Genomic DNA, 57,671 nt, shown 5'->3' with positions numbered 1-57,671 from the left:
AATGCAGGTTCTACAGGAACAAACATTAGTACAAAATCCGGAGAGTCGCTTCCATGCAAATCCTCATATTTTTTAGAACTTAACTGTAAAATATGGTTTTGCAGTGACTTAAGATGATCTTTTAAATGCCGGGCTTTGGAAATTTCATTTTCCTCATTTACATATTTTTCATAAGCCGATAAAGACACTTTTGAATCGATGATCATTCTCTTATCATTCGGTAAATGAATTACCACATCGGGAAGTACTTTATTGCCGTTTTCATCCTCATAAGCCTTCTGAATAAAATATTCCCGGTCTCTTTGAAGTCCCGATTTTTCCAGAACGCGTTCCAGGATCAATTCTCCCCAGTTACCCTGCGTTTTACTTTCGCCTTTTAAGGCTTTGGTGAGGTTATTGGCTTCCTCGCTTATTTTCAGATTTTGCTCGTTCAGGTCCTTGAGTTGTTTCCCCAATTCGGCATGCCTGGAAATAAAATCAGTGTTGTTTTGGTTTACTTTTTCTTCAAAATTTTTAATTTTTTCCTGAAGCGGACTTAATATATTTTGAATATTCTCTTTGTTGAGGCTGGTAAATTTTTCAGATTTTTGGTCCAGAATTTTATTTGCCAGATTTTCAAATTCCTTCTGAAACTTCTCCTGAAGTTGTTCTACTTCGGCTTTCTGTTCTGTATTTCGTTGCTGAAGGTTTTCAAATTCTGAATTCCGGCGGGTAAGCTCTGTGCTTAAAAAATCTTTCTCTCTACGTATTTCTTCCCGCTCATTTTCAAGTTTTTCTATCTGCTTCAGGTGTAAAGCTTTTGTCTCAGACAACTCATTCTTATGATCATCAAGATTATTCTGTATCTGACTTTTAGCATCTTCCACCCTCAGTAAAAGTTGATCTATCTTTTCCTGAATAAGGATCTTTTCTGTTCTGCTTTTAAGCCGCGAAATCAGGTTTCCAAGGAAAATCCCCAGTACTAAAGCAACCAAAAATATTATAGAGAATAGAAAATATTCGTTCATCGAGGGAAAACTATTTCTTTCCAAAGATAATTAAATGTCTTTATCAGGATAATTTCGGCTGACTTAAATTCTTTAGGTTTTGATCTTAAATGAAGCTGAGGCTTGATCAAAAATTATAAGATCTTCAGGGAAAACATTAGAAAAAGCTCCTGTTTCCAATAATTCCTGCGGAGTTCCCATGTGAATATGTTCCTTCTGCATTAAAATAATTTTATCGCAAAGCTGGATTGCAAGATTGATCTCGTGAGAAGCAAATACAATGGCTTTTTTTGTTTTCCGGGTAAGATCCTTCAACAATTTTAGAACATAAGCTTTGTGGTAGAGATCGAGATGGGTGGTAGGTTCATCCAGGATAACCAGCGGCGTATTTTGAGCGATAGCACGGGCTATCAGAACTTTTTGCATTTGTCCGTCACTTAATTCATAGCATTTTTTCTCCTGGATTGCTTCTATATTCACCACCTTTAGCGCCTTTACAATTTGCCTGAGATCGTTTTTGCTTAACCGCCCAATCCAGTTAGTGTATGGCTGCCTTCCCAACGCTACCAGCTCAAAAACGCTCAGGTTCTTTGACACAGGCTGTTCTGTAAAAACCAGACTGATTAGTGAGGCCATAGCGAGGGCTTCAATTTTAGCAATTTCGGTATTATTTACAAGCACTCTTCCTGAAAGTGGCTGCTGAATTCCGCTTAACGTCCGTAGCAGTGTTGATTTTCCCACTCCGTTAATTCCAATAACCGCCACTAGTTCCCCTTCATTTACTTCAATATTAATATTTGAAGCTATTACGTTTTCCTGATCTTTCTTTTTATAACCAATGCTTAGAGCTTCAGTTCTTAGAATGCTATGAGAGTTCTTTTCTTTCAAAACAGGAATTTTCTTTTTCTTACCAGCAACCAAATCACCACAGGTGCTCCAATTAAGGAAGTGATTGCATTAATGGGTAAAGTAAATTCATTTCCGGGCATTTGTGCAGCAATATCACAGATTAACATTAGAGCAGCACCCCCCAGGATGACCGCCGGCACCAGGATATTGTGGTTATTTATTGGCATGATCTGGCGAATTAAATGTGGTACAGCGAGCCCCACAAAAGCGATAGGACCGGCGAAGGCTGTGATACTTCCTGCGAGCAAACTGGTAGCCAGGATTATTTTCAGCCTGTTTTTCTGAATACTCATTCCCAAAGTTCTCGCATATTGTTCTCCCAGGAGCAGCGTATTCAGGTTTTTTATACATGAAATTGCGATCAGGATTCCCGCGAGCCAGAAAATTGCCAAAATAGAGACTTCATCCCAGGAAAGGTTACCCAGACTCCCGAATGACCAGAAGATGTATTGCTGCAACTGTGCCGCCGGGGTAAAATAGGAAAGTACGCTTACCACAGCCGCTGTCAGACTTGCGAACATTAATCCTATAATTAAGATTGCCATTGTATCCCGAAGGCGTATTGATGCTAACATTACCGCCATTAGGACCAAAAGGCTTCCAAGACTGGAAGCAATTACCAAGCTCCATTTTGAGAGAAAAAGAGCAGCAAAAGTTCCTCCAAACAAAGAAGCTCCCATTATTACTACAGCAACGCCCAGGCTTGCACCACTGCTAAGACCGAGTACATAAGGCCCGGCGAGCGGATTTCTAAAGAGGGTTTGCATAAGTAGGCCGCTAATTGCTAAGCCGGAGCCGGTTATTACGGCTGTAATAGCTTTTGGCAGGCGATATTCCAGTACAATATACCTGTAGGTTTCGCGCGAAACTTCACCGTTAAAAAGAGCTGCGAAAATATCTTCCAGCGGAATATTCACAGATCCAAGACCAATATTTAACAGAACTAGCAAGAGTACTCCCAAAAAAAGGAGAATAATTGAAAAGAGGTATTTGCCAGAATTATTCAATTGAATTTCTTAAGATTTTGTCTATTGCTGCAAACCTGAGTCTGCCAAAGCTTTATAAAATGTACGTTCGTATTCAGGTAACAAATCTGGATGAAAAATAGAAATCAGGTCTTTTAAAACAAGATCGGGACGCTGTGGGCCAAGTTCAAAATAGACAACTCCGCCGGTTTCTCCTTTAACCAAACTTACGCTGTACACGTTCTTATCCTGTACCGCCTTAAACTGCCGATAATGTTCTGAAGCCGAAAAAAGCTGTTCGTAAGAGGTAAATTGCCCTGCACTAACCCAAAAATCGGCGTCCTGATGTTTTGCCAGGACACTTTCAAAGGATAACCCCATACTACCATTTCCTTCGGTTTCTGTATAGGCGTATGCTGCATTGGCATCTTCAATAAATTTTGCCTGCCAGGAATTTCCGTAGGGCATATACCACTGATCTTTGTACATGGAACCGGCAATAACTTTTGGTTGTTCTTTTGCAGTTTGTGCGAGTTCTTTAGCTTCGGAGTAAGCTGCGGAAATCTGTTCAAAAATGATATTTGCTTCTTCATTTTTATTGTAAAATGCTCCGAAGAATTTGATCCATTCAGCTTTACCTAACGGAGTTTCTTCTGTCCAGTCACCATTGTAAACTACCGGAATTCCGGTTTTTTGAATCGTTTCAAAAGTTTTGTTGTTCGCATCTATACTAAAACCTATTACCACATCTGGTTCGAGATCTATTAGAATTTCGGTATTAATATTTTCATTATTACCCAGCTCCTTTACTTTTTCTTCGTTTATAAGTTCCCGCATTCTTACTGAAGAAATAAAATCCAGCCCGGGAAAACCTTTCAGGGTTTTTTCTTCCTGCAGAGCTTCGAGAGCAGGAATGTGGGTAGTAGAAGTAACCACTACTTTTTCTACCGGAATTTCAACTTTTTGATCGTATTCTACCCCTTCAGGAATAGTTGCATCTTCTTCAGCTAATAGATATCTAAAACTTTTTTCAGCATTTGGCCAGGGACTTTTTACCTCAATTATCGAGTAATCTTCAAACCTTTCGATCTCAAAACCGGTGGCATGAAAAATTTCAACTTGCTTTCCTTCTGATATTTGCCTTTTTTCTGACTGCTCTTCAGAATTTTTACAAGCGGCGAAAATAAAGAGAACTAAGAGGAAGTGTATTTTTTTCAAAGGAAACATTTTAGATTTTCAAAAGTAAGATTATTAAAAATTTATGCGGTCAACAAATCTAAATGTTTATTTTCGCACTGAAATTTTTTGGTTTGATGCTGTTGTTTTTCAGCATCGATTAAAAGGGAATCAGGTGAAGTTAGAAATAGGAAATTAGAAGGTAGAAGTAAAGGTTTAATACTTCGTACTTTCCACTTCTTACCTCAAACTTTAAGTAAGCCTGAGCTGTTCCCGCAACTGTAAGCTAAATCCCAATATGGGATGCTTGTTGTTATCACTTCTAAAATACCACTGTTCCTTGTTGGAATGGGAAGGTAAACAACAAGACGCAAGCCAGGAGACCTGCCAAAATTCAACTATTAATTCGAGACTTTCGGGATAAGAGTCAGAGGCAGATGAAAAACTATAAATTCTTAATTTTATTTCTTGTTTTGTGGGGTGCTTTATCGGCGCATGCTCAAAGAGATTCCATTACCCAATTGGATGAGGTTTTAATTAGTGACGTGAAGCTTTATAAAAATTCGCGTGCACAGGTTGTCTCGGTGTTAAGCGACTCGATAATTGCTAAAAATGAACCCTCTCTTAATTCACTGCTTAAATTTAACACTCCAATCTATTTCAAGGAAAATGGTAACGGAATGGTTTCCTCCCCTTCCTTTAGAGGTACTACTGCGTCTCAAACTGCAGTTGTTTGGAACGGAATAAACATAAATTCCCTGTTTAACGGTCAAACCGACTTCAATACCGTCAATACTTCAGCTTATGATAACATTGCAGTGCGTGCCGGGGGTGGAAGTGTGCTTTACGGTAGCGGTGCCATTGGCGGTAGCGTCCATTTGAATAACCGTTTTTCATTTGATGGCAAATTTAGAAACAGATTAGGTGTTGAAATTGGCAGTTTTGAGACTCATCTTATTAACTATTCCTCTGAATTTTCTTCTGAAAAAACCAGCGTTTATGGTAATTTTTCAGGAATTCAATCTGAAAATGATTACAAGTACCTGGGTACAGAAAAAAGAAACGAAAATGGTGATTTTTACAATCTTAGTGTGAGTGCCGGAATTGCGCATTGGTTAAATGAGAAAAATATACTACGGTTTTACACAGATTATTATCATGGGGAGCGGGCTTTTTCCGGCACTTTAACTGCACCTTCCAGGAGTAAGTATGAAGATGTAAACAGTAAAAATCTGCTGGAATGGAAAGGCTTTTACAATGCTTTTACTTCTTCGTTAAAATTGGCTTTTCTGGATGAGAATTACAAATATTTTGAAAACCGCAATCGTGACAATTTTACCTTTGGGCATGCGCAGACTTATATCGCAAAGTATGACCTGACTTTTGAATTGAATCCCGACATGACTCTTCATGGGATCGCTGATTACAGGAATACCGATGGAAAAGGATCTGACGTGGGAGAAAATGTGAGAAATATCGCAGCCTTTGCAATTCTGTTTAACCACGATTTCGAAAGATTCTTTTATGAATTGAGCGCCAGGAAGGAAATTACCGACACCTATGAATCTCCGTTTTTATATTCACTTAGCACAGGCTATTCTGTCACTCCGTTTTACGACCTCGCTTTCAATTTTTCAAGAAATTTCAGGATTCCCACTTACAATGATCTCTTTTGGAGCAGTGGAGGAAACCTAGATCTGGATCCCGAAAATTCTTTTCAGGGGGAGCTGGGGCAAAAATTTCATTTCAGCAATTTTGAATTTGGAGTGGTCGCCTACCTCATGAAAATTGAAAATTTACTGCGATGGATACCAGATGACCGCGGGTTATGGCGACCTGAAAATACGGAAAGTGTTAAAAATTACGGACTTGAATTCCGTGGAAAATATAAAAAGAGTTATAAAAATCATGATTTTATTCTGAATGTAAATTACAGTTACACCAAAACTAATGATGAAATAAAGGACAGGGAGCTTATTTATACTCCCAATCATAAGGCCACCGGCTCCTTGGGATATTCCGTGAAAAAGTTCTCCTTTTTCTATCAGTTTTTGTACAACGGTAGTATTTATACCTCTTCAGATAACAATTATGAGCTGGAAGGTTATACTGTCTCCAACGCCGGAATTGGCTACAGTTTTGGTAAAAAAGATTTTGTAAATGTGGGGCTGGAAGTGCGCAACATTTACAATAAAGAATATCAAAGTTTACCGTCCAGGCCAATGCCGGGGCGTTCAATTAATAGTTCACTAACCATTAAATTTTAATAATGAAGATCAACAAAATTTTTATTACGGCTTTAGCAGTCATTACATTTTTAACATCTTGTGAAAGCGATGATGACATTAATGGATCCTCCGTACCAGAGGGAGATTATTCCAACGGTATATTTATTTTAAATGAAGGAGTTTTTAATTCCGGCAACAGTACCGTTTCTTTTTTAGATGAAGAAACCGGCACTGTAATTAAAGATGTCTTTGCAGATGAAAATTCTGGTGCAGCTCTTGGCGATACCGGACAAACTATGGGGCTATATGATGATAATGCTTTTGTGGTAATGAATGTGTCTAATAAGATTGAAGTTGTCGACAGGAGTACCTTTAAATCTGTTGCAACAATTGATGAGGGGCTTCAAAATCCGCGTTACATAGCATTTGCTGAAGGAAATGCCTATGTTACCAACTGGGGAGACTCCTCTAATCCCGATGATGACTATGTGGCTGTAATTGACCTCGAAAGTTTCATAATTTCCGAGACCATTAGTGTAGTGAAAGGACCTGAGGAAATTGTTGAAGAAAGCGGTATGCTTTATATAGCTCATGGAAATTCTGCCAATGATAAAATTTCTGTATTGGATGCTGCAACAAATGAAGTTACAAAAACTATTACAGTGGGGGTAAGGCCTGGTTCAATGGAAATTGAGGATGGATATCTTTGGGTTGCTGTGGCAGGAATGGGTTCTTATCCTGATCCTGACGCAGAATCAGCGGGGAAAATTGTAAAAGTAGATTTGTCTTCTCATGAGATAGTAGCAGAAATGGAATTCACCAATAGTACAGACCATCCCGGGAATTTAGACCTTGAAGATGATATGGTATATTATACATTAGGAAAAACCGTTTATTCCTTCGGTGAAGATGCCATTGCATTACCGGAAACTGCTTTAGCGGAGTTAACAGAGGTGGCTTTTCTATATGGTTTAGAAGTTGAAGATGGCGTTATTTATGCTGCTTCTGCTAAAGCAGATTTTTCAAGTGACGGAGACCTTTATCTTTATAGTGCTTCAGATGGTAGTTTCATAGATTCATTTGAAGTAGGTATAAATCCTAACGGAGTTTACTTCAACGATTAAAATTGGCAAATATCGCCCTTTAATAATTGATAAGCCCTGCGAATTTCGTGGGGCTTCTTGTTTCTAAATATTTATATGATTGAAAGTCTGACTCTTCGACAGAAGTTTCAGTATAAAACTTGCAGAGAATGTTTAAAAACTGCATTTTCTCTCGTAAAATTTTGTTTATTTTGAACATGGAGAAAGCAGTTAATACGGTCCCGGGATTTACGGCTGAATCATATAATATCTACTGTTAAAACTTAACCGAATATGAAGATTGGAAAATTGCTTTTATATAGCTTTTGTAGTGCGCTTTTGTTGTTCTCGTGTAGTGGTGATGACGATGTTGCTCCTGTAATTGAACCTGAGGGGGAGTATGTCAATGGATTTTTTGTTCTGAACGAAGGTCTGGACACTACGGGAACAGTGACCTATATTAGTGAAAATCTACAGAAGGTAGAGCAGAAAATTTTTAATACCGTAAATACAGAAGACACTGTAGGTTTTGCTCCCCGGTCTATGTTTTTTGATGATGAAAACGCGTATATAATTTCCAGGGATACCAGTATGATTACAGTGATGAACAGGTATTCTTTTGAACTGGTAGGTAGGATAGGCAGCGCACTTTCTACACCTATGTATGGTGTTGTTCAAAACGGGAAAGCATACGTGACTAACCTTGGCGATCCCGATTCAAATGAAGATGATTTTCTCGCTGTAATAAATACTGCAAACCTTCAAATTGAAAAAAAGATAATTGTTGGTGATTATGCCGAATATATTACTGAAGATTCCGGACTGCTTTACATCAAAAACGTAGTTTCTGATTCAGGAAGTAAAATCAGCGTTTTTGATCCAACTTCAGATTCTATTATTAGGACTATTACTGCAAAACAGGGTTATAGCTCTTTTGAGATTTTAGGAAATACAATTTATGTAGTATCCGCAGGTGGTTTGCAAAAAATAGATAAAGCTACGGGCACAGTACGTTCTGAAACAGTTTTTTCGGCCATTCATGCCGGTGCTTCCAATTTAGATATTGAAGATGAGACTGTCTATTTTACTGCAGGAAGTTCAGTCTACACATTACCTTTAGTTACTACAGAAGGACCGGGAGAAGCAATTTTGAGTTACGAGAGCAGTTCCGTAAACGGAGCCATGTCTGCTTTTGAGGTAAAAAACGATCGGATTTTTATAGCCGATGGAGGAGATTTGAATTCAGAAGGATTTATAGAAGTTTATACTATGGAAGGAGAATTTGTACAGCAAATTCCGGTAGGGGTAAACCCGATTGGTTTCTATTTTAATGAATAAATCTTTTCTTCGCTAAAAAATTGAAAATATAAAAGAGGCTGTCTAAAAACTCCAATTTTCGTCCTTTAAAAGTTCCTGGTTAATAACTTAAACTTTAGACGAAGGGAGCTTGTAGACAGCCTCTTCTTGTGTAATATTCTGATTAATTAATCTATAAATAATTGTTTTGCTAAAGAAGGTGGCACCTCATCGATATACATTCTCTGGTAATCCAGCTCATTATGTCCAGATTCACTAAACTCTTTAAAGTTGTGATTTCTTTCGGGATAAAACCTTCTGGTTCCAGTGATAAGATCTAAAGTTGCCGAAAGAAGAGGGTCTGAAGCTTCTCCTAAAACGCCAAGGTTCCAAAGATTTTCTTCAATAGCAACGTCTGGAATTATTCCATTGTAAGGTACAGAAACATCTTTTGAATTTACAGACTCCAAAATCAATGGCTGGATCGCATAAGTATGATCCAGATTCGCATTCTCCCTGTTAAAGTCCGGGCTATCATATAAGGTGACAGAAGCCTGGGATTTTCCAGTTGTGGTGTCTCCTACCTTTTGGACTTCAATATAAGGATCAAGTCCATTTATTATCAACTCACTGGCTGAAGCCGAAGAAGAGGAGGTAATAACATATAGATCAGTAAGGTTCAGGCTTGTAATACTTTCGCCATCATCTATAGTATCTGTAAATTTGTTGTAAAGCCGGTCAGGATAAGCAGTTTGTATTAAATTCTGTAATTGATCATTCCACTTTTCCTTGGCAAATATTTCTCCTTTAAACTGGCCGGTAATCATACTTGCCATCCGGGTTGCCGAGCTTACTCGACCACCTCCGTTGTAACGAAGGTCCAAAATCAATTTCGTAGCTCCTTCAGCTTCTAACTGGCTAAAAGCTGCATTCAGTTCATCATCAAAGTCGGCTACAAAACTATTATACATTATATATCCAACTTTCATCCCCTGAACATCCAGGGTTTTTGTGATAAGGATGGGGTTTTCAGTAAGCACCTCATTGGTAAGGGTGACAGTTTCAGAAGTTTCAGTAATAGTATTATCCTCAATAGAAGCCAAATGATAAGTTACCTGGTCACTGGCTAACAAAGTGCTGTAGTTATCTATTGTTATTGTTTCTCCATTAACACGGGTAAAAAGATCACCTCTTTTTATCCCCTGACCATCTGCACTACTATTTGGGATAATGTAACGTACAAGGCCAAATAAATCATCAGAATTAGAAAACCTGTAAAGTCTGTAATCTACCCCGGTAGTGGTAGCAATTCCGCTAAACCTGTTTTCCAGAGCTATATAATCATCTGTGATATAACTAAAACGATCCTGCGGTGCAACCAGTCCATCATAAAAAAGATCTTGTGGTGTCGCAAAACCCGCAAGAAATTCATCACGCTCTGTTCTATGAGCAAAATGATCATTAGCTAATTTTGATACGTCGCTTTTGTAAAGATAATATTCATTCATTCCTCTGTAAACGAAACGTTCAACATCCAGGTTTTCAGGATCTAACGTAACCGAATCATCTATTGCATCGTTGTCGTCCTTAGCACAGGAAGTAAGTAGGATTCCACTAAAAATAAGGAGCAAAAACAATTTGTTTATTTTCATATGTTTATATTAATCTATTTAAACCATTTAAAAGTAAGGACAATCCCTTAAAATCAAAATATTCTTGTAACAAAACTAATTCCTATTCGTCGTAATGATGTAAGGGTTCTTACAACGACCAAAAAGCTAATGACACAACAGGACTTCCTTAGTAAAATTAATCCCACGAGGGACAAAATGTACAGGCTGGCATTAAGGCTGCTGATCTCTAAAGAAGCAGCAGAGGATGCCACCCAGGAAGTAATGATGAAACTATGGGATCGTCGACAAAAGATCAAGGAGTATGCCAATTTGGAGGCTTATGCAATGACGGTAACAAAAAATTATTGCCTGGACCAGTTAAAGTTAAAGTATAACAATAACCTGAGGATTGTTCATCAAAATTATGAAAGCAACTCTATTTCCCTTCAGAAGGAAATGGAAGTGAGAGATGAACTCTCATGGGTGGACAGAATTATAAGAGATCTTCCTGAGCAACAACAAATAATATTTCAGCTTAGGGATGTAGAGCAATATGAATTTGAAGAAATTTCAGAAATCGTTGGAATGGAATGTACAGCAATTAGAGTTGCATTATCCAGGGCAAGAAAAAAAATAAGGGAAAGTTTAACGAAGAAACATGACTATGGAGTTAAGAGAAGTTGAAAGACTAATAGAGCAGTATGAGGAGGGGAATACTTCCCTTGTGGAGGAAAAGAAGTTGAGCGAATATTTCAGCACTCACTCCGTTCCTTCGCATCTGGAACCCTACCGTATAATTTTTGGCTATATCAAGGCGACCAAAAATGAAACTTACCAAGGGAAAAATCCTGTTGGGGGAAAACCAAAAAGTAAATATGCCTGGGTTGCAATTGCAGCCACCATTGTGCTGGCACTGGGACTTTTTGTTTATCAGAATAACCCTTCTTATAATGCAGGCGGTGAAAATAATGATATCGTAATGACAGCAGAGCAGGAAGAAGCTTACCTGCAGGCGAAACGAACACTTTTGCTTGTTTCAGAATACATGAACGACGGGAAAGAAGAGCTGGTACACCTAAAAGAAATTAATAGCGCGAATAAATTTATCAATCTAAAACAATGAAAACAATGAAAGTAATTATCTTTTTAATAGTATCGACATTAAATTTCGTTTGTGGTAACGCACAGTCTTTTGAAAAGTACGACGGAATGAAAGGAGTCGATGGCGTGGTAATGACCAGCAAAATGTTTAAGATGCTGGCAGATCTGGATCTTAGTGACAGTGATCCCGAAGCTCAACAATACCTTAGATTAATTGAAAATCTAAATGAAATAAAAATGTTTACCACCAAAGATGGTAACGTTAGATCACAAATGAACGACGACGTGACTGCGTATCTTAAAAAAGGATCCCTTGAACAGTTAATGAGAGTTACAGAAGACGGAAAAACAATTAAATTCTATTCCAGGCCGGGAAAAAATGATACTTCTGTAAGCGAGTTATTTATGTTTATGGAAAGTCAAGGCGGAGCAGATGCAATGTCTATGATTGTAAAAATCACAGGAGAAATTGATCTTTCCCAGCTATCAAAATTAGCATCAGACCTAAAAGTTCCGGGTGCCGAAGAATTGAAGAATGTAAACAAGAAATCTTAATCCAATAGTCATGAAAATATTAAAAATTACAAGCTTTCTGGCAGTGGTTCTCACCTTCTTTTCGTGTAATAATGAGCCTACGCTCCAGGAGTATTATGTAGCTAACCAGAGTGATAAGGAGTTTTTGGCGATTGATCTTCCGGTAAGTATGTTTGCAAATAGCGAGGCTCTAAACGAAGACCAACGTGTGACACTCGAGACTGTTAAGAAGGTAAATATTCTTGCTTATCCCATTAAAGAAGGAAATGAAAAATTTACTACCGAAAAATCAGAACTTGAAGAAATTTTAAAAGATGAAGACTACCAGTTATTAATAAAATATGGATCAGGAGAACGTGGGGCAGAGGTCTACTTCACGGGAGATGAAGAAGCGATCGACGAATTTATTGTTTTTGGATACGACAATTCCAAAGGAATGGGAGTAGCCCGGGTTCTTGGGGAAGATATGAATCCTGCCAGTCTGCTTAAGTTGTTGAAAAGTATGGAAGAAGGCAACTTAAACCTGGATGCACTGGGCGGCCTTGGGGATGTCTTTGGTCAAGATCATAACATGGCCGATTCATCAGAAGTAGAAGTAGATTCCGTTAATGTGGAGGCAGATACCACGGAAGCTGTAGAGTAAATTTGAACTCAGAAGAAATCAATTAAAAAGCCGCTTTTTTGCGGCTTTTCTTCTTTTGGAGCAGCAGATTAAAAGTATTAGAATTTTGAATTTGCTGAATTAAAGCTGAAAATTGTCTTTTTTTACTACCTCTCCCGGTTGCATATCACCAAGTCTTTCATTCCCGATTCTAACCCTTACCAGTCGAAGCGTAGGAAAACCTACCGCTGCGGTCATTTTTTTTACCTGCCGAAATTTGCCTTCTGTAAGTGTGACCGAAATCCAGCTAGTCGGCCCATGACGTTCACCTCTGATCTTTTTTGCTCTTTCGGGAAATGCAGGTTTTTTGCTTAATATTTTTGCTCTTGAAGGCAGCGTCTGATATTTTTTTCCGTTGATGCTAATTTCCACTCCTTCACGAAGCGCCGCGACAGCTTCTTCGGAGATTTTCCCGTCCACCTGAACGAAATATTCCTTTTCAACCTTTTGCCCGGTCACTTCTGCACTCACTTTGCCATCTGTGGTCAGTAACAGCAAACCTTCAGAGTCCTGATCCAGCCTTCCTATAGACATAGTACCTTCAGGAAAATCAAAGAGTTCTCCAAGAAGCTTTTTATTCTTTTTTCGCGGCTTTTCGTTGGTAATAAACTGACTCAAATATCCGTAGGGTTTATATAATTTGAAAAAGAGAGGCATATTTCTCTACATGAATTGTTAAATGATTAAGCTATGAAATACAAGTTTTTATCTTTGTGGCGAAGGGTAAATCTTACGTTTTATGACAGTTGCTTATCTCTAAGGAATCAATAACCCTTAATTAATTACAGAAAATCTAACTTAAACAAAAATGAAAAATTATTTATTATTTTTAGTAGCTTTTACCGCTTGTTTTTCCGGAATTTCTCAAGAACGACCTATGCGTATAGGGTTAAAAGTAGGCTTACCTAATATTATTGGTGTAAATGCAGAATATGTCACCCCGTGGTTGGATGGACGCTTAGCTCCCAATGTAGAATTATCTATTGTTCCGGTAACCGAATCTATGTTTGAGGATCGGGAGGGGACAATTTCTTATTATCAGGCAGGATTTAATTATTACTTATTAGCCCCGGGAAAAGGTCTTTACACCAATCTTAGTTATGGCTACCTTAAAGGCAAGGGAACGGCGGAAAATGTCACAGCAGAAAACCCTACAGCAACAGGTGAATATTTAAAAGGAAAAGGATATTTTGATGAAAGTAGTCATTCGATTAATATAAAGTTGGGAGGGAAGTTTGGAAATAAATTTTATTTCAGACCTGAAATCGGCTATGCTTTTAATGATCTCCCAGAAGAGTATAGTACAGAAGTAAAGTTTAAAGATGGTTCTTCTGAAATTCAATACGAATCCATACCAGAAATTTTTACAAAAGGTATTCTTTTTAATATAGGTGTTGGAATAGCTTTTTAGAGGAGCTTAGACTAAATTAAATCCGATTAAATTAAATTTTTAATTAAAATTATTCTTTAGACTTTGCACTGAAGGTCTTTCTTCCAAAGTTTTAGATGAAGCAAAAGAAAAATCCCGCTCTGAATTTCAGAACGGGATTTTTTACATTTTTATTCAGGTGAATTAACTCAAAAGTTATTTAGAATCTGAAGGCACAGGAAATCCCCTGTCTCTCATCAGCGCATCGATATTAGCATCTCTTCCGCGGAATTTTCTATATGCTTCCGCAGGATCCATGGCATTCCTTGGTGCAAATAGGAAACGCACCAGTTTGTGAGCAACTTCTTTATCGTAAAAGCCTCCCGGCGCTTCAGCAAAAGCTTCCGAAGCATCAGACGTTAATACATCAGCCCACAAATAACCGTAATAACCGGTGGCATAACCTTCCCCGGAAAATACGTGGCCAAAATGTGGGGAACGGTGCCGCATCACAATTTGCTCCGGCATTCCAAGTTCTTTTAACTGCTCTTTCTCAAATTCTCTAGGATCGATCTTTCCAGGATCTGTAGTATGGTATTTCATATCCATAAGCGCAGACGCAAGAAATTCTGTAGTAGCAAATCCCTGATTAAAAGTAGAAGCTTTCTTGATTTTCTGAACCAGTTCCTGTGGAATTACTTCCCCGGTTTCATGATGCTTCAGAAATTGATTGATCACCTTATCTGTGGACAACCAACGCTCCAGTAACTGGGATTGAAACTCTGTATAATCCCTTACGCCACCCTGCAGAGTTGGATATTTTACATCTGCGGAAAGGAAATGCAGCGCATGTCCGAATTCATGGAAAAAAGTTTCAGCATCGTCCCAGGAAACTAAAACAGGTTCCCCCGGCGCAGGTTTAATAAAATTGGAATTGTTTGAAGATAACACCGGTCTATCTCCTTTTAACTCGGTAGAACTTCTGTAAGTCGTAGCCCATGCTCCAGACCGTTTTCCCTGCCGTGCGTAAGGATCGAGGTACCATAAACCAACAATATCTCCAGTGGTTTTATCAGTTACTTCCCAAACTTTCACGTTTTCATGAAAAACCGGAACAGTTCCTTCTTCTACAGGTGAGAAATTATAGTTGAACAGCTCTCCGGCAGTAAAAAACAGCGCCTGAGTCAGATTTCCAAGCTCCAGATACTGTTTTACTTCTTCGCTGTCCAGGTCATATTTTTCTTTACGGACTTTTTCAGCATAATACCTATAATCCCAGGGTTTTATGGTGATGTCTTTTCCTTCTTTATCTGCAATCGCCTGCATATCTGCTACTTCTTCTTCAACTCGTGCAAGTGCCGCCGGCCACACTGCCTCCATAAGTTCCATGGCGTTCTGCGGATTCTTTGCCATCCTGTCCTGCAGTCTCCATTGCGCATAATTGTCGTAGCCCATAAGCTCTACGCGTTCATCCCTTAATTTCAGGATTTGGGAAATCACTTCGTTATTATCAAACTCATCCTGGTTGTCCCCGCGGGAGTAGTAATTTCTCCAAACCTTTTCCCTTAGCTCCCTCTCATCAGAATAAGTTAAGAAAGGATCCATGGAAGAGCGGGTGTTTGTAACGGCATATTCGCCTTCATGCCCACGCTGAGCTGCGGCCGTAGCTGCAGATTTTACATAAGATTCCGGTAATCCGTTTATTTGATTTTCATCAAGGTACACTACGTAATTCTCTTCCTCGGCTAATACATTGTTCGAAAATTGAGTGTACAGCTTCGAAAGTTCCTTATTAATTTCGGCATATCGCTCCTTGTCTTCTTTACTCAGGTTTGCGCCGCTCATTTCAAAGTCTTTGTAAATAAGCTCAATGGTCCTTTGCTGCTGAGGTTCCAACGGATTCTTCTGAGCCTGCTCGTAAACACTTTTAATACGCTGAAAAAGCGCCTCATTCTGTGTAATTTTAGAACTGTATTCTGAAATTTTCGGAGAAAGTTCTTTTTGCACTTCCCTAAATTCCGGACTGGAAATATTACTGCTGTAAATTCCATAATAGGTAAAAGCACGATCCAGTGCTTCCCCGGCTTTTTCCATTGGGATTATCGTGTTTTCAAAAGTTGGAGGTTCGGGGTTGCTGGCAATTTTGTCAATTTCGGTGAGGTGCAATTCCATACCTTTTTCTATGGCAGGTTGAATAAGATCCACCTTCATTTTATCAAAATCCGGAACTCCTTCATAAGGTCCGTCCCATTCTTGCAGAAGTATATTTTCCATTTGATTTTGGTCGTTTTGCTGTGCCTGCGTCATTGTGGTAAATGAGGCAAAGGCAAAAATTCCTATTAATTTTAGGGGTTTTAATTTCATTCTGTGTGGTTTTTTTTAAAAAATAAAGATACAGACTATCACCCATATTTTCTAATAAATTCCGGTGCTTAAACTTGTCTCTGTCTGGTTTAACACTTGAAAAATCTCTATAAAATGGTTGATTTTTTTTCTGAAAAGCTGATTCTCACAAATGAGTTCGATAATTGCCAAATTTTGTCTTCACTTTTTCTGAAGGGGAAGAGAGACCTATATATTTTTAAAACCTGATAGTTGGTATTTAATCCAAAAATATAACCCAAAAAGCTTCATTTTTTCTTCGGAAAAAGGTCGCTTCTAGTAATAGCAGGTCGAAAATTGGCAAGTTTCGGGTTGTACTCAAAAGAAGGACACGATCCTGCAAGGTCTCTATTGACCTTGTAGGTCTATTTGTAATTTTAAAACTAATTTCAAATTAACTAATTCCTACGAGGTTTTTAAAACCTCGTAGGAAGAAAGAAAGTTTAATTTATTAAAAGAAGATCGATAATTGGCAAATTTCGGTTTAGACTTCAGAACAGCAGCTGATTCACTTTGTTAATTTCGTCCATAGTTATAGTATGAGCACGGTCGGGATAAATTTCCATTTGCACAGAGGCTCCCATTTTCTCCATAATTTCTTTAGATTCCATAATTCTGGATAATGGAACGTGAGGATCTTTATCTCCCGAGCCTATAAAAACTTTGGTGTCTTTAAAATTGCCATTATAGCGCTCGGTTTTCAGCTCTTTGCCTATAAGTCCGCCCGTAAAAGCAACAATTCCTCCGTATTCATTGGCATACCTGGTGGCTACTTCCAAAGTAAGACATGCACCCTGAGAAAATCCCATAATATAGATTTTGTTAAGCGGAATATGTTCAGCAGTTTCATCTATTAGCCGTTTTACAACATTTACCGCTGAAGATAACCAGGGTTCATTTGCTTCTTCTTCAGCCATAAAACTTGTGGGGTACCAGGTATTGTGCGTAGCCTGCGGGGCTGCCAAATAACAATTTTTGATGCTGAATTCTTTTGCAAGTGGCAAAATATCTTCTGCGCTGGCGCCTCTGCCGTGGAGCAGGATTAAAGCATGTTCAGCTTCCTGAAGAGGAACGCCTTTTTCTGTAATATTATAGTCGTGCATTAGTCTCTGAATTTTTCAATGTTAACTTCAATTGGATCGAGTCCGTTTTCTATAGCCTTTCGATTTTGTTCTTCCCAGGACGGCAATTTTAAAGCTGTACCAAGGTTCTCTTCAGTTTCGTCTATAGTAAACCCGATATTATTGGTTGCCACTTCGAATAAAACTCCACCCGGTTCGCGGAAGTAAATAGAATGGAAATACTGCCTGTCAAGAACAGGAGTAGGTTCCAAAATGCCATTTTTCATTAATCTTTCCCTAAATTCAAGCTGCGTGGCGTCATTTGGGGTGGCAAAAGCCACATGGTGCACCGTTCCTGCGCCTCCCAAACCTCTGGGTGCAGTGTTGTCTGTCACAATATCAACATAACTTCCGGCTTTGTCTGTAGTGGTAAGTCGAATCCTGTTATCCCGTTCCAGGATTTGTTTATGCTCCATTTCTTCAGTTAGAAGCTTTTTTGTTGCTTCGGAATTGCTCTGCCCAAGTGTGACGCCGTAAAAACCTTTTACAGCATATTCTTCTGGAATTTGTCCGTAGGAAAAGCCGGGTCGATCATCGTTGTCGTTGGCCACAAGCTCAATTCCCATTCCGTCGTTATCTTCAAAATAAATTGAAGTTTCTGCATTAAAATGCTGAACAGGTTTATGGTACGAAATATTGAATTTATCCAGCCTCCGCATCCAGTATTCCAGGGAATTTTCGGGAATAGAGAAGGAGGTAATTGTTACCTGGCCATTTCCCTTGCGGCCTTTGCCAATCCCTTTATATGGGAAAAAAGTAAGTATAGTTCCCGGTTGCCCAAGCCAATCGCCATAATAGAGGTGGTAAATATTTGGAGCATCAAAATTTACGGTTTTTTTAACCATTCTTAGCCCCAGAATTCCCGCATAAAAATCTACGTTTTTCTGTGGATTTGATGCAAAAGAAGTAACATGGTGCAGTCCTGTGAGTAAATTTGCCATTGTATATCGTTTAAGAGGGTTACCGGAATTTGAAAAAACTATTGTAAATCCAATCACAAAGATATCTCATGTTTACACAATTATTGTACATACAAATGTTATTTTTTATTTAATGTTTATCATGTTCAAGGAATTACGATATCTCAAAGAATATCCTACATTTGCAAAATAAATTAGATATATGCTTAGAATTGGCGAATACCACGTTCTTAAGATAGACAGGGAAACAGAACCGGGATTATTTCTTCGCGATGACGACGGAAATGAGGTTTTGCTTCCGAATAAATACATTCCGGAGCAATTTGAACTGGAGGATGAAATAAATGTATTCGTTTACCTGGATCATGAGGAGCGGCCTGTGGCAACTACTTTAAATCCGCTTATAAAACTCGATGAGTTTGCCATGTTGAAGTGTGTTGAGGTTACTGATTTTGGTGCATTTTTAGATTGGGGACTGGAGAAACATCTTTTTGTTCCTTTTAAGGAGCAGGTTTATCCTATGACTATAGGAAGCCGATATTTGGTGTTTTGCTACCTTGATCTTGAAACTGACCGTTTAGTGGCGTCCAGCAAAGTGCATGCATTTTTAGATAATTCAGAATTGACGGTTGAACCTTTTGAAGAGGTCGACCTTATTATCAGTAATAAAACCGATCTGGGTTACAACGTAATTGTTAATGAGATCCACCTGGGGTTAATTTATAAAGATGATATCTTTCAGCCTATAAACGTAGGGGATAGATTAAAAGGTTTTATCAAGAAAACCCGGCCGGACGGGAAAATTGACGTCACCCTGCAGCGCCCCGGTTACCGAAGCATAGAACCTAATGCGCAGCTTATCCTGGATGAACTGGAACGTAATAATGGCTATTTACCTATTACCGATAAGTCTGACCCAAAGGAAATAATGCGAATTCTGGAAATGAGTAAGAAAAGCTTTAAACGAGCCGCCGGAACTTTGTATAAACAACGACGTATAGAAATAAAAGACGACGGAATTTATCTATTAGAAGATAAAGATTAGAAATAAATTCTTTGGAAATTAGAGTAGTGGCGATTAAAACGACTGCCATTCCTAAGATAATCCTGTCGTCCAAAACTATTCCCGTAAGGATAAAAAGGATTTGGTGAGAAATTCTGATTCCTGGAGAACTCATTTTCCCCGCTGCTGATTTCTATTGCTTTTTTCTCTTTTTGAGGTAATCTCAGGTCAATTTCTACCGTCCTTGGTTTTTGATTTTTCTGTTGGGCAAGTACAGCTCTTAAATCCACAGATTTTTTCACGTAAGGATCTTTATTTAAATATTCTCCGCTTGGTAAATTAAATTGCTTTTCCTGAACCCAGACAAATCCTACTTCCAGCAGTGGGGACTTAATTTCGCGGTTTCCGATTTCGAAATCTTCAGGATCCCAGTATTCCTGCGCATTTGAAGTATAAATGCTCATGGAAAAAATGAAGAATAACAGGAAACGAAATTTCATTACTTGATTTTTTTAATAAAATATCAAAAACAATGCTAAACTAAAAGGATTAGCTAAAATAGTGATAAAAAGTTGCAAAACCTGATTCTTCGGTTGCCTGTTGAGAGGTATTGGCCACGAATCCAAGAATGCTAAATAAACAGTTATTTCAGGTTTTTAAGCCGATGCTTAAAAATGGCAATTATCAGCCACTGATCAGCATGATTTAAATTCTGAGCGAATTAGTGTTTGGCTTCGATTTGTAGTTTTAAGAGGTGCCTGAAAAATGGCAATTATCGATCTTTAGCTTCTGTGTAATTTTGATTAATAGAGAAAGCTTAACCTCTTCATGGTTTCTTCTTTCTGATGTGGGTTTAAAACTTTATTTTTACTTCAAAATAGACAACGATGGCTAAATTTGAATGGAAAACAGCTAAAGAATACGAAGATATAACCTATAAAAAAAGCGATGGCGTGGCACGAATTGCTTTTAACCGTCCAGATGTGCGCAACGCTTTCCGCCCAAAGACAACCAGCGAGCTTTACGATGCTTTTTATGATGCACAGGAAGATACTTCTATTGGGGTAGTGTTGCTTTCTGCTGAAGGGCCTTCAACAAAGGATGGTGTTTATTCATTTTGTAGCGGTGGCGATCAAAAAGCCCGGGGGCACCAGGGCTATGTGGGTGAAGACGGTATGCACAGGTTAAATATTCTTGAGGTACAGCGTCTTATTCGGTTTATGCCAAAGGCTGTAATTGCTGTTGTTCCCGGCTGGGCAGTAGGTGGCGGGCATAGTCTGCACGTGGTTTGCGACCTTACACTTGCCAGTAAAGAACATGCAATTTTCAAACAAACCGATGCCGATGTTACCAGTTTTGACGGCGGATATGGATCTGCATATCTGGCGAAAATGGTCGGGCAAAAGAAGGCCCGTGAGATCTTTTTCCTCGGAAGAAATTATTCCGCACAGGAAGCTTTTGAAATGGGAATGGTGAATGCTGTTATTCCCCATCACGAACTGGAGGATACAGCCTATGAATGGGCGCAGGAAATCCTGGCAAAATCACCAACTTCTATAAAAATGCTGAAATTCGCGATGAACCTTACCGACGACGGAATGGTGGGCCAACAGGTTTTTGCCGGAGAAGCTACACGGCTGGCTTATATGACAGATGAAGCTAAAGAAGGAAGAAATGCTTTTCTGGAAAAACGCAAACCAAATTTTGAGAAAAAATGGCTTCCATAGAGCCGGAAAATTCTTTTGAGAACAAGCGTATAGCCATAGATACGCTACCTCGCTATCAGGAGGTAGATCTTAACGGAATTTCGGGAAAGCTGTTGGTAAAGAACCTGATTCGGATTAGTTTAGGGTTTGTGGCAGTCGCTATTTTTTTTGGTTATATCTTCCTTTATGCTGAAGAAAATTTGCCGTTTGACATCATTGCTGCTGTTGCTTTACTACTTTTCGCTCTTCTTTATTTCAATATCTGGAAAATGCAGAAGATTTATGGCTATGCACTTAGGGAAAGGGATATTATTTACAGGCGGGGTTTTCTTATTACGAAAACAACTATAATTTCATTTAACCGTATTCAGCATGTTTCCATTTCCAGAGGAGTGCTGGACAAAATGTTGGGAATAGCCACACTTAGCATTTTTACCGCAGGGGGAAGTGGTAGTGATATCAGAATTTCCGGCCTGGAACCAGAACTGGCACAAACTTTAAAGGAGGCGCTGGTAATTAAGATTTCAGAAGATGGAGATGCAACCATTTAGTAGTCCGCAACGCCAGTCGGTGACCGGGATATTAATCATTTTTGCGGGAACGCTGTATAAAATTTTCCGCATGTTCTGGGCGGTGGTGCTTTATTTTATCATTCAGCAATCCACTCCATTTTCAGTTTTTTATGCATTAATTCCCATAATTGTAGTAGCCCTGGCTGTTGTTCACAGCTATATTAGTTACAAAAACTTTAAGTTTCATATAGATTATGAGAAGGATGAATTGGTGCTGACCAAAGGGGTGTTTTCTACAGATTTTATAGCGATTCCTTTTGATAAGATTCAGCAGGTAAATTTCGAAAGAGGTATTCTGGAAAGAATTATCGGAATTTACAGCCTCGTGATAGATACGGCGGGAAGTGATCAGAAAGAGATAAAGATCCACGCAATAGAAAAGGAAAATGCAGAAGAACTTTCGGCTATTCTCCTGTCAAAAAAGGAAGAGCAGCAAAGAACTATTGATGCTACAGATTCAGCAAATCACGTTGTTGACAATACGGAATGGACCTATAAATTAGGTGTAGGAAGGCTGCTGAAAATAGGAGTCAGTTCCAATTTTCTTCGTGGTTTTGGATTGATAATTGCTTTTATAAGCACACTATATAATGAATTTAGCCGATTATTTTTTGAAAGAAAAGAACTTCTTTTGGAAGAAGCAGATAAGATTCCATTTCCACTAGAATCCTTTTTTATTTTTGCAATCCTGGCTATTTCGATACTACTTCTCAGTATTTTTATCACGGTAGCCGAAGTATTTATTAAATACTATAATCTGAAATTGGTACAGACTTCAGAACGTTTACACCTGGAAATGGGCCTTAGAACAAACACCAAAGTTTCGTTGAAGCCAAGACGGGTACAGATTGTGAGTATTATTACCAATCCACTGCAAAAATGGCTGAATATTTATGAGATAAAAATTACCCTGGCCGGCAGTAGGGAGAAAAATGCCAAGAGTAAAATCAGCATTCCCGGTCTTGAAGAGGAATCTACAAAAAGAATAAAATCTTTTTTGTATGGTAAACGAGCGGAAGGGGAAAAAGCAGTATTTAAACCCAATATTGTTGATTTTTTAAGGAGGGTTAATTTTGGTCTTATTCCGTTATTAATCAGCTATATAATTCCTTTAATTTTTGAAGAGGTGAGTATTTCGGAGTGGCTTATTTTCGCTGTTATTTACATTCTTTCTATGCTTTTTTACAACTTCAGAATGTTTAAATCCACAAAATTGACCTTTTCTGAAGATTTTCTTGTGAAATCCTACGGAGTTTGGAATTTAGTAGAACAAACCACAGAAATATATAAGTTACAGTCGGTTAGCATTAACAGACCTCTTTGGTATAAAAGGAGGGGTCTGGTAAATGTCAGTTTTCACACTGCAGGAGGCGACATCAGCTTTAGAGCGGTAGATGAGGACATCCTTACTTATTTAAACTACAGCTTATTCCGAATACAAACTTCTGAAAAAGCATGGATGTGAATGTAAATTAAGAAGTGAAGAGTTTAAGGAAATAAGAAAAAGAGAAAAGACCGCTGCGCTGCAAGAGGAGAGAATTTTAAAAGCTTAAGATCGAAAATTGCCATTTTAATAGCATCGTTTATTTTATAAATAGTGAGCAGGAAAGTCTCCATGAGATATTTTTCTATAGAGACTTTTAATACGCTGTTTTAGCTAATTCATCTATTTTGGTTGCGATTTGTTCCCATGCTTCCTCCTGCAGGAAATGTCTTGAGGGGACAAGAGTCATTTCTTTCAGGTCTGCCATTTTTTCGACTTCTTTACCATATCGCTGGTAAGTTAGTCCCGGGTCTTCTTCTCCCCAGATGGCCTGGATAGGGTAGGGCGTTCCCTGAACAGCCTGTAAACAGGTATCACGGAATTTAGGTGAGTCTGGAAATTGCCTCATTATTTTCAAAAATGCCTTTCCGTTGTCCTCTCTTTTTAGAAGATCTACGTAAGCCTTTATTTCTTCTGAAGGTATTTTATCTGCATCTGCAACTCCGAATTTTGAGAACATAACAGGCCATGTTTCACGGGTCATCATCTTTAATTGAGCATCACCTAAAATTTTCTTTTCAAAGGGGCGCATAGGAAGTGGTTTTTTGAAGTTGACTACATCCACCCAAGTGTTGAGGATAGTAAGGGACAGTATTTTTTCCAATTGCCTGGTAGCAAGGGCGAAACCAACAGGTCCGCCTATATCGTGAACAACCAGGTGAAATTTTTTTATATCCAATGCTTTTATTGCTTTTGTAAGAAAATCGGCAAAATTAGGAAAGGTATAGTCGAAATTTTGAGGACGAGCAGACAATCCGAGTCCCGGAAGATCTATAGAAATCCCCCTGTAACCTTTATCAGCAAGGGAACTCAGAACTTTTCGGTATAAAAAAGAGGAAGTAGGAACCCCGTGGATGCATAAAACCGCCTCACCATCTCCGTAATCCAGAGCAAAGGTTTTGTGTCCGTTTACTTCAAAATATTTCCCGGACTGTTCGTGTTTATGGATAACCTCTTCAATTTTATTCCTTTTGCTATCACCCATGGTGCGTTTTAATTTTTACTCTTGTACTTTAAGATGTGGATAAATTTTGACCTCCATTTAAAATTACGATTCTTAGTAGCGGAATTCAAATAGCAAATTATAATTATAGGTTAATGTTAAACCTCATTTTTAAAAATAGATGTCAGCGATTTTTTAACAGTGTAAAGTATGGTTGTACAAACATTTCCTCTGCTATCTGTTCCGCATCTAATCCTCTGGATAATTCTAAGTGTACTTACCTTATAATAACAAGAGAGGAGCAATTAAGCCGACTCGTACTTCGTTCCGATTATAATTAGAGGTACCAAAATTTTCTATTGGATAATCTGTATAATCATAATACCGACCTATATAAGCCAGGAAAAACCGTAGATCAATGTTCTTAAAGGGACTGTAGTAAATCGTAGGAACCCATCCATAACTCGTTCTCATCCGAATATTTTCGTTCTCCACATCATCATAAGCATTACTGGTCATGAGTGTTAGCAGACCTTTAATTTTTGGACTGAAGCGGTATTCTGCCCGCAACCAGTTCTCAATATAAAGCACGTCTTCCGCTACCTGATCGTTTCCAAGGATATTTGTCATTATACCTTTGGTATCAACTTGTTCAAAACTATAGTTGAAGTCGTACATCAGCGTCAGATTCGAATTTTGATACTTATGACCTAAAGTGAAAAAGTAGGTGCCTCTTTTTTTTACCTGGTTGGAATAACTCAGGCTGTAAATGGTCTGGATTTTTCCATCAAAAAAGCTTCCACGCCAATTCCCAACAACGGCTACCGGCCAATCAGGTTCCTGAATATTTTCTGCAACTACATCACCATAAAGATCCTCATAATGCATGGTGCGAGAGTTTAGAGTCTGGAATCCGAATTTGTGATTTTCAAATGGCTGGTAGGTTATTCCTGCCCCTGTAACAAAAGCCAGGGCATTGCTTTGAATATCATTATATTCCAGAACATTCATGGCACTGAATTCATATTCATAACCGCCGTAAAATGCATAGGTTTTTCCAAGAATTAGATCAAAGTTCGGACTGATTTCAACATCTATAAAAGCCAATTCAATATTACTGCCCAGCCGGTCCAAGGTTTGCACATCGCTATCTTTATTAAACCGGTTTCTGAACCGGAAATTTACTTTTTCATGTAATTTTCCCGCAATTCCCAAGGCTGTAAAACCATTTGAAAATTGTAATCCATTATAATACTGATCACCACCTCTATAGGTGTAAGCCTGGAACTCCATGCGCATATCGAAGGTGATAGTAATGTTTTTTAGAAGTTCTGCCTTTTCCAGAGGAATAATAGGTTGAGCCCTGCTGTCGTTGATCTGCGAGAACCCTGCTACTGGAATGAATAAAAGCAGATATATAAAAATTAACTTTATCATTGCTGGGCTTTTTGTCTTTTTATTTTTCCCCGCTTCCAGATCTCTATAGAAATCTTCTTCAGGATTTCAGGATCATATCTCTTTATAATTTGATAATAAGGTTAAGAAGAGTTTCAGAAGTAGAAAAGGGTCTCAACGGCTTAGATACTTCAAGTTAACTATTTTTCTTCTAAAAGATTATGTAAATGCCTTATAAAACCTGAAGAAGTAATCGGCGAGATTAATTTACGCGAATTCTCTTCTCCAGCCCTTTAAAATTTGATTTTTACATTATTACTTAGGAGAAAAGGACAATTTTTTAAACCTATAGGTATAGATGTTCAATATGAAAATGGGGGCTATTAAAAAATGGCAATTTTCGATCTCCTGAAATTGTATGGAATGTAAAACAGTAAACTTTGCAACTAGGTTCCTTCAGACGGAGTGCAAAATAGACCATTACGTTATTAAAATTGAAAAAGCCACGAACATCTAATTTTATGAGTGTTCGTGGCTTTTGAAAATTGGATATTTTAATAGTTATCTCAATTTCGGAAATTGATCAGGATTTGCTTCATGCATTATTCCATAAACTTTTTCGAAAATATCATCAGAAGATGGTTTAGAAAAATAATCACCATCTGTGGCATAAGCGGGACGATGTTCCTTAGCTGTAAGTGTTTGCGGTTTGCTGTCCAGGTAACGGTAAGCATCCTGCTCTTCCAAAACTTTCTGTAAAATATATGCTGAAGCGCCGCCTGGTACATCTTCATCTATAACTAACAATCTATTTGTTTTTTCTATACTTTTTACAATATCATGATCTAGATCAAAAGGAAGAAGTGACTGGGCGTCTATTATTTCTATATCAATCCCTATTTCTTCCAGTTCCTGGGCAGTTTGTTCAACTATCCTAAGTGTGGACCCATAAGAGACAACGGTGAGATCTTTCCCTTTTCTAACCGTTTCGGTTACACCAATAGGTGTTTTTAATTTTCCCAGATTGCTTGGTAATTTTTCTTTAAGACGATAGCCATTAAGGCACTCTATGACCAGTGCCGGTGTGTCTATATCTAATAAAGTATTATAAAAACCAGCTGCTTTTGTCATGTTGCGCGGCACCAGGATGTACATCCCGCGAAGCAAATGTACTAAACCACCCAATTGTGAGCCACTATGCCATATGCCTTCCAACCGGTGGCCTCTTGTTCTTACAATAAGTGGAGCTCTTTGTTTTCCTTTTGTTCTGTAAAGAAGCGTAGAGAGGTCATCACTCATTGTCTGAAGTGCATACATTACGTAATCCAAATATTGAATTTCAGCAATTGGTCGCAGACCCCTTAAGGCCATTCCAATACCCTGTCCTAAAATAGTTGCTTCACGTATTCCAACATCTGCAACACGCATTTTTCCGTATTTTGCCTGCAGGCCTTCCAGCCCCTGGTTGACATCTCCTATTTCTCCTGCATCTTCCCCAAAAATTAAAGTCTCGGGACGGGAACCAAAGATAGCATCAAAATTATCTCTTAAGATTACCCTGGCGTCAACTTCTACCGCACCTGGCTCGTACTCTGGTTCAATGAGTTGGTTCCTGGAATCATTTTCTTCATAAAGATAACTATTGTATTCTTCTTCACTTTGCAGCGCAAATTTCTGGATCCAATCTATTAATTCCTGCTTTTCGGGTGTTTCTTCTCCAATAACAGATCGAAGTACCCTCCTGGCAGCAGACATAATATCCTTTTTAATAGACTCTCTGTTAGCCGCCAGTTTATCTTTAATTTCTGATATAACCTTTTTATTAGGACTATTTTGTGCGACTTTTGACAGAAGCTTTACAAGTTCTTTATGATCTTTACGAACGGGAGCGAGTGCATTCACCCAGGCTTCTCTCTTTCCTTCTCTAACTTTCCGTTTAATTCTTTTGTCAATTTCATCCAGTTCTTCTTTGGTAGAAAACTGATTGTCTATAATCCACTCCCTAAACTTTGTATTACAATCATATTCCTTTTCCCAATTAAGTCGGTCTTCATTTTTATAACGTTCGTGAGAACCCGAAGTGGAATGGCCCTGGGGCTGTGTAAGTTCTATTACATGAATTAAAACCGGGCAATGTTCAGTTCTGGCAATCTTCGAAGCTTTTTCATATGCTTCAACCAAAGCAACATAGTCCCAGCCTTTTACAACCATTATTTCATAACCGTCGTTTTCCTCATCCCGCTGGAAACCTTTTAAAATTGCAGAAATACTTTCCTTTGTTGTCTGGTGGCGGGCATGAACAGAAATTCCGTACTCATCATCCCATACACTCATTACCATGGGCACCTGTAAAACCCCGGCAGCATTTATCGTTTCCCAGAAATGGCCTTCACTGGTGCTGGCGTTACCTATTGTTCCCCAGGCTACTTCATTTCCATTATCTGAAAACTTTTCAGATGGGATACCTTCAACATTTCTATAGATTTTAGAGGCCTGAGCAAGACCCAATAATCTTGGCATTTGTCCCGCCGTAGGGGAAATATCTGCACTGGAATTTTTTTGCTGAATTAAATTTTTCCAGCTACCATCTTTGTTTAAGCTGTGTGTGGTAAAATGTCCTCCCATTTGCCGGCCAGCAGACATCGGTTCGTTTTCGATATCGGTATCGGCGTATAAACCGGCAAAGAACTCCTGAATTGAAAGTTCATTTATAGCCATCATGAAAGTTTGATCGCGGTAATATCCCGATCTAAAATCACCATTTTTAAAAGCTTTGGCCATAGCCAACTGTGGTAATTCTTTTCCATCTCCAAAAATTCCAAATTTTGCTTTTCCCGTGAGCACTTCCCGTCTGCCCAGGATACTACATTCCCGACTGGTAGCAGCAATTTTATAATCTTCCAGAACCTGAGCCTTAAAATCTTCGAATGAAATGGAATCTTTTGTTTTAATTTCGCTATGCATGAACTTATTTTTGGATCCTCACAAATATAATGAAAAGTATGACTGTAAACAATTCATTAATTTTCAATTCTATTGAGTATTTCTTATTCAAAGTAACTAAATTTTACATTTAGATAAATTAACACGAAATTAAGAGCCCTGAGCCTGAGAATTATGAAATGGGGTAAAGGTTAAAATGGATCTAATACCATCTTCTCGTAAATAAGCCTAGAAGTGTATTGATATCCAGGGAAACAATAAATCGGATCTTTTGATCGTAGGAAGGTTGTGCTATTTCCCAGCCTAAATTGGAATATACAGGAAAAAACAATTCAAAATAATCAGCTACCAGACTTACTCTTACTCCTGTATCATAAAGAAATGCCGGAGTTTCGTATTGGTTTTTTATCATTCCGAGGTCTCCATACACGTAAACCCATTTCCAGATATTGGTACTTGCATTAAAAGTTGTGATCCACTGATTTGCGAATTCCGGCTGTAACTGGGATTTAAAACCACCTTCAGCTGGAATAATTTGCTGGCTAAAAAGACCCGTCCCCTGGCTTCTTCCATAGTAATTATAGTCAAAGAGATAATCTGTAGGGCGATCTAAAGCAAAACTAAAATAGTCGTGATCGCGGCTATCATTATAAAGAAATGTTCCTGCAAAAAGCCTGAGATTAACTTGTCGGTTGTTTTTAAACAGCTTACGGTACTCAAGACTAAGAGAGATTTTACTGAATTTTTCGGCGAGCTGGTAGTCAAAAGACCCCCTGTAATAATTTACAACATTAGGGTTGCTATAGGTGTAATTTACATTGAACACATTGTAGTCAGGCTGCTCAACGGGGTTATCCAGGTCAACGTCTCTTTTTACATTGATATTTCTAATCATAAGAAATTGTCTCTCGTTGCTACGGAGATATTTATTACGATAGGAAAAGGTGAGGAAAGGAGAAAACTTCTCGTAAAAAAGATCATATCCATATGAAAAGCGTGTGCCGCTAAAACCATATCTTACAGCAAAAAGTTCTGCATTTTCATACTGGTGCGTATAAGAAAATGAAGCAGATCCCACAATTGTCTCACTGTTAAAACCATATTTTGGTGATATCTTAAAATTGAAATTTTTATTTAAAAATGTTTCATTATAAAGCTTAGGGCCAATAGAAATTCCGTCATAGAGATTGTAATCGAACTCCGGCATGAAAAACAACTGACTATACTTTGGGTCTTCTACATCCTGAAGCAATCGGAACTGTAGAGGCTTATCGAAAATTGTAGTAACCGCTTTGTAGTTATTACGCTGATTGATCTCTGGAATTTTCTGCTCATAATTTACAGCCACACGCTCAACATCCTTTCGGGGTATTGTCACTTCCTTTAATTTATCAATTTCCTCAACCCACGTTTTGGAGACTACTTTACCGTCGTTTATTCCATATACAGAAACAGGCATGTTGTTCTCCCGCCGGTTCCTGACGGTAACGACCAGAGAGTCATCCTGTTTTTTAACCTTTTTAATTGAGAAATCTATTTTTCCGTTGGTCTGAACATAATCTTCAAAAAACCAGGAAATATCTTTTGAAGCATTGGTTTTTAAAATTTGCCTGAACTTTTCCTGCGAGGTAGGCTGAAGTTTATAATTGTTATAGAATTGGGAAATAGATTCTTTTACAGCATTTGAACTCAGATAATCTTCCAGGTACCGCAGACCAACTCCAGCCTTATAGGCATTAGCTATATTTTTATTGAATTTGACTAACGAGTCCTGGCGTGTAGCCAGTGGCTGGTCAAAATTTAATCTGGCCGCATTCATGTACATTAATTGATACTGATCATTAAATTCTAAATCGGCAGCATGAAACCAACGTATTCCAATAATATCACTTAAATTACCGATAAGCTTCATTTTTGGATAGTAGTTATCGACATAATCCATCATAAGTGAAACGAGGATGGCATCATTAATCCATTGGTCTTTACGTGGATCAAATAAAAGTGTGTTTTTTAAATAATTATTGGTTATAGTCTTGAATTGCTTAATATCGTATTGAAAACCATCAGGAAAAGGTCTAATGAAACCAGGTAATTGGTTTAACCCGTATATTGGGCTATTAAGGTAATCTTCCTGAGTTACAAAAATGTGGTTGTGAGGATATTCTCCCAATCGTTCATCTAGGAATTTTAAAATTCGGTCAAGAATAATTTCCTTTATTTCAGTCTGAAGATTGTCATCCTTAAGATTTGTAATTATTTCATGTGAATGGGCATATATATTCTCAAAGATATAAGTTTGGGTTAGATAAAGCTTAGACTCAATCCTGTCCTCGCCTATAAATCTCACTGTCTTCCTTTCATCTTTATTATGGATCTCGAGCATATTGAGTGCTGAGGCGGCATAATAATTTGTGGGAATATTCAGCAATAATTCAATATCTACTGGTGGAGTATACTCCAGATCCAGATTTTGATGACTATAAATTTTCCAGCTGCCATCATGGACAGCAGGTGTAATGTACCAGTATCTGAGTTTATAATTTCCTTCACTGTCTTTGCCATAACGGGTAAACTTGTCCTGAGGGACTTTAATCGAGTAATCTAGATTAATTGTCTGTTTTTCTCCTGGGGGAAGAGGTTTGGAAAGGAAGATTTTAATAATATCCACACGTCCTGCAAGTCTCTCCCAATTTAAAGGAGTACCGTTATTGGTAAGGGAATAAATTTCTGTTCCGCCACGTTCTTCTTCCCCGGCAAAATGAAATCTCCTTACAAATTCTTCTGAAAATCTTTTTCCCAGGTAACTGCTTTTACTGCTGAAGGCATTTATCCAGTCATTCAGGTAGATTTGAGCAAGAGGCTCATCGCTTTGATTTTCATATTCAATTACCTGTTGAATATATATGGAATCTACCTTTTCATCCAGTTTAGCTTCAATTGAAATAGAATGTTGTCCAAAGCTTACTGAAGTTAGGGCAAGAAGGAGAATTAAGAAGAAAAAGTGCTTCAAAGGATTATAAAAAATTTAGGTAAGGATATTTGAACTAATGTAATTAAAGTTTGTTTTACATGAGTGCATATTAGTAACTAGAAATTTGGACTTAAATTGTATTCATCGTAAAATTTGTCCAAAGCTTCAATTACTTCATCTTCTGTATCTACGACCTGTACAAGATCGATATCAGCGGCGCTTATATTTTGAAAGCTATCACATAATGTAGTCTGAATCCAGTCTACAAGTCCCCCCCAGAAATCTCTTCCAACAAGAATAATTGGAAATTTATCAATTTTATGGGTTTGAATAAGTGTAACTGCTTCGAAGAGCTCATCCAGCGTTCCAAATCCCCCCGGCATTACTACAAAACCCTGGGAGTATTTTACGAACATCACTTTTCTCACAAAAAAATAATCGAAATCCAGACTCTTGTCATTGTCTATATAAGGATTATCATGTTGCTCGAAAGGAAGATCAATGTTTAATCCAACAGAAGTTCCCCCACCGAGATGAGCACCTTTATTTCCTGCTTCCATTATTCCGGGTCCGCCACCGGTAATAACGCCGTAACCGTGATCTACAATTCTGGTAGCAATACTTTCAGCCAGTTTATAATATTTCTGATCGGGTTTTGTTCGTGCCGATCCAAAAATAGAGACGCAGGGACCAATCTGACTTAATTTTTCATATCCATTTACGAACTCTCCCATTATCTTAAAAATTGCCCAGGAGTCGTTCGTTTTAATTTCATTCCAGGCTTTATTGCCTTGCTTTGCTCTCATATATAATTCTGTTTTATTGCAATTCTTTTTTAAGGAATTTAGCCGTATAGCTTGTTTTATGTTTAGCTACTTCCTCCGGAGTTCCGGTGGCAATTACTTTTCCTCCATTTTTACCACCTTCATAACCTATATCAATAATGTAGTCCGTCATTTTTATCACGTCCATATTATGTTCTATGATCAAGACTGTATTTCCCTTATTCGCCAGCCTGTTAAGTACATCCATTAATACACGAATATCTTCAAAGTGTAGTCCTGTTGTGGGTTCATCAAGAATGTAAAACGTATTTCCTGTATCTCTCTTGGAAAGTTCTGTAGCTAATTTTATGCGTTGTGCTTCACCTCCAGATAAGGTGGTGCTTTGCTGACCCAATGTAATATAACCGAGCCCTACATCCTGAATAGTTTTTAGTTTCCGGTAGATCTTTGGAATAAGTTCAAAAAATGGGGTTGCATCGTTTATTGTCATCTCGAGAACATCTGCAATAGATTTTCCTTTGTACCTGATTTCAAGCGTTTCCCGATTAAAGCGTTTGCCCTGGCAGGTTTCACATTCTACATAAACATCGGGAAGAAAATTCATTTCGATTACCCTTAATCCGCCGCCTTTGCAGGTTTCGCACCTGCCGCCTTTTACATTAAAGCTGAAACGCCCCGGTTTATATCCTCTTATTTGAGCTTCAGGAGTTTTTGTAAAGAGACTTCTGATTTCCGAAAAGACACCTGTATAAGTTGCGGGATTGGAGCGAGGGGTTCTACCGATCGGAGATTGGTTAATATCTATTACCTTATCGATATGTTCAAGCCCCTTTATACTTTTGTATGGCTTTGGAACCTTAACTCCATTAAAATAATGCGCGTTCATTATGGGGTACAAAGTCTCGTTGATAAGAGTAGATTTCCCGCTACCTGAAACGCCGGTAACGGCAATCATTTTACCTAAAGGAATATTAATAGAAACATTTTTAAGATTATTCCCGGTTGCTCCTTTTAAAGAAACAGTTTTTCCATTTCCCTTTCTCCTTTCTGTTGGTACTTCAATTTGTTTTGTGCCATTTAAATAAGAAGCTGTTAAAGTACTATGATTCTTAATTTCTGAAGGAGTTCCCTCACTAATTATTTCACCACCGTGCTTTCCTGCCAAAGGGCCAATATCAATAACATGATCTGCCCTTTCAATCATATCCTTATCATGCTCTACAACAATAATAGTATTTCCCAGATCTCGAAGGGAAACAAGGGAATTGATCAGTTTTTCATTATCCCGTTGATGAAGACCTATACTTGGCTCATCCAAAATATAGAGAACCCCCACCAGTTGCGAACCAATTTGTGTCGCCAGTCTTATCCTCTGTGCTTCTCCACCAGAAAGAGATTTTGATCCTCTGTTTAGGGAAAGGTATGTTAACCCCACATCTGTTAAAAACTGAAGTCTGGTTTTTATCTCCTTAATAACCTCGGTTGCAATTAATTGTTGCTTGTCGGTCAATTTGCCTTCGAGTCCCGAAAACCATTCTGCAAGATCTGTAATATCTTTTTGAGCCAGTTCAGCAATGTTTTGATCATTGACTTTAAAATAGAGAGATTCTCTTCTTAAACGGCTACCATGACAGGTAGGACATTCTATTTTATCCATATACTCTTTGGCCCATCGTCTCAGGGAAGTAGAGTCATTATTTTTGTACGTAGCCTCAATAAAAGTCGCGACTCCTTCAAAATCAATTTTAAATTCCCTGGTAATCCCAAGTGTCTTCGATTCTTTAGAAAACTTTTCTTTTCCTCCATAAAGAACCATTTCCAAAGCTTCCTTAGGAATATTGCTGACAGGATCAGTTAACTTAAAATCAAATCTTTCGGCGATAAGTTCCAGCTGCGAGAAAACCCAGTTCTTTTTCTGAGGACCATGGGGCGCGAGAGCTCCATTCTTTATAGATTTTTTTTCGTCAGGAATAATTTTACTGGTATTGACTTTGTAAAGAGTTCCAATCCCATTACAATCAGGACAAGCTCCTTTGGGAGAATTAAAACTAAATGTATTAGGCTCAGGATTAGGATATGAAATACCAGTTGTTGGACACATAAGGTTTCTACTAAAATACCTCACTTCATTTGTTTCATGATCGAGAATCATTAAAGTATCATCACCATGATACATAGCAGTTTTAATGCTTTCACTCAAACGTTTTTGGTCCTCCGTCTTATCATCTATTTGCAGGCGGTCAATAACAATTTCTATGTCATGAGTCTTATACCTATCAAGTTTCATTCCCTTCACGATATCCCGTACCTCTCCATCAACTCTTACTTTTACAAATCCCTGTTTGGAGATTTGCTCAAAGTGTTCCCGGTAATGACCTTTTCTAGACCTGATTACAGGTGCAAGAATATTAACTCTTCTTCCGTTAAATTTTTCAATAATAAGATCCTTAATCTGGGAGTCGGTATAACTTACCATCTTTTCACCCGTGTTGAAGCTGTAGGCGTCTGCGGCACGGGCAAAAAGCAATCTCAGGAAATCATAAATTTCTGTAATTGTACCTACGGTACTTCTGGGGTTTTTGCTGGTAGTCTTCTGTTCAATGGCAATAACGGGAGAAAGACCTTCTATTTTATCTACATCCGGTCTTTCAAGTCCGCCAAGAAATTGCCTTGCATAAGCAGAAAAGGTTTCTATATATCGTCTTTGTCCTTCAGCATAAATTGTATCAAAAGCCAGGGAAGATTTACCAGAACCTGACAATCCTGTTATTACCACCAATTTTTCCCGGGGAATGCTAACATCGATATTTTTTAAATTATGAACTCTTGCCCCTAAAACCTCAATATTATTTTCGCTTTCCGTCATAAATTTATTCAAGGTGGCAAAGGTACTTAAAGTGTTGCTAATTAAAAAGGGAGCTCAATTCATGCAGTGTTAATTTAGGTGTAAAATTGAGGATATTTCCTCTGAAATAAATTATTGACTAAATTTTTTCTAAAAACCCTCTAAAAACTGAAACTACAAGGGTTAAAAATTTGTGAACGAAACTCTAATTTCTGTGAAATGGGGTATTGGAGCTGTTAAAATGGGAAGCTTGACCTGCTTCTTAACTAATTAGGTGTCAGTATCATATTACTTGCTTCTTTTACAAATCACTTTAATTTTAATCTATATTTGACTATTATCATTTTAATAATAATTCTCCCCTATTATTAATATCTTCTTAAATGATACCTCATAATATCTAGGATGATTAAAAATATCATAGTTTTTAAATAGAGGTCAGTAATAATAACGTGTATGAGTGAGAAAAAACAACTGCTTCTTATTTCAGTAAATAACGAAATGGTACTGGAGATGAAGGAATCATTAAGTCCTTATTTTAATGTGGTAAATGTTGAATCAGTACATGTAGGATACAGCATAGCATTAGAACTTTTACCTGATCTCATTTTTATAGATATTTCTGATTTTAATCTACCTGGTGATATCAAGAATATTTCAAGTTTCAGATCCACTCATTTTCTAGTTAAGAGCTGGATTTTTTTATTAGCACCTGACAAACCAGATAAAGAGATAATAAAAGAATTTGATAAGATTGCAGATGGAATTTTTTTAAAGAGCACACCATTTGAGACTATATATAAAAGGATAATTAGCAATGTATACTCGAAAAATTCTCTTTCCAATTATTGGAAGGATTGTTTTATGGGAATGTTCAACTTCATGCCAAAGCCGGTACTGCTTTTGGAGCAGAATAACATCCTGGCTATGAACGATGAGTTTAAGCAAATTTTTAGGCCTTTAAAATCCAAGAGTCATAGACTTACAGATTTTGTTGATATTGAGAACAGAGCAAAACTCGAGATAAGTCTTAGAAACTTTTCAAGAGGTAAATATATGCGAGAAACAGTTCGTACTTCACTTTTATTGAGTAACAATAAAGTCAGGAATGCTTTTGTTAATTTCTCAAAGCTGAAAAAGGGAATGGATGATCAATTTATTCTTATGATAGATTTTTCAGGCTCTGATGGTTCTGTTGATCAGGATGTAAATATCAAATCCGCTAATGTAGAAAACTGCACTGTAGAGGCAAATAACTTATGTGATTTTAATTTTACGAAACGCGAAAAGGAAATTATAGAACTCTTATGTAAAGGATACAAAACAAAAGAGATTTCCAGCACATTATTCATTTCTCCTAAAACCATAGAAAAGCACCGTTCAAATATTATAAAAAAGACAAAGTCAGATACTATGCTGGAGAGCATAATTTATGCAATAAATCATAATCTTATAGAAGTAAGTGGGGCCTGAAAATAGGTTTAGCAAGAGATATTGTTTGGTCATGGTTTGATTATATGAAACTACAGGGAAAGAAATTAATTAAACGAAAAACGGAATATGAGGGTTTTCCCCCATTGTTTCAAGGTCCGAATAGGACTACATTTATAACAGGATAAGAAAAGTCACCCCTAACTTCTAAATCTTATTCTTTAATCAATAAATCGCCTCAGATTTTACAAGAACAACATAAAATATGATATGTACAGCTATACTCATTTAGAAGAAATAATTATGAAGAACTTTAACTTATCTCTATTATGTGTTCCTGCTCTGTTAATTATCCTGTGTTCTTGTAACGGGGAAGAAATTAAAGCTGAATCAACACCTTCTGACAGGTCTAATCTTACCTTCGGAATAGCGTTACAAGATTTACTTAATGCTGGCTCCCCAGGTGAAAACAATTTCTCTGATTTTCCTAAATGTTCAGACAATGATCCAGCAAAGGTTCATATCAGGCTTTCGTTAGATGGTGCGGATTTTCCTGTTATAATTCTTGATGTTTTATCGGACGTAGACAATGATGGAAATACGGAGTTTTACACCGATTATTCAGAAGAATTGGAATTGCTTCCAGATAATTACCAGCTAGAGGAATTTGTAATCTTTGATACGAATAACGAAATACTATGGATTGCTCCCAAAAACGAGGAGGGTGATGGAAACTATTATGGATACGTTAATAATCTGCTTCCTATAACTATTGATCTTACTGCAGGTGTTAAAAAATATGTTGAAGTAGAAGTATTATGCTTTGATGATCGAGTGGCCAATACATATGGATATCAGTTTTTTGATTTGATTCCAAACAGACTATATGAATTTTGTTTAGCAGCCAATTTATGCCTGAATGGGGAAGTCCATATGGCTAATTATAGTCTGGAGTTGTTCTATGTAAGAAATGCCGGGGAAGATATTCTCTTATATCCACAGGAAACCCCCGTCACCCCCGAATTAGGACAGAATGAAGACAATGAATTTTATGCAGAACCGGTATGCGTATTTATACCGTCGCCACAGTATGGAGAAGCAGATGATGAAGAATACTTATACTTTCAATTAACTCTGTTGGATTGGCCTGATAATTATGGAGATATAGAGGATGGTGAAGTTGTACAGGGTGGTTATTTAACCTGGGATATGATAGAGACTTTGAGGAACACTGATGATGATGAAACAACAGAAGATTCTGATCTGAGATTTTTGCAATTCTTCCTGAATTGCGGTCCGGAAGGAGGGGATTGTGTTCCAACACCATCAGATTCCGATGGGAATTGTATACCTGATAACGTACAACAGTTAGGATATCTTTTCTTTGACTTACAAGAAAAAGAACTGCTTGAATTTTGTCTCTTCGGAAATTTCTGCACTCCTAACGGAAGACACTATGTTGCTTCCTACAGTGTCGATGTCTGGAATTATAATGAAGGGGAGGTTACGGAACAGCTTTACGATGATCTTTTCGCTGAGGTCACAATGGAAAACGGAGAATACTCGGCAGATCCTTTATGTATGGTCTTACCTAATAATGACGGTACAGATGAATATTATATGGAGATAACCATTCGTGGTACAGATGAATATGGAGCCATAGAAGAAGTTATTCGTAGCGGAGTGATAACAGATAATGACGTTAGAAGATTATTTGATGGAGAAGATGATATGGATTACTTCCATTTCTTTCAGGGCTGTGATGATGAAACAGATAATCCTGCTCTTTTTGACGCTCCTCAATATTAAGAGATATAAAAACACCTCCGGAGCACGTTGAGCTCCTGAGCTTAAAATAAATTTTATTAACCATTCTAAATATTTTAACCTAAATTTTTTAAGTATGAAAAAGTTCAAAATTACAATGATGTCAATTTTAGCATTGACGCTTTTTTTAACCTCTTGTAGTAAAGAGGAATCCGAACCCGCCATAGAAGGAAGCACTGAAAAAGCTACCCTGTCTTTTGGCGCAACTCTAAATGACCTTTTAAACAACAGGTCCCAGACGAAAAACCACTTTGCTGATGTACCGGAATGTTCCGATGCTGCACCAGCCAGTGTAATGATTGTCCTTTCTATGGGCGGAGTGGACATGGATGCTGTTACCTTAAACGTTCTTTCCGACGATCTAGATAACGATGGTGTGATGGATTACTTTACCGATTATTCGGCAGATCTGGAATTAACTCCGGGAATTTATCAACTCGAAGAATTTATTGTTTATGATGCTGCTGATAATATGATCTGGATTGCACCAATAGATGATGACGATAGTGGAGAGTTCAACGGCTACGTAACAGATGCACTGCCAATCACCATTAACCTTGGAGCAGGAGTGAAGAAATATGTAGATGTAGAGGTACTTTGTTTTGACGATCGTGAGGTAAATCAGTATGGTTATCTGTTTTTCGATTTTGAAGGTAAGGAAGTAATTGAATTCTGCTTATTTGGAAACTTCTGCCCACCTAACGGAAGACATTATGTGGCTTCTTACAGTGTTGACGTGTGGCTTCGTGAAGATGGTGAAAATACCGACCAACTTTATGATGGACTTTCAGCAGAGGTAGAAATGGAAAACGGAGAATATTCTGCAGCACCTTTATGCTTTGCACTGCCTGATGGAGCAGGTGATGATGAGTATTACTTCGAGATTACAATTATGGAAACAGATCAGTATGAGACTACAGAGAGAATAATTCGTAGTGGTGTAATAACCGATATGGAAGTAAGGTCTTTCTTTGATGGAGATGATAATTTAGATTACCTGCACTTTTTCTACGGATGTGGACAAACAGACACTCCACCTATTTTTACCGACCCTCAGGACGAAGCGAAGAATTACAAAGCTTGTTTAAAGGATCTAAATGATTCTGGAGCAGTAGCTTTTTCCTATGCTAGACTTGAAGGAAACACATTATACACTTCAGTCTTAGCTTACAATATGGAGGTAGGTCAAAGACATCCTCAGCATATTCATGGGTTCACAGTAGGAACTGATGCAAATGAAGATAATGCAACCTGTCCTGATATGGGCAATGATACTAACGGAAATGGTTTTGTAGAAATAGGAGAAGGAGCGCCATATTATGGTCCCGTACAACTGTCATTAGTTCAGGAAGATGGAAATTTTCCATTAGCAAATCCTGGTATGGGCATGTACTTCTATGAAAGAACTTTCACTTTAACTAATGCTGATTTGGAGCTTGTAACGCCATTAGACAAAAAAGTTACGGTTTTACATGGTCTCAGTGTAGATCTTGATGGAGCTGGAACAGCTGATGATGACGACTACGAGGGTTCACTTCCAGTAGCCTGTGGAGAGTTTATTTTGCAGTAAATGCAATAGGAGGAGATTACGATATATCTTTTTCTCCCGGGTTTTTTATTCGAGGAAGAGCACTCTCATAGGTGCTCTTTCCCTGAATAAAAATCTTCTATTTATTCTATTAATTAACCAAAACGTTTTATTATGAGAAATTTTAAATTGATATTTACCTTATTAGGGGCAATAGCTCTGCTTCTCACTTCCTGTAGTAAAGAGGAATCAGAGTCCGCTATAGAAGGCAATACAGATAAAGCCACTTTATCCTTCGGTGCCACCTTAAATGATCTTTTAAATAACCGTTCCCAGACGAAAAACCACTTTGCTGATGTACCGGAATGTTCCGATGCTGCACCAGCCAGTGTAATGGTCGTACTTTCTATGGACGGAGAGGAAATGGATGCTGTTACTTTAAATGTTCTTTCAGACGATCTAAATGATGATGGTGTGATGGATTATTTTACCGATTATTCGGCAGATCTGGAATTAACTCCGGGAACTTACCAGCTTGAGGAATTTATAGTTTATGATGAAGCGGGTAACATGATCTGGATCGCACCAATAGATGAGGATGATAGCGGAGTTTACAATGGCTATGTAACCGATGCACTTCCAATAACCATTAATCTTGGAGCAGGGGTGAAGAAGTATGTAGATGTTGAAGTGCTTTGTTACGATGACCGTGAAGTAAATCAATATGGCTATTTGTTTTTTGATATAATTCCACGGGAACTCTATGAATTATGCTTCTTTACAAACTATTGTACAGAAAATGGAAGGCACTATACTGCAAATTACAGTGTTGATCTTTGGTATGTTATAGAAGGTGCAGATGATGAACTGTTAATTGAAGATTCTATGCCTGTGACGGACATCAATCAATATGGAGATTACTATGCAGAACCTGTTTGTATGACTATTCCTGCACCTATGCTTGGTGAGGATGGAGAAAATGGATATCTCTATTATGAAGTAACTCTTCTGGATTGGGAAGGTAATTACTCAGACATAGAAGATGGATCTATAACTAAGTCCGGATACTTGAGCTGGAATGAAATAGAGGGCCTACTTGATGCTGATGAAAATGATTCCACAGTTGATTACTGGCACGTGTTCTTAGGTTGCGGACAGGATGACGGTCAAACTGGCGGCGGAAACGGTGGAGGAGAAGATTGTGAAAATACAGATCCTAATGCAGACTGTGATGATGATGGTGTGGAGAATAGATGTGATGAGAATGCGGTCGGGTATGGAGAGTTTGATTGCGATAATGATGGCATTGACAATATGGACGAGAATGACGGATGTGTTAATGATTCTGATCCCAATTGTGGTGAAGAGGTAACAGAGGAGCCTGAACCATGTCTTCCTACGGCTGATACTGGCTGTATAACATCTACCTTTGAGGGTACAGTTTCAAACGATTTTCCGATTGACTGGATTTATAATGATACGGCCATTGGCACCTTGAGATTCACTGTAGAAGAAGATGGAGATTTAGTAGTTGGAGCTACCTTCTTTGTACAAGAAGGTTATGGCATGGATGATATTGAGATTCTGGTGAATGGCGAAGTGATCCAATGTGCTGATACGGATTTAGCTAACACCTTCTTTCAAATAACAGTAGAAGGGGATTTCAGTTATACAGATCTGGAAGTAGAGGTGAGAGCCAATCTTTGCATCATCCTGGAATAATAGTCTTCTGTAATTTTTTAACCGGGGGGTGACTAATTATTTAGAAGATTAATTGACTGCTCCAGTTAACTGGAGTAGCAATGGAGAAGGCCATTCAGATTTTGCTGAATGGCTTTCTTTTTATTAAAATTCACATAATTTTTTTAGTTCTAAAAATCTTTATGTTCATATAAAATACATTTAGGGTAGAGGTCGTTCATTTTTTAATATCGCACCAGGTGTACCGCAAACAACAAATTTTTTTACAGAAGAAAAAGAGATTTAGTTCCGAAAATTAGTCCGTCCTAATGGAAATAATATTCTTACATTGATCTTGTAGGAATCTAGCTGTTAAAGTACTGGTGCTAGTTTGGAGCTTATTTATGGTATGGACTTTGCCAAATACAAAAACAAATTATTAATCGGGAATAGAAAAAATCCCCAAAAGTCTAAACCTCCTTATGAGAAAATTAAAAGCTTTATTTTTGCTACCAGTGCTTGGAATGTTAGCTTGTAGTGAAGACCCAATTAGTGAAATTGACGTTACCACCCCGAATTCCACCACCGAAGTTTTTAACCAAAATTTAACAGAAAAAGCCTACCCGAAACAGTTGGGTACTACCTCACAAGTCTACTTTGCAGGACAAAAATTGCCTGTAGAAGAGATTAAAGGATCTTATGTTTATCAGGGAGATATAATTCTTCCTAAAGACATGACGAATATACAACCTAAGAAGCTTGTGTACCAGGAAGGGGAGACCCCGCAAAAAAGTACTGGTCGAACCTCAGGACTATGGACTGACAATACAATTTATTTTCAGGTGGATTCTGATCTTTCTAATCAAGAGCGTGTATATGACGCAATAAAGCATTGGGAAAGCAACACCTCTCTGGATTTTGTCGAACGCTCCGGCGAATCCGATTATATCTATTTCACTTCTGGAGCAGGATGTGCTTCTTATATTGGTAAAATAGGAGGAAGACAGGAGATAACGCTGGCAAGTGGTTGTAGCACTGGAAATACTATTCATGAAATAGGTCACGCTGTTGGCTTGTGGCACGAACAGAGTAGGGTAGATCGTGACAGGCACGTTAATATTTTATATGAGAACATAGAGAGTGGACGGGAACATAACTTCGAAACTTACGAAGAAATGGGCTACGATGGCGAGGAGTTTACAACTGATCTTGATTTTAACTCCATTATGATGTATAGTTCCTATTCCTTTTCTAAAAATGGTCAACCTACGATCGTAAGGAACAACGGTAGTGCATATTCTGTACAAAGAAACAAGTTGTCATCTGGAGATGTGAAAGGAATAGAAAGTATGTATCCTTCAAGCTCAGCAGGAACAGAGAAACCTACTGAAGAGACTTACCTTAATGGTGAATACTATACTGTAAGCGGATTAACTGTACTGCGGTACAATGATTCATGGTATTATGGATCCAGATTTGGCTGGAGAAAAGTTAAATTAGTAGATAGTAACTGGTATTGGGTTTAACAGGAAAAAACTTTTAATATCTAATAAAGGCCTCGCATCTTAGCGGGGCTTTTTATTTTTTTATAGGTATAAAATCCTCACCTGTTGTGAAGAAATTCCCCACTTTCTCTTTCTGCTTCAAATGCATTTCGTCTAAAGTATTTTTTAACAAAATTTCAGGATTTTTATTGAGTCTGGTTTAGCTCCTTAATTTTCTCACTGCTAAAACTAATGAGATCGGCAAAAAATTCGGTAAATTCCTCCTGAAATTCAGTGTAAAATATTTCCAACTCTTCCACTGCAAGGTTCATCTGTGATTTTCCCTTTGTGCGATGGTTCATCTGATAAAGGATTTTTGATATTCCGTCAATACTTGCATAGCTTAAAAGCCAATTATCGCGAAACATATATGGCATAAACCTTTGGACACTTTTTGGCAGAACATCTTTGTTCTCCCTGAGGAGGTCGTAAAATTCTTCAGTATATTCTTCCAGATGTTGCTGGGAATAGTGATTCCAGTTTTTAGCCAGAAAATGATCGTAAAGGATATCTACAATAACCCGGCTGTAGTGGCTATACCGGCTAAACAATCTGGTCACACTTTTTGTGACGATGGGATGCGTATCCGTATAATGATCTATAGCCCGGTGTAGCACGATTCCCTTCTGTATAGGCTCAGGAAAATTCAGGAACTTTTTGCCTTTAACAGAATCTGCTATAAAATTTCCGATTTTTAGATTGTCATCATCTCCCGATAAATAAACATGTGCCAGATAATTCATTTTTTGAAGGTACAAATTTTAGCTTGTACTGTTTAAATTTTGTTAAGTTTTGGAGGTGTGGGCAAGAGCCTTGTATATTTGAGCTGTAAAATTTAATTATAAAAGTAAATCCATGAGCTTAATCAAATCAATTTCGGGAATAAGAGGTACAATAGGAGGAAAAACTTCTGAAAATCTAACCCCTATAGATACTGTAAAATTTGCCGCAGCTTATGGTACCTGGCTTAAAAGTGAGAGCCCAAAAGAAAAACTCAAGGTGGTTATTGGAAGAGACGCCAGGATATCTGGAAGAATGATTCAGGAATTAACCATGAACACGCTTACAGGATTAGGTATAGATGTTATTGATGTTGGGCTTTCCACCACCCCAACTGTAGAAGTTGCTGTTCCAATGGAAGGAGCCGACGGCGGAATTATTCTCACAGCAAGCCATAATCCAAAGCAATGGAATGCACTTAAATTGCTGAATAGTAAAGGAGAATTTCTCGATGGGAAAGAAGGAGCTAAAATATTGGATCTGGCAGAAAATGAATCTTTTGATTTTGCTGAAGTAGATGATCTGGGAACTATTACTAAAAAAGAGGATTATATAGATATCCATATAGAAGAAGTTTTAAAACTTAAACTTGTAGATGTGGAGAAGATTAAAGGAGCAGGATTTAAAGTGGTAGTAGATGGCGTAAATTCTACCGGAGGAATCGCAATACCCAAACTGCTGAAGAAACTTGGTGTTAAAGTGACAGAACTTTATTGTGAACCTAATGGCCATTTTCCACATAATCCTGAACCATTAAAAGAACATCTTGGCGATATCTGCGCATTGGTAAAAAAGGAGAACGCTGATTTTGGTATCGTGGTAGATCCAGATGTAGACCGTCTCGCTTTTATTGATGAAAAAGGGGAGATGTTTGGTGAGGAATATACCCTCGTTGCCTGTGCAGATTATGTTTTGGGTAAGACAACGGGTAATACCGTAAGTAATCTGTCTTCTTCAAGAGCTCTAAGGGACGTAACAAATAAGCACAATGGTGAGTATAATGCGAGTGCTGTTGGAGAAGTAAACGTTGTCCAGTTAATGAAAGATTCCTCTGCAATTATTGGCGGTGAAGGAAACGGCGGAATTATCTATCCTGAATCACATTACGGAAGAGATAGTCTTGTTGGAGTAGCTTTATTTCTTACACATCTTGCAGAGAAACAAAAAAGTGTTTCAGCACTCAGGAAGGAGTACCCGGCGTACTTTATGAGCAAAAATAAAATTGAACTTACTCCAGACCTTGATGTAGATGGGATCCTAAAGTCTGTGGAAAAGCGGCATAAAGATGAAGAGATATCTACCGTTGATGGTGTAAAAATTGATTTTCCTGAAAATTGGGTTCATCTGAGAAAATCTAATACAGAACCAATAATCAGAATATATACCGAGGCAAAAAGCCAGAAAGAGGCAGACGAACTTGCACAAAAAATGATTAAGGAAATACAGGATATAATTGCGTGATCAATCAATTATTTTTGAATTTTCGGGAATAGGGTTGTGACTGTGTTTCCAGCGCTTGTGCGTCCAAAGATAATACTCCGGTTTCTTTCGTATTTGTTTTTCCAATAGGTCCAGATATGTGCGGGTAATTTGATGCGCAGGTTCTTGTGCTGCAGAATCTGTAATATTGATAAGGTTGGCAACATAATGGCCTCTGGAAACCTTTTCGACATTCAGGTAAACTACGGCCATATCAAATTCTCTCGCCAGTTTTTCAGATCCTATAAAAACAGGAGCTTTTATATTCATAAAATCAGCCCAATATTTAGATTTTAACAACTTCGGGGATTGGTCTGCAACCATGGCATAAATTGCACGTTTGTTTTCACTTTCGTGCTTAGTAATAGTCATCGTCGCTTTTGAGGTGGGAATCAATTCCCCATGAAACCTTCCGCGAATATCCCTTACCAATTTGTCGAAGTAAGGATTTGTAATTCTTTTGTAAATACCGTAAGCGGTGATTTTAAGCCCGTAAAGCTGTAGAGCGATCATCCATTCATAACTGGCATAGTGCCCGCACATCATCATAATACTTTTCTCCTTATCCTGGAGTCGAAGAATTTCTTCAGGATTGGTGAATTTAAAGCGCTTCTTAAGTTCTTTTTCAGAAATGGTGAGGGTTTTGATCATTTCAAGAAACATGTCACACATGTGGGAATAAAACTTCTTTCTTATTCTAAAGCGTTCTTCTTCAGTTTTTTCCGGAAAAACCAGTTTCAGATTTTCAGCAACTACTTTTTTCCGGTAGCCAATAATGTGGTACACTAAAAAGAAAACAGCATCAGATACCGCATAGAATAACTTAAACGGTAGTATCGAGATAATCCATAAAAGGGGATAAATCAACCAAAAAACCAGGGCATGCATAAAAAAGTTTTCAGCAAATATATGGTATATTTGACACTAAACTTAAGTAGATATGGGAGATTTGAGTCTGGTGACTATTATAGTAATTGCAGCAAATGTGATTATTTCATTTAAAGGTTTTAATGATGATGCTTTCTTTGAAAAATATAAATTTAATATTGGAGATATACAGAGGGGCGCTAAATATCAATTATTGACATCAGGCTTCCTGCATGTAAACACTACCCACCTTTTTGTAAATATGCTTACCCTCTATTTTTTTGCAAACGTTGTGATCTATGGTCTGGGTAATATAGGTTTTATACTGGTGTATATCGCCAGCCTGATATTGGGTAATTTACTCTCTTACATTTTTCACAAACACGAACCGCATTACAGGGCGGTTGGAGCCAGTGGCGCTGTTATGGGTATACTATATTCTGCCATATTATTACGGCCGGATATGATGCTTGGACTGTTTTTTGTTATACCTATACCTGCTTACATCTTTGGGATTGGATATTTGCTTTACACTATCTGGGGGATGAAAAAGCAATTTGGAAATATTGGACATGATGCACATTTTGGTGGTGCAGCCGGGGGCTATCTTCTCACATTAGTTCTGGCTCCATGGGTTTTTCAAAGTCACTTGCTTATGGTTATCCTGTTGGCCGTACCATTGGTGATTTTATTTGTATTGCAGAAAATGGGCAAAATTTAATCCTAACAATTTAAAGACTAAAAAAATGATTAAGAAAGTTTTTTACCTCATAGCAATTCTTATTGCTTCAGGATCTATGGCTCAGGAAAGCAATTCTAACCTGGTTAATGTCTCCGGCGAGGGTACAGTAAATGTGGTGCCAGATAAGGTGATTATTAAATCCCGTGTAGAACACGAAGGGGAAAGTGCCGCTGCTGTTAAAAAACAGAACGACGTGGCTGTAAATGCGATAATAAAGTTTCTGAAGGAAAGCGGTATTCCTGAAAAACATATTAATACTGATTATATCAGATTAAACAAGTCTTATAATTATAATGAAAAGACATCCTCTTTTTCAGCAAACCAGGCCATTTCTATTACTCTTGAAGATATTGAGGATTATGAGATGATCATGTCGGGATTGTTGGAAGTAGGACTTAATAGGATTGATGGTGTAGAATTTAAATCTTCGGAAGCTGAAAAATTTGAGTCCGAAGCTCGAAAAGAAGCGATTCTGGATGCTAAGAGGATAGCTGAAGAACTTGTCGCTCCCTTAGGTCAGCAAATTGGAAAGGCAGTTTTTATATCGGAAGGTACCGTTAACAATCCGCAGCCAATGTACAGGATGGCTATGATGGGCGATAGTGTTGAAAGTAGCCGGGAATCTATAGCGCCGGGAGAAATGGAAATTACTGTAAGGGTAAATGTTGGTTTTTTACTAGAGTAAATTAATAAACGAGGCGTTATAAAGAGCAGGCTTGAAAATGGCAATTTTCGTCCTCCTCTATATTACTCAGCCCATTGCTTAAATAATAATGACTTTCAGAAACTCCTGAAAGTCATTTTCTGTTCTATTCAATTTCTTTCGCAGTCGTTTTATGCATTAACAGGTCGAAAATTGGCAAATCTGGACATTCTTTTCAATCCACAAAGTATCACTTTGAGGTTTTTGCTCATATGTACAAAGAAAAAGACCTCACAGCTTTTCAAATCTGTGAGGTCTGATGCTAAACCTGTAAAGTTTGTACAATTCGTATTTTAAAAAAGCCAATCCTGTGACAGCAGTCGAAAATTGACAATTTTCGCTCTACATTTATTTAATTCAGTAATTCCTGAACTCTTTCTTCAAGGTCATCGCCACGTAGATCGCGATCTACAATTACACCATTTTCATCAAGTATAAAAGTTGCCGGTATTGCTTTTATATTGTAAAGTTGTGCTACAGGATCCTGCCAGAATTCCAGGTGAGAAACATGATTCCATTCCAGTCCATCCTCTTCAATAGCCTCTAGCCATTTATCCTTTTGGCCGGGGCGATCAAGAGAAACACCAATAATATTTAGACCGTCATCATGATACTTATTGTATATTTTTACCACGTTAGGGTTTTCTACACGACAGGGTTTGCACCACGCAGCCCAAAAGTCGATAATTGTCACTTTTCCCATAGCGTCTGAAAGGGAAAGTTCAGAGCCATCGGGAGTAGGAGCTGTAAATTCAGGTGCTTTACTTCCTATAGCAACAGTAGCCTGTTGTTCCAGTGTTTCCTGAAGGCTTTTTCCAAGGGTTGTGTTTTTTAAGTCTTCAGAAAGGCCGTTGTACATTTCCTGGATTTTTTTTACAGGGTAAATTTTCATGCTGAGCATATCCATCAGGATCATAAGCGATACGTAAGAATCTTTATTCTCCTCAAAGATTTTTTTCTTGGAAACCTGGTCATTATCTTTTATTTCCTGTTCTGTGGCCTGTAAAGTCATTAATGCAGAAGAATCTTTGGCATTATACGCTTTTTGCATTTCAGATCGACCAGCTTGTATCTTTCGGTTCACTTCCTTTAAATGATCCATATATTGGTTTAAAGCACGATTCTCTTTACCTCCTGAAATCCTTGAACTCCTTAAGCTGTCCTTATAGGCTTCAATATTAATTTCTTCATTTTCAGAAATATAGATAATATTGCCTCCTATTCCCTCAAAGGAGATAAAAGCCATATTTGGAGATTCATTATCCTCAAGATCAGCATGAAATTGGCCGTTTTGGACCTGTACTGTGTCTATTATTGCAGGTCTTTCGGTTTCCTCACTAATTTCAGAAATATAAACGTAAGTACCATCTTCAACACCTTCAATTGTTCCACTTATAACATATCCTTTTTCTTCTTCTCCACAAGAAGCCATAAGAAGGACACAAGCAAATAATATTATTAAATTCCGCATAAAAAATCATATTTATTTTGAGCAAAAATAAGGAACTACCACGGCACTAATTAGCATTTCTAATAAAATATTGTTAATAATTGTTAATTTAGGGCATCCGAATATTCAACAAAATATAGAACAGGTAATTTTACGGTATATTAAAGCATTATGAAGGAACAACTGGAAGATTTTCCCTTAGAAATTAAGATAAGTTTTCACAAGGTATTTGAGCAATATGAAGCTGAAATAAAAAAGGAGCATAATAAAATTGCCAATAAATACATTGAGAGCGTAATGGAGTATATTTCTCAATATCCTGAGCTTACTGAAGGGATTGAGGATGCTGGTGACCTCGAAAAGTATGAAGAACCCATAAAGGTTTTACTTAACGATCTCTTTCCTACGGTCCTTACAAATAATGAGATTAAAGCGGCATCTATACCTTATCATAATATCCTTTTCAATGCTTCCAGTAGATTAAAAAATATCCTGGAAATGGCCGGTGATGATTTTGTGCTGGAGACCAGGGATATTGATGAAGATGCACATTATATCAATGCCTGTATAAATATCCTGAAGGAAGAGTATGGATATGATATTGATTTTTCGCGCCCTTTATACTATGATATTCCTGATGAAAATGGTGTTTCAAGACATTACAGAATAGCGATAAATGGTGATTTTGTAGAAATATTTCCAAAAGAAAATGCACCGGAAATCACTCAGGAAGATGTAGATCTTCTTATCCAGAATATTGATGATATTGATCTCTGGAAAAAGAAATTTCCTCCTAGAAGTTATGTTTTTAAAGGTTTCACGATTGTTAATCTTACAGATGTTACGGTAGACGATGCAATCTCTAAGCTAAAAACCACGCTTTTGTATAATGAATCATCACAGAAGGATGAACTAAAAAGCCTGGAGGGAATCTTTCGTTCAATTTATAAAATCCCCGATTTAAAAGTTGGTTTTACAGTCTTTGATACTTCCGAAAAGAGTTTTGAACCTTTGGAGAGTGATGACACCAATAGCTTTCTTCTAAACGGCAAGACTTCACTGGACAGTGACGAAGGCTTGTGTGATGAAGCTTATAAGAAGCTGGTCGAGGGACATAGCTATTTTTCCATTTCAAATGTAGATGCCTATGCCAGAAAGACTAATAACAATTCACTTGCTCAAAACCTGAAAACGAACAATGTAAAGAGTTGTATTCTTGCACCAATAGCAAAAAAGAGCCGACTCTTGGGTATTCTCGAATTGGTTTCCGAAAGGAAGAATGAGCTGCACAGTATAAATGCTCTAAAGCTGGACGAAATTTTACCGTATATAGTCACGGCGGTAGAACGAAACCGTTCAGATTTTGAAAATAGAGTAAAAGCGATTATCCAGAGTGAATGTACTTCTATTCACCCTAGTGTTCTCTGGGTTTTTGAGAGGGAAGCAAGAAAATTTATCAGGGACCTGGATGATGATGGTTTGGCTTCATTTAAAGACATCAGCTTTAAAAATGTTTATCCATTGTATGGTCAAATTGATATCGTAGCTTCTTCGGAAGCAAGAAATACTGCAATTCAGAAAGATCTTTTAACTCAGTTAGATTTTATTCTGGAAATTATAAAAATGGGTTCTGAAATAGAAGAACTTTCTATTTATGAACAGGTGGGATTCCGCATTTCAGAATTTAAGCAGGAGCTTGAAGAAAGCTTAAATGCTTCCAGTGAGCAGAAAGTTTTTAATTTGCTTGAGAAGGAGGTTAACCCAATAATGACTCATTTGAGGAAGCAATCCAATGAGCTAAAACAGAAGGTGGAGGAGTATGAATCTATGCTCAACCCTGAAACTGGTCTTGTTTATGACGAAAGGAAAAAATACGACACTACCGTCCAACATGTAAACAGGACGATGTCCCGTTACATTGATAGAAAGCAGGTCCAGGCTCAAAAAATATACCCTCATTACTTTGAACGTTATAAGACCGATGGCGTAGACCATAACATTTACATTGGAGCTTCAATGGCTAATAATAAGCCCTTCAATAAAATTTATCTTTACAATTTGAGGTTATGGCAACTGAGCACAATGTGCGAAATGGAAAATCGCTTTTACAAGTTACAGGAAACTACGCCGGTAAAACTGGATGCCGCTTCCTTAATTTTGGTTTATAACAGTACCATGTCTATAAGATATCGAATGGATGAAAAGAAATTTGATGTAGACGGCACCTACAATGCTCGTTATGAGATAATTAAAAAAAGAATCGACAAAGCTTACATCAAGGATACTGAAGACAGAATTACTCAAAAAGGTAAGATTGCAATAATTTATTCGCAAAGAAGCGACGAAAGAGAATACCTGAGATATATTAAATATCTCCAGGCGAAAAATTATGTAGGGGAAGAAGTGGAATTGCTCGAGTTACAGGATGTGCAGGGTGTGGTTGGCTTGAAGGCGATTAGGGTAAATGTTTTATACTCTACCGGCGATAACCCGGAAGAGGAGAACATTACTTATGAAAACCTGATGCAGGAATTACATTAAGTAGAAACCTACAACAAAACTTATTACCGAAACAATAATACCTACCATAAAAACGGTATAGGTAAGTCTCAGTAGAAAATATTTGCGATGCAGAACCTTTCCCAGGAGGTGTAAATCCAGCATCAGGGATTCGTATACAAAATCTTTGTCTTTAATCATTTCCTGCATTCCCCATCGGAATTGTTCAAAAGGCATTTTATGAAAATTGCCAAAAAACAGTAGGTTTACTTCCTTGTTTTCAACCTGTTCTTTAGTGAACTCTCCACTGGTTACATTTGGTCTCGTAGACATTATCGAAAGGATAATAGATGCTACGCTAAAGAGAATCAGGATCAGACTCGGGATAAGGAGGTGTTTATTAGAGGCTGCGTCCAGTTTTGGGATAAGGTTGGCAAGAGCCAGGGAAATGATAATGGCATTAACAGATAGAAGGATGTTAGCTTTAGTATCGGCAATGTCACTTAATTTAATATGGTTTCTAAGAGTAACCCGGAACATTGTTTGGATACTACGCTCTGGATTATCATTTTTATACTGAGCCTTAAGCCTGGCCTTATTTTCTTCTTTCTGAAGTTTTTTCTGCCTTTTTTTCTGGTCTTCAATTAGTTTCAGCAGGTTTTCTTCCTTTACAGGCTTCCAGTTTTCCAGTGCATATTCTGTATAATACTGATGCTTTTCTGTAAAAAGATGGATATTTTCCTGAATCCATTCTTCCCCGGTAAAATTTTTAATATTATGAAGCTGGAGTTCCTGTCTTAAAAATTCACTGGCATCTTCAAAATAATCTTTTGCGAAGTGAGAAGAATCTGCATCTCGTATTATCTTCTCAGCTTCAGTTTGAGGGGTGTTTTCAAATTTCGTAGCTTTTATTAATCTGACCACTTCATCAATAAGATCATCGGTAGCATTATTTTCCTTTAGAAAACCAGTGGCAATCTTCACGCTTTCTTCTTCATGTCCGTGATAGGTTTTAGTATAGCCAGTGTCGTGAAGCCAGGCTGCCAGTATGAGCGCCTCTTCTTCTTTAACATTAATTTGAGAATTATCCACTATTTCTTTAGTACTTTTAACTACACGCTCGGTATGCTTGTAATTGTGGTAGATAAAGGTGTTCGGAAGCTTTTCTTTAAAAAGATCTTGTACAAATTTATCTGCTTTCTCAATAAGGTTGTTCATATGCCGGAGGCTTAAATTTTCTTGCCAAATTACAAAAAAAATCACCAAAACGTTTATGAAATTTAAATACGTGATCATCGCCATTTTGGCAGTTATCATTCTCCAGGCGTGTTCTTCTACAATTGCGAAGTATCGAGAGGGTGAACCAAAGGAGAATTTTGGTTATCCCGTGGATAGTGAGATAGAGAAATCGTTTTATATTTTAGGGGATGGTGGTTATTCGCCTATTGGCGGAAGTTCTTTAGGTATTATTGCTTTTAAGAGTTTTATGGATTCTATTCAGCGTCCCGATCAATATGCTGTTTTTCTTGGTGACAACATTTATCCTGTAGGAATGCCTGCTAAAGATAATCCTAATCGGGAAAAAGCTGAATACCGGTTAGATGTCCAGCTTGATGCCCTTGGGAATTTCGACGGAAATGCTTTATTTATACCAGGAAATCACGACTGGTACAGCAATGGTATTGCAGGTCTTGAAAGACAGAAGGAATACCTGAAAGAGAATTCTGAAAATAAAATTACCTGGATTCCAGATACAGGCTGCGGACTGGAGGTTCTTGAAATCACAGAGAATATCCAGATGATTGTTATTGATTCCCAATGGTATCTTGAAGATTGGGATAGGCATCCCACGATAAATGATAATTGTGATGGTATTAAAACCCGGGAAGCAATGTTTCTGGAGGTGGAATCTGAAATTAAAAAAAATCAGGATAAAACAGTAATTATTGCCATACATCACCCATTGCTTACCAATGGAACACATGGAGGTCAGTATGATTTTGACCAGCACTTATATCCTTCACAAAAAAAGATTCCCGTACCTGTTTTAGGTTCTCTGGTGAGTCTTGTGAGAACCACGGGAGGAGTTTCCATCCAGGATGCTCAAAATGAACGTTACAAATCCTTGGTGCAGCGGTTAACCACGCTTGCTCAACAGGGCGACCGTTTAATTTTTATATCAGGACATGAGCATTCCTTACAATATATTGTAAACGAAAATGTGAATCAGATAGTTTCAGGATCAGGTTCCAAGTCGTCCTATGTAAGGCTAAGCATCAATGGTCTCTTCGCTTATGAAGGGGAGGGATTTACTGTTTATGATGTATTTACCGATGGCTCTTCCTGGGTGAGTTTTTACGGCAATGAAAATAATAAACCAAAATTGTTATATCAGCGGGAAGTTTTTTCTGCTCCAGTAGAATATGATACTTCGGAATTACCTGATGATTTTCCGGAAAAAATAACAGCTTCCATTTATCCCGAAGAGGAAACCGAGAAAGGGGTGGCGTTCAAAACCCTTTGGGGAGAACGTTACAGGGAACTGTATGGCAAAAAAATAGAATTTAAGGTGGCAGATCTTGATACGCTCCGCGGAGGCCTGGAGGTAATGAGAGAAGGAGGAGGACACCAGACGGTTTCCCTTCGGGTAAAAGACACTCTGGGGAGGGAATACAACTTCCGTAGAATAAGGAAAGAAGCAGTTCAGTTTCTTCAGACCGTGGCATATAAGAGTAAACCAGTAGAAGATCAATTGGAAAATACTGTTGCAGAACGTTTTGTAGAAGATTTTTATACTTCGGCACATCCCTATGCTTTCCTGGCGATTCCAGATCTTTCTCAGGCTGCAAATGTCTTTCATACCAATCCGGAAGTATACTATTTACCCAGGCAGGAGGAATTGGGGAAATACAATGAAAATCACGGAGACGATGTTTATATGCTTGTAGAGCGTCCTGAGGAAAACTGGCTTGATTATAAAAGTTTTGGAAGCCCAGATCATGATATCGTCAGTACCTCAGGAATGTTTGAGCGTTTAAGACGAGATGAAAGGTACATGTTGGACGAGTCGGCATATGTAAGAGCACGGGTTTTTGACATGCTGATAGGCGACTGGGACCGGCATCAGGATCAATGGAGATGGGCAGAAATAGAGACAGAAGACGGGAACCGGATTTTCCGGCCTATCCCACGGGACCGGGATCAGGTTTTTTCTAATTTTGATGGCGCATTTTTTGGTACACTGCGGGCTTTGTCTGGATTTGCCAATCAATTTGCAGTTTACGGAGCAGATATTACAGATGTACAATGGTTTAATATTGCCGCTGCCGGGCTGGACAGATCACTGCTTCAAAACGTGGGAAGAGAATCATGGCTGGAAGAAGCACAATATATTCAGGAAAATGTAACAGATGCGGTCATTGAAGAGGCTTTTTCAAAGTTACCTCCGGAAACGCTTGGAGAGACTACAGAGCAACTTGTAGAAAATGTAAAGGCACGTCGTGATAATATAGTTGAAATTGCAGAGCGGTATTATGAACACTTTTCTAAGCTTGCCATTGTCACCGGTACAGATAAAGATGATTTCGTGGATGTGATTCGCATGCCAGAGGGCCGCACCCGAGTTACCATATCCAGGAATAAGGAAGGCGAACGGGCAGAAATTGTCAGCGATAAAATTTATAATAAAAAGGATACTAAAGATATCTGGATCTATGCTCTGGATGATGATGACCAGATTACCGTAGAGGGCGAGGGGGATAATTATATTTTTTTAAGGATTATCGGCGGACAGAATAACGATGTATATACCATAAGGAATAAGGAAAAGTTGAAGATTTATGACCACAAATCAAAACCTAATACTATAAAAGAAGGAGCAAACGCAAAATTCAGGTTTTCTGACAGGTACGAAACGAATACGTATGACAAAGACAAGAAAAATTATAAATCCGGAAATATTACTCCGGGAATTGGATATAATCCTGATGAAGGTTTTAAGATTGGTATAAAAGCCGGCTTTGCCAAATATGGCTTCAAGAGAAATCCCTTTACTGCAAAACATACCTTGGGTGGAGGATTTTATTTCGCAACAAGCGGTTTTGATCTTAATTATAAGGGAGAATTTGCGCATATTCTCGGAAATTACAACTTACAGGTAGGTGCTTATTTTTCAAGTCCTAACTACGCAAGAAACTTTTTTGGTTATGGTAACGAAACCCGAAATTTGGATGATGAATTTGGAATGGATTATAACAGGACAAGAATTAGCAGGATAGGTACCGAGGCTGGTTTTGTTAATGCAACTCCCTTCGGAAGCTATTTTGAATATAAAGCTAATTTTGAAGCTGTAAAAGTGGAAGACACAGAAGAACGATTTATTTCTGATGGTTTTAATCCAAATGAGGAAACAAACTTTTTTGACCGGAAATATTTCGCAGGACTTGATGCCATTTACAGATATGAAAGTTATGACAACACATTAAATCCAACAAGAGGAATGCGCTTTGAGCTTAACCTTGGGGGAAAATTAAACACAGCAGAGACCGACCAGCATTTTGGATATTTCAAGCCCTATTGGAGTTTCTATAATGCTGTCTCCAGAAGCAGGAAATTTGTTTTAAAAACTAAAGTTCAGGCGCATCTTAATATGGGGGATGGCTATGAATTTTACCAGGCAGCAGAGCTTGGTGGTGACACTGGGCTAAGAGGTTACCGGCAGGAGCGGTTTATAGGTAAAAGTGCTTTTGCTACAGGAGCAGATCTCCGGTATAGCTTTAATACGGTGAAAACCAATTTCCTTCCTTTTCAGATAGGTGTTTTTGGCGGGTATGATTTGGGACGGGTATGGGCTGATTTTGAAGAGAGTTCCCTTTGGCACGACAGTTATGGAGGTGGAATATGGATTAACAGTGCCGAAGCTATAAATGGAACTTTCAGCTTGTTCTCAGGCGGAGAAGGGGCACGGTTCTCCTTTGCATTTGGCTTTAGGTTTTAATTCTGAAAATCCTTTTCCGAAATTAATCTGCTCAAAATGCCAATTTTCGACCTCTACCTTTTTTTCAGTAACAGGTTTAAAATAAAATAGCATCGACAATCCCACCAACTACGGCCAGAATAATTGCCAGCCAAAGTGAAGGCAGAAAACCTACTGTTTTAAAGTCTTTACTAAGACGATCTGCTAATTCAATAATTATAGCATTAACAATTACTCTAATTATAAATCCTAATCCAAGGAAGTAGAATATTCCCAAAGTGGCAATATTTAAAACAGCAGTAAGCAGCCAACTTAGCAGGAAACTAAGTACTCCAATCATTAGTGCGACAATTAAAGCAGATTTAAAGCCCTTAAGCTCAACTTTGGACATCATTTTTGCCGCCAGTAAAAGTATTCCGGCATCTATTACAATATGCAGTAACCATTGTATCATATCTCTTTTTTTAGAATTTATTGTTAGGTTTTAAAGGTAAAAATCTACACTAATCAAGCCTTTGTTTTAGAGTCGCAGGTTTACCATCTGTGAGTACTTCCCAAAGTGCTTTAAAATTTGCCAATTTTTCACGTCGTATAGATCTTGTAGAGGTTTCATAAGAACGTTTATCTGCAACAAATCCTTTATAGGTCAAACCTAAATTCTTCGCAATAAAAATAGTTCTTGGAAGATGGAATTCTTGCGTCACCACAATCGCACTTGTAATGTTAAAAAGCTTGTTTGCCCTGTACATACTATCGTATGTATCAAAACCTGCATGATCCTGCAAAATTCTGTTTTCAGGAATTCCGTGACTAAGCAAATAATTTTTCATTGCACTTACTTCGTTGTAATCGTCGGTTTTATGATCTCCTGAAACAAGAAATTGTTCTACTTTATTTTTTTGAAAAAGTTCTATTGCAGTTTCCATTCGATCCTGGAGCACAGGAGAGAGTTTCCCATCAGAATGCACGCTGGCCCCCAAAACAATAACTGTAGTTGCAGGAGGTACTTTCCCTATATCACTGTAGATACGTGAAGCCGTATTTTGCCTGAGGAATGCATCAAGACCAAGAACAATTAAACTGGCGACTACAACAAGAATTACTAAAGTAAGGATGG

Annotated in this window: 44 protein-coding genes and 1 riboswitch (2 of these 45 only partly in view); of the genes, 22 read left to right on the top strand and 22 right to left on the bottom strand. The window is 37.9% G+C overall.

Annotated elements, in window-relative coordinates; all coding sequences use genetic code 11:
- The 4 genes from RM541_RS10020 to RM541_RS10005 form a co-directional block, all read right to left on the bottom strand.
- Positions 1-1,007, bottom strand: the 5' portion of a protein-coding gene (locus RM541_RS10020) for a DNA recombination protein RmuC (RefSeq protein WP_311500030.1). It extends 424 nt beyond the left edge of the window; the window shows 1,007 of its 1,431 coding nt (coding positions 1-1,007); it begins with the start codon at positions 1,005-1,007; its stop codon lies off the left edge, out of view.
- A gap of 72 nt (positions 1,008-1,079) precedes the next feature.
- Positions 1,080-1,874, bottom strand: a complete 795-nt coding sequence (locus RM541_RS10015; RefSeq protein ID WP_311500029.1) for an ABC transporter ATP-binding protein — start codon at positions 1,872-1,874, stop codon at positions 1,080-1,082.
- Positions 1,871-2,902, bottom strand: coding sequence for an iron chelate uptake ABC transporter family permease subunit (locus tag RM541_RS10010; protein WP_432264673.1), 1,032 nt, complete (start codon positions 2,900-2,902; stop codon positions 1,871-1,873). Before RM541_RS10010 ends, RM541_RS10015 begins: the two co-directional genes overlap by 4 nt.
- Before the next feature lie 21 nt (positions 2,903-2,923).
- The gene (locus RM541_RS10005) at positions 2,924-4,087 is read right to left on the bottom strand and encodes an ABC transporter substrate-binding protein (protein ID WP_432264672.1); all 1,164 of its coding nucleotides are present in this window, start codon (positions 4,085-4,087) and stop codon (positions 2,924-2,926) included.
- A gap of 62 nt (positions 4,088-4,149) precedes the next feature.
- A riboswitch (cobalamin riboswitch) is annotated at positions 4,150-4,442 on the top strand.
- Positions 4,443-4,473: 31 nt separating this feature from the next.
- Between RM541_RS10005 and RM541_RS10000 the strand changes: the two genes are divergently transcribed.
- The 3 genes from RM541_RS10000 (at position 4,474) to RM541_RS09990 (ending at position 8,684) form a co-directional block, all read left to right on the top strand.
- Complete coding sequence (locus RM541_RS10000; RefSeq protein ID WP_311500026.1) at positions 4,474-6,303, top strand: TonB-dependent receptor plug domain-containing protein; 1,830 nt, start codon at positions 4,474-4,476, stop codon at positions 6,301-6,303.
- Between the two features lie 2 nt (positions 6,304-6,305).
- The gene (locus tag RM541_RS09995) at positions 6,306-7,388 is read left to right on the top strand and encodes a YncE family protein (protein WP_311500025.1); all 1,083 of its coding nucleotides are present in this window, start codon (positions 6,306-6,308) and stop codon (positions 7,386-7,388) included.
- A 252-nt stretch (positions 7,389-7,640) separates the two neighbouring features.
- A complete protein-coding gene (locus RM541_RS09990) occupies positions 7,641-8,684 on the top strand; it encodes a YncE family protein (protein WP_311500024.1) in 1,044 nt (347 codons plus the stop codon).
- A gap of 146 nt (positions 8,685-8,830) precedes the next feature.
- On the opposite strand, the gene RM541_RS09985 is transcribed toward RM541_RS09990, so the two are convergent.
- Positions 8,831-10,294 carry a GFO_1087 family putative carboxy terminal peptidase gene (locus RM541_RS09985; protein WP_311500023.1) on the bottom strand — a complete coding sequence of 488 codons (1,464 nt, stop codon included), beginning with the start codon at positions 10,292-10,294 and terminating at the stop codon, positions 8,831-8,833.
- A 129-nt stretch (positions 10,295-10,423) separates the two neighbouring features.
- On the opposite strand from RM541_RS09985, the gene RM541_RS09980 reads away from it, so the two are divergent.
- The 4 genes from RM541_RS09980 to RM541_RS09965 are packed head-to-tail and all read left to right on the top strand — an operon-like array spanning position 10,424 to position 12,533.
- On the top strand, positions 10,424-10,939 hold the full coding sequence (locus RM541_RS09980) for an RNA polymerase sigma factor (protein WP_311500022.1): 516 nt from the start codon (positions 10,424-10,426) through the stop codon (positions 10,937-10,939).
- Positions 10,920-11,378, top strand: coding sequence for a PG0215 family putative anti-sigma factor (locus RM541_RS09975; protein ID WP_311500021.1), 459 nt, complete (start codon positions 10,920-10,922; stop codon positions 11,376-11,378). Before RM541_RS09980 ends, RM541_RS09975 begins: the two co-directional genes overlap by 20 nt.
- 5 nt (positions 11,379-11,383) lie before the next feature.
- Complete coding sequence (locus RM541_RS09970) at positions 11,384-11,911, top strand: DUF4252 domain-containing protein (RefSeq protein ID WP_311500020.1); 528 nt, start codon at positions 11,384-11,386, stop codon at positions 11,909-11,911.
- Between the two features lie 10 nt (positions 11,912-11,921).
- Positions 11,922-12,533 (top strand): GFO_1091 family lipoprotein, encoded by a 612-nt coding sequence (locus RM541_RS09965; RefSeq protein ID WP_311500019.1) that lies wholly within the window; start codon positions 11,922-11,924, stop codon positions 12,531-12,533.
- 99 nt (positions 12,534-12,632) lie between these two features.
- On the opposite strand, the gene RM541_RS09960 is transcribed toward RM541_RS09965, so the two are convergent.
- Positions 12,633-13,208, bottom strand: a complete 576-nt coding sequence (locus RM541_RS09960) for a pseudouridine synthase (RefSeq protein ID WP_311500018.1) — start codon at positions 13,206-13,208, stop codon at positions 12,633-12,635.
- A gap of 151 nt (positions 13,209-13,359) precedes the next feature.
- Between RM541_RS09960 and RM541_RS09955 the strand changes: the two genes are divergently transcribed.
- Positions 13,360-13,962, top strand: coding sequence for a hypothetical protein (locus RM541_RS09955; protein WP_311500017.1), 603 nt, complete (start codon positions 13,360-13,362; stop codon positions 13,960-13,962).
- Positions 13,963-14,136: 174 nt separating this feature from the next.
- Here the strand turns inward: RM541_RS09955 and RM541_RS09950 are convergent, their stop codons facing one another.
- The 3 genes from RM541_RS09950 to RM541_RS09940 form a co-directional block, all read right to left on the bottom strand.
- Positions 14,137-16,227: a M3 family metallopeptidase gene (locus tag RM541_RS09950; protein ID WP_311500051.1), complete on the bottom strand. Its 2,091-nt coding sequence runs from the start codon at positions 16,225-16,227 to the stop codon at positions 14,137-14,139.
- A gap of 566 nt (positions 16,228-16,793) precedes the next feature.
- Entirely contained in the window at positions 16,794-17,405 is a 612-nt protein-coding gene (locus RM541_RS09945) for an alpha/beta hydrolase (RefSeq protein WP_311500016.1), read from the bottom strand.
- A complete protein-coding gene (locus tag RM541_RS09940; RefSeq protein ID WP_311500015.1) occupies positions 17,405-18,364 on the bottom strand; it encodes a VOC family protein in 960 nt (319 codons plus the stop codon). The genes RM541_RS09945 and RM541_RS09940 overlap by 1 nt, the downstream gene beginning before the upstream one ends.
- 181 nt (positions 18,365-18,545) lie before the next feature.
- Here RM541_RS09940 and RM541_RS09935 point away from each other — a divergent pair, with 181 nt between their 5' ends.
- Positions 18,546-19,388: a CvfB family protein gene (locus tag RM541_RS09935; protein ID WP_311500014.1), complete on the top strand. Its 843-nt coding sequence runs from the start codon at positions 18,546-18,548 to the stop codon at positions 19,386-19,388.
- On the opposite strand, the gene RM541_RS09930 is transcribed toward RM541_RS09935, so the two are convergent.
- Positions 19,385-19,846, bottom strand: a complete 462-nt coding sequence (locus RM541_RS09930) for a hypothetical protein (protein WP_311500013.1) — start codon at positions 19,844-19,846, stop codon at positions 19,385-19,387. The two genes, RM541_RS09935 and RM541_RS09930, sit on opposite strands and share 4 nt — an antisense overlap.
- 387 nt (positions 19,847-20,233) lie before the next feature.
- Between RM541_RS09930 and RM541_RS09925 the strand changes: the two genes are divergently transcribed.
- Genes RM541_RS09925 through RM541_RS09915 form a run of 3 tightly spaced genes read left to right on the top strand, consistent with a single transcriptional unit; the run spans position 20,234 to position 23,089 of the window.
- Entirely contained in the window at positions 20,234-21,073 is an 840-nt protein-coding gene (locus RM541_RS09925) for a 1,4-dihydroxy-2-naphthoyl-CoA synthase (protein ID WP_311500012.1), read from the top strand.
- Positions 21,061-21,603, top strand: coding sequence for a PH domain-containing protein (locus RM541_RS09920; protein WP_311500011.1), 543 nt, complete (start codon positions 21,061-21,063; stop codon positions 21,601-21,603). Before RM541_RS09925 ends, RM541_RS09920 begins: the two co-directional genes overlap by 13 nt.
- Positions 21,584-23,089: a PH domain-containing protein gene (locus tag RM541_RS09915; protein WP_311500010.1), complete on the top strand. Its 1,506-nt coding sequence runs from the start codon at positions 21,584-21,586 to the stop codon at positions 23,087-23,089. The genes RM541_RS09920 and RM541_RS09915 overlap by 20 nt, the downstream gene beginning before the upstream one ends.
- 175 nt (positions 23,090-23,264) lie before the next feature.
- On the opposite strand, the gene RM541_RS09910 is transcribed toward RM541_RS09915, so the two are convergent.
- The 6 genes from RM541_RS09910 to uvrA form a co-directional block, all read right to left on the bottom strand.
- Positions 23,265-24,152 carry an alpha/beta fold hydrolase gene (locus tag RM541_RS09910; RefSeq protein WP_311500009.1) on the bottom strand — a complete coding sequence of 296 codons (888 nt, stop codon included), beginning with the start codon at positions 24,150-24,152 and terminating at the stop codon, positions 23,265-23,267.
- 240 nt (positions 24,153-24,392) lie between these two features.
- Positions 24,393-25,547 carry a porin gene (locus RM541_RS09905; RefSeq protein WP_311500008.1) on the bottom strand — a complete coding sequence of 385 codons (1,155 nt, stop codon included), beginning with the start codon at positions 25,545-25,547 and terminating at the stop codon, positions 24,393-24,395.
- 519 nt (positions 25,548-26,066) lie between these two features.
- Positions 26,067-28,469, bottom strand: a complete 2,403-nt coding sequence (locus RM541_RS09900; RefSeq protein WP_311500007.1) for an alpha-ketoacid dehydrogenase subunit alpha/beta — start codon at positions 28,467-28,469, stop codon at positions 26,067-26,069.
- 181 nt (positions 28,470-28,650) lie between these two features.
- On the bottom strand, positions 28,651-31,458 hold the full coding sequence (locus RM541_RS09895) for a gluzincin family metallopeptidase (protein ID WP_311500006.1): 2,808 nt from the start codon (positions 31,456-31,458) through the stop codon (positions 28,651-28,653).
- A 77-nt stretch (positions 31,459-31,535) separates the two neighbouring features.
- Positions 31,536-32,225, bottom strand: coding sequence for an LOG family protein (locus RM541_RS09890; RefSeq protein ID WP_311500005.1), 690 nt, complete (start codon positions 32,223-32,225; stop codon positions 31,536-31,538).
- Positions 32,226-32,238: 13 nt separating this feature from the next.
- Positions 32,239-35,070 (bottom strand): excinuclease ABC subunit UvrA, encoded by a 2,832-nt coding sequence (gene uvrA / locus RM541_RS09885; RefSeq protein ID WP_311500004.1) that lies wholly within the window; start codon positions 35,068-35,070, stop codon positions 32,239-32,241.
- A gap of 435 nt (positions 35,071-35,505) precedes the next feature.
- Between uvrA and RM541_RS09880 the strand changes: the two genes are divergently transcribed.
- The 5 genes from RM541_RS09880 to RM541_RS09860 all read left to right on the top strand — a co-directional run bounded on the left by RM541_RS09880 (position 35,506) and on the right by RM541_RS09860 (position 43,041).
- Entirely contained in the window at positions 35,506-36,522 is a 1,017-nt protein-coding gene (locus tag RM541_RS09880) for a LuxR C-terminal-related transcriptional regulator (protein ID WP_311500003.1), read from the top strand.
- Positions 36,523-36,783: 261 nt separating this feature from the next.
- A complete protein-coding gene (locus RM541_RS09875; protein WP_311500002.1) occupies positions 36,784-38,289 on the top strand; it encodes a hypothetical protein in 1,506 nt (501 codons plus the stop codon).
- A 94-nt stretch (positions 38,290-38,383) separates the two neighbouring features.
- A complete protein-coding gene (locus RM541_RS09870; protein ID WP_311500001.1) occupies positions 38,384-39,877 on the top strand; it encodes a hypothetical protein in 1,494 nt (497 codons plus the stop codon).
- Positions 39,878-40,009: 132 nt separating this feature from the next.
- The gene (locus RM541_RS09865; protein ID WP_311500000.1) at positions 40,010-41,557 is read left to right on the top strand and encodes a hypothetical protein; all 1,548 of its coding nucleotides are present in this window, start codon (positions 40,010-40,012) and stop codon (positions 41,555-41,557) included.
- Positions 41,558-41,997: 440 nt separating this feature from the next.
- On the top strand, positions 41,998-43,041 hold the full coding sequence (locus RM541_RS09860; protein ID WP_311499999.1) for a M12 family metallopeptidase: 1,044 nt from the start codon (positions 41,998-42,000) through the stop codon (positions 43,039-43,041).
- 164 nt (positions 43,042-43,205) lie between these two features.
- Here RM541_RS09860 and RM541_RS09855 read toward each other — a convergent pair whose 3' ends face one another.
- Positions 43,206-43,802 carry an acyl carrier protein phosphodiesterase gene (locus tag RM541_RS09855; protein ID WP_311499998.1) on the bottom strand — a complete coding sequence of 199 codons (597 nt, stop codon included), beginning with the start codon at positions 43,800-43,802 and terminating at the stop codon, positions 43,206-43,208.
- Between the two features lie 112 nt (positions 43,803-43,914).
- Between RM541_RS09855 and glmM the strand changes: the two genes are divergently transcribed.
- Positions 43,915-45,300, top strand: coding sequence for a phosphoglucosamine mutase (gene glmM, locus RM541_RS09850; protein ID WP_311499997.1), 1,386 nt, complete (start codon positions 43,915-43,917; stop codon positions 45,298-45,300).
- On the opposite strand, the gene RM541_RS09845 is transcribed toward glmM, so the two are convergent.
- Positions 45,301-46,206 carry a lysophospholipid acyltransferase family protein gene (locus RM541_RS09845; protein ID WP_311499996.1) on the bottom strand — a complete coding sequence of 302 codons (906 nt, stop codon included), beginning with the start codon at positions 46,204-46,206 and terminating at the stop codon, positions 45,301-45,303.
- A gap of 52 nt (positions 46,207-46,258) precedes the next feature.
- Between RM541_RS09845 and RM541_RS09840 the strand changes: the two genes are divergently transcribed.
- Positions 46,259-46,906, top strand: coding sequence for a rhomboid family intramembrane serine protease (locus RM541_RS09840; RefSeq protein ID WP_311499995.1), 648 nt, complete (start codon positions 46,259-46,261; stop codon positions 46,904-46,906).
- A 25-nt stretch (positions 46,907-46,931) separates the two neighbouring features.
- Entirely contained in the window at positions 46,932-47,612 is a 681-nt protein-coding gene (locus RM541_RS09835) for an SIMPL domain-containing protein (protein WP_311499994.1), read from the top strand.
- A gap of 370 nt (positions 47,613-47,982) precedes the next feature.
- On the opposite strand, the gene RM541_RS09830 is transcribed toward RM541_RS09835, so the two are convergent.
- Complete coding sequence (locus tag RM541_RS09830) at positions 47,983-49,101, bottom strand: redoxin domain-containing protein (RefSeq protein ID WP_311499993.1); 1,119 nt, start codon at positions 49,099-49,101, stop codon at positions 47,983-47,985.
- A gap of 150 nt (positions 49,102-49,251) precedes the next feature.
- On the opposite strand from RM541_RS09830, the gene RM541_RS09825 reads away from it, so the two are divergent.
- A complete protein-coding gene (locus RM541_RS09825) occupies positions 49,252-51,621 on the top strand; it encodes a GAF domain-containing protein (RefSeq protein ID WP_311499992.1) in 2,370 nt (789 codons plus the stop codon).
- Here the strand turns inward: RM541_RS09825 and RM541_RS09820 are convergent.
- Complete coding sequence (locus tag RM541_RS09820; RefSeq protein ID WP_311499991.1) at positions 51,613-52,797, bottom strand: Pycsar system effector family protein; 1,185 nt, start codon at positions 52,795-52,797, stop codon at positions 51,613-51,615. The genes RM541_RS09825 and RM541_RS09820 overlap by 9 nt on opposite strands.
- Before the next feature lie 55 nt (positions 52,798-52,852).
- Between RM541_RS09820 and RM541_RS09815 the strand changes: the two genes are divergently transcribed.
- Positions 52,853-56,575: a metallophosphoesterase gene (locus RM541_RS09815; protein WP_311499990.1), complete on the top strand. Its 3,723-nt coding sequence runs from the start codon at positions 52,853-52,855 to the stop codon at positions 56,573-56,575.
- Between the two features lie 76 nt (positions 56,576-56,651).
- On the opposite strand, the gene RM541_RS09810 is transcribed toward RM541_RS09815, so the two are convergent.
- Positions 56,652-57,008, bottom strand: a complete 357-nt coding sequence (locus RM541_RS09810; protein WP_311499989.1) for a phage holin family protein — start codon at positions 57,006-57,008, stop codon at positions 56,652-56,654.
- 49 nt (positions 57,009-57,057) lie between these two features.
- Positions 57,058-57,671, bottom strand: partial view of a SanA/YdcF family protein gene (locus RM541_RS09805; RefSeq protein ID WP_311499988.1) — the 3' portion only. Its footprint extends 19 nt past the window's final position; only the last 614 of its 633 coding nucleotides appear in the window; its start codon lies beyond the right edge, outside the window; the stop codon is at positions 57,058-57,060.

Origin of the sequence: Autumnicola psychrophila (genome assembly GCF_031846645.1) — a bacterium.
Classification (GTDB): domain Bacteria; phylum Bacteroidota; class Bacteroidia; order Flavobacteriales; family Flavobacteriaceae; genus Autumnicola; species Autumnicola psychrophila.
Note: the sequence above shows the minus strand (reverse complement) of the source record. Positions and strands in the feature narration are given on the sequence as shown.

Bases quoted from the DNA above. Each gene is read 5' to 3' on its own strand.
- RM541_RS10005 (WP_432264672.1), bottom strand. From the start codon at position 4,087: ATGTTTCCTTTGAAAAAAATACACTTCCTCTTAGTTCTCTTTATTTTC.
- RM541_RS10000 (WP_311500026.1), top strand. From the start codon at position 4,474: ATGAAAAACTATAAATTCTTAATTTTATTTCTTGTTTTGTGGGGTGCT.
- RM541_RS09995 (WP_311500025.1), top strand. From the start codon at position 6,306: ATGAAGATCAACAAAATTTTTATTACGGCTTTAGCAGTCATTACATTT.
- RM541_RS09990 (WP_311500024.1), top strand. From the start codon at position 7,641: ATGAAGATTGGAAAATTGCTTTTATATAGCTTTTGTAGTGCGCTTTTG.
- RM541_RS09985 (WP_311500023.1), bottom strand. From the start codon at position 10,294: ATGAAAATAAACAAATTGTTTTTGCTCCTTATTTTTAGTGGAATCCTA.
- RM541_RS09980 (WP_311500022.1), top strand. From the start codon at position 10,424: ATGACACAACAGGACTTCCTTAGTAAAATTAATCCCACGAGGGACAAA.
- RM541_RS09975 (WP_311500021.1), top strand. From the start codon at position 10,920: ATGGAGTTAAGAGAAGTTGAAAGACTAATAGAGCAGTATGAGGAGGGG.
- RM541_RS09970 (WP_311500020.1), top strand. From the start codon at position 11,384: ATGAAAGTAATTATCTTTTTAATAGTATCGACATTAAATTTCGTTTGT.
- RM541_RS09965 (WP_311500019.1), top strand. From the start codon at position 11,922: ATGAAAATATTAAAAATTACAAGCTTTCTGGCAGTGGTTCTCACCTTC.
- RM541_RS09960 (WP_311500018.1), bottom strand. From the start codon at position 13,208: ATGCCTCTCTTTTTCAAATTATATAAACCCTACGGATATTTGAGTCAG.
- RM541_RS09955 (WP_311500017.1), top strand. From the start codon at position 13,360: ATGAAAAATTATTTATTATTTTTAGTAGCTTTTACCGCTTGTTTTTCC.
- RM541_RS09950 (WP_311500051.1), bottom strand. From the start codon at position 16,227: ATGACGCAGGCACAGCAAAACGACCAAAATCAAATGGAAAATATACTT.
- RM541_RS09945 (WP_311500016.1), bottom strand. From the start codon at position 17,405: ATGCACGACTATAATATTACAGAAAAAGGCGTTCCTCTTCAGGAAGCT.
- RM541_RS09940 (WP_311500015.1), bottom strand. From the start codon at position 18,364: ATGGCAAATTTACTCACAGGACTGCACCATGTTACTTCTTTTGCATCA.
- RM541_RS09935 (WP_311500014.1), top strand. From the start codon at position 18,546: ATGCTTAGAATTGGCGAATACCACGTTCTTAAGATAGACAGGGAAACA.
- RM541_RS09930 (WP_311500013.1), bottom strand. From the start codon at position 19,846: ATGAAATTTCGTTTCCTGTTATTCTTCATTTTTTCCATGAGCATTTAT.
- RM541_RS09925 (WP_311500012.1), top strand. From the start codon at position 20,234: ATGGCTAAATTTGAATGGAAAACAGCTAAAGAATACGAAGATATAACC.
- RM541_RS09920 (WP_311500011.1), top strand. From the start codon at position 21,061: ATGGCTTCCATAGAGCCGGAAAATTCTTTTGAGAACAAGCGTATAGCC.
- RM541_RS09915 (WP_311500010.1), top strand. From the start codon at position 21,584: ATGGAGATGCAACCATTTAGTAGTCCGCAACGCCAGTCGGTGACCGGG.
- RM541_RS09910 (WP_311500009.1), bottom strand. From the start codon at position 24,152: ATGGGTGATAGCAAAAGGAATAAAATTGAAGAGGTTATCCATAAACAC.
- RM541_RS09905 (WP_311500008.1), bottom strand. From the start codon at position 25,547: ATGATAAAGTTAATTTTTATATATCTGCTTTTATTCATTCCAGTAGCA.
- RM541_RS09900 (WP_311500007.1), bottom strand. From the start codon at position 28,469: ATGCATAGCGAAATTAAAACAAAAGATTCCATTTCATTCGAAGATTTT.
- RM541_RS09890 (WP_311500005.1), bottom strand. From the start codon at position 32,225: ATGAGAGCAAAGCAAGGCAATAAAGCCTGGAATGAAATTAAAACGAAC.
- uvrA (WP_311500004.1), bottom strand. From the start codon at position 35,070: ATGACGGAAAGCGAAAATAATATTGAGGTTTTAGGGGCAAGAGTTCAT.
- RM541_RS09880 (WP_311500003.1), top strand. From the start codon at position 35,506: ATGAGTGAGAAAAAACAACTGCTTCTTATTTCAGTAAATAACGAAATG.
- RM541_RS09875 (WP_311500002.1), top strand. From the start codon at position 36,784: ATGAAGAACTTTAACTTATCTCTATTATGTGTTCCTGCTCTGTTAATT.
- RM541_RS09870 (WP_311500001.1), top strand. From the start codon at position 38,384: ATGAAAAAGTTCAAAATTACAATGATGTCAATTTTAGCATTGACGCTT.
- RM541_RS09865 (WP_311500000.1), top strand. From the start codon at position 40,010: ATGAGAAATTTTAAATTGATATTTACCTTATTAGGGGCAATAGCTCTG.
- RM541_RS09860 (WP_311499999.1), top strand. From the start codon at position 41,998: ATGAGAAAATTAAAAGCTTTATTTTTGCTACCAGTGCTTGGAATGTTA.
- RM541_RS09855 (WP_311499998.1), bottom strand. From the start codon at position 43,802: ATGAATTATCTGGCACATGTTTATTTATCGGGAGATGATGACAATCTA.
- glmM (WP_311499997.1), top strand. From the start codon at position 43,915: ATGAGCTTAATCAAATCAATTTCGGGAATAAGAGGTACAATAGGAGGA.
- RM541_RS09845 (WP_311499996.1), bottom strand. From the start codon at position 46,206: ATGCATGCCCTGGTTTTTTGGTTGATTTATCCCCTTTTATGGATTATC.
- RM541_RS09840 (WP_311499995.1), top strand. From the start codon at position 46,259: ATGGGAGATTTGAGTCTGGTGACTATTATAGTAATTGCAGCAAATGTG.
- RM541_RS09835 (WP_311499994.1), top strand. From the start codon at position 46,932: ATGATTAAGAAAGTTTTTTACCTCATAGCAATTCTTATTGCTTCAGGA.
- RM541_RS09830 (WP_311499993.1), bottom strand. From the start codon at position 49,101: ATGCGGAATTTAATAATATTATTTGCTTGTGTCCTTCTTATGGCTTCT.
- RM541_RS09825 (WP_311499992.1), top strand. From the start codon at position 49,252: ATGAAGGAACAACTGGAAGATTTTCCCTTAGAAATTAAGATAAGTTTT.
- RM541_RS09820 (WP_311499991.1), bottom strand. From the start codon at position 52,797: ATGAACAACCTTATTGAGAAAGCAGATAAATTTGTACAAGATCTTTTT.
- RM541_RS09815 (WP_311499990.1), top strand. From the start codon at position 52,853: ATGAAATTTAAATACGTGATCATCGCCATTTTGGCAGTTATCATTCTC.
- RM541_RS09810 (WP_311499989.1), bottom strand. From the start codon at position 57,008: ATGATACAATGGTTACTGCATATTGTAATAGATGCCGGAATACTTTTA.